The organism is Acidobacteriota bacterium (assembly GCA_016196035.1).
In the GTDB taxonomy this organism is placed as follows: Bacteria; Acidobacteriota; Blastocatellia; order RBC074; family RBC074; genus JACPYM01.
This window is the reverse complement of the sequence record JACPYM010000057.1, coordinates 1-57,671: the sequence shown is the minus strand read 5'-3', so window position 1 is coordinate 57,671 and position 57,671 is coordinate 1. Positions and strand designations below refer to the sequence as shown.

At 58.3% G+C, this 57,671-nt stretch carries 39 protein-coding genes and 1 pseudogene (1 of these 40 running past the window's edge); 19 read left to right on the top strand and 21 right to left on the bottom strand.

The genetic code is table 11. The features are described from left to right. From HY011_17015 to HY011_16990, 6 genes are all read right to left on the bottom strand, one after another. A protein-coding gene (locus HY011_17015; GenBank protein MBI3424637.1) for an acetylxylan esterase crosses the window boundary here: on the bottom strand, positions 1 to 503 show its beginning. Its footprint begins 1,471 nt before the window's first position; 503 of the gene's 1,974 nt are visible here — the first part of the coding sequence; its start codon is at positions 501 to 503; its stop codon lies beyond the left edge, outside the window. Positions 504 to 558: 55 nt separating this feature from the next. Then, positions 559 to 753: a hypothetical protein gene (locus HY011_17010; protein MBI3424636.1), complete on the bottom strand. Its 195-nt coding sequence runs from the start codon at positions 751 to 753 to the stop codon at positions 559 to 561. 1,287 nt (positions 754 to 2,040) lie between these two features. Next, positions 2,041 to 2,811 carry an exodeoxyribonuclease III gene (gene xth, locus HY011_17005; GenBank protein MBI3424635.1) on the bottom strand — a complete coding sequence of 257 codons (771 nt, stop codon included), beginning with the start codon at positions 2,809 to 2,811 and terminating at the stop codon, positions 2,041 to 2,043. Positions 2,812 to 2,818: 7 nt separating this feature from the next. Then, on the bottom strand, positions 2,819 to 3,598 hold the full coding sequence (locus HY011_17000; GenBank protein ID MBI3424634.1) for an MIP family channel protein: 780 nt from the start codon (positions 3,596 to 3,598) through the stop codon (positions 2,819 to 2,821). A 12-nt stretch (positions 3,599 to 3,610) separates the two neighbouring features. Next, a complete protein-coding gene (locus HY011_16995; protein MBI3424633.1) occupies positions 3,611 to 5,089 on the bottom strand; it encodes an MBL fold metallo-hydrolase in 1,479 nt (492 codons plus the stop codon). Positions 5,090 to 5,354: 265 nt separating this feature from the next. Beyond that, complete coding sequence (locus HY011_16990) at positions 5,355 to 9,455, bottom strand: VCBS repeat-containing protein (protein MBI3424632.1); 4,101 nt, start codon at positions 9,453 to 9,455, stop codon at positions 5,355 to 5,357. A 352-nt stretch (positions 9,456 to 9,807) separates the two neighbouring features. Here HY011_16990 and HY011_16985 point away from each other — a divergent pair, with 352 nt between their 5' ends. The 4 genes from HY011_16985 to HY011_16970 all read left to right on the top strand — a co-directional run bounded on the left by HY011_16985 (position 9,808) and on the right by HY011_16970 (position 16,353). Next, positions 9,808 to 11,412: a D-aminoacylase gene (locus HY011_16985; GenBank protein ID MBI3424631.1), complete on the top strand. Its 1,605-nt coding sequence runs from the start codon at positions 9,808 to 9,810 to the stop codon at positions 11,410 to 11,412. A 260-nt stretch (positions 11,413 to 11,672) separates the two neighbouring features. After that, positions 11,673 to 13,385 carry a carboxypeptidase regulatory-like domain-containing protein gene (locus HY011_16980; GenBank protein MBI3424630.1) on the top strand — a complete coding sequence of 571 codons (1,713 nt, stop codon included), beginning with the start codon at positions 11,673 to 11,675 and terminating at the stop codon, positions 13,383 to 13,385. A 2-nt stretch (positions 13,386 to 13,387) separates the two neighbouring features. Next, entirely contained in the window at positions 13,388 to 15,166 is a 1,779-nt protein-coding gene (locus tag HY011_16975) for a carboxypeptidase regulatory-like domain-containing protein (protein MBI3424629.1), read from the top strand. 161 nt (positions 15,167 to 15,327) lie between these two features. Next, entirely contained in the window at positions 15,328 to 16,353 is a 1,026-nt protein-coding gene (locus tag HY011_16970) for a sugar phosphate isomerase/epimerase (protein ID MBI3424628.1), read from the top strand. A gap of 178 nt (positions 16,354 to 16,531) precedes the next feature. Here HY011_16970 and HY011_16965 read toward each other — a convergent pair whose 3' ends face one another. The 5 genes from HY011_16965 to HY011_16945 form a co-directional block, all read right to left on the bottom strand. Beyond that, complete coding sequence (locus HY011_16965) at positions 16,532 to 18,571, bottom strand: cellulase family glycosylhydrolase (protein ID MBI3424627.1); 2,040 nt, start codon at positions 18,569 to 18,571, stop codon at positions 16,532 to 16,534. A 378-nt stretch (positions 18,572 to 18,949) separates the two neighbouring features. Next, positions 18,950 to 19,582 carry a hypothetical protein gene (locus HY011_16960; protein MBI3424626.1) on the bottom strand — a complete coding sequence of 211 codons (633 nt, stop codon included), beginning with the start codon at positions 19,580 to 19,582 and terminating at the stop codon, positions 18,950 to 18,952. A gap of 1 nt (position 19,583) precedes the next feature. After that, complete coding sequence (locus HY011_16955; protein MBI3424625.1) at positions 19,584 to 19,844, bottom strand: hypothetical protein; 261 nt, start codon at positions 19,842 to 19,844, stop codon at positions 19,584 to 19,586. A 124-nt stretch (positions 19,845 to 19,968) separates the two neighbouring features. Next, the gene (locus HY011_16950) at positions 19,969 to 20,745 is read right to left on the bottom strand and encodes an IPT/TIG domain-containing protein (GenBank protein ID MBI3424624.1); all 777 of its coding nucleotides are present in this window, start codon (positions 20,743 to 20,745) and stop codon (positions 19,969 to 19,971) included. A gap of 45 nt (positions 20,746 to 20,790) precedes the next feature. After that, positions 20,791 to 21,711, bottom strand: a complete 921-nt coding sequence (locus HY011_16945; protein MBI3424623.1) for a hypothetical protein — start codon at positions 21,709 to 21,711, stop codon at positions 20,791 to 20,793. 764 nt (positions 21,712 to 22,475) lie between these two features. Between HY011_16945 and HY011_16940 the strand changes: the two are divergent. From HY011_16940 to HY011_16900, 9 genes and pseudogenes are all read left to right on the top strand, one after another. Beyond that, positions 22,476 to 22,853 (top strand): annotated as a pseudogene (locus tag HY011_16940) (type II toxin-antitoxin system VapC family toxin). 18 nt (positions 22,854 to 22,871) lie between these two features. Beyond that, positions 22,872 to 24,566 (top strand): hypothetical protein, encoded by a 1,695-nt coding sequence (locus HY011_16935; protein MBI3424622.1) that lies wholly within the window; start codon positions 22,872 to 22,874, stop codon positions 24,564 to 24,566. 204 nt (positions 24,567 to 24,770) lie between these two features. Then, positions 24,771 to 25,316 (top strand): L,D-transpeptidase family protein, encoded by a 546-nt coding sequence (locus HY011_16930; GenBank protein MBI3424621.1) that lies wholly within the window; start codon positions 24,771 to 24,773, stop codon positions 25,314 to 25,316. A 381-nt stretch (positions 25,317 to 25,697) separates the two neighbouring features. Continuing rightward, a complete protein-coding gene (locus HY011_16925) occupies positions 25,698 to 27,011 on the top strand; it encodes a beta-lactamase family protein (GenBank protein ID MBI3424620.1) in 1,314 nt (437 codons plus the stop codon). 136 nt (positions 27,012 to 27,147) lie between these two features. Beyond that, on the top strand, positions 27,148 to 28,485 hold the full coding sequence (locus tag HY011_16920; protein MBI3424619.1) for a Gfo/Idh/MocA family oxidoreductase: 1,338 nt from the start codon (positions 27,148 to 27,150) through the stop codon (positions 28,483 to 28,485). Between the two features lie 152 nt (positions 28,486 to 28,637). Then, positions 28,638 to 29,588: a threonine/serine dehydratase gene (locus HY011_16915; protein ID MBI3424618.1), complete on the top strand. Its 951-nt coding sequence runs from the start codon at positions 28,638 to 28,640 to the stop codon at positions 29,586 to 29,588. 139 nt (positions 29,589 to 29,727) lie between these two features. Beyond that, positions 29,728 to 31,140, top strand: a complete 1,413-nt coding sequence (locus HY011_16910; GenBank protein MBI3424617.1) for a hypothetical protein — start codon at positions 29,728 to 29,730, stop codon at positions 31,138 to 31,140. Positions 31,141 to 31,276: 136 nt separating this feature from the next. After that, the gene (locus HY011_16905; GenBank protein MBI3424616.1) at positions 31,277 to 34,960 is read left to right on the top strand and encodes a carboxypeptidase regulatory-like domain-containing protein; all 3,684 of its coding nucleotides are present in this window, start codon (positions 31,277 to 31,279) and stop codon (positions 34,958 to 34,960) included. Between the two features lie 155 nt (positions 34,961 to 35,115). After that, complete coding sequence (locus HY011_16900; GenBank protein ID MBI3424615.1) at positions 35,116 to 36,084, top strand: rRNA methyltransferase; 969 nt, start codon at positions 35,116 to 35,118, stop codon at positions 36,082 to 36,084. A gap of 171 nt (positions 36,085 to 36,255) precedes the next feature. Here HY011_16900 and HY011_16895 read toward each other — a convergent pair whose 3' ends face one another. Continuing rightward, positions 36,256 to 37,008, bottom strand: coding sequence for a hypothetical protein (locus tag HY011_16895; protein ID MBI3424614.1), 753 nt, complete (start codon positions 37,006 to 37,008; stop codon positions 36,256 to 36,258). A gap of 251 nt (positions 37,009 to 37,259) precedes the next feature. Here HY011_16895 and HY011_16890 point away from each other — a divergent pair, with 251 nt between their 5' ends. After that, positions 37,260 to 38,543: a PDZ domain-containing protein gene (locus HY011_16890; GenBank protein ID MBI3424613.1), complete on the top strand. Its 1,284-nt coding sequence runs from the start codon at positions 37,260 to 37,262 to the stop codon at positions 38,541 to 38,543. Between the two features lie 88 nt (positions 38,544 to 38,631). Here the strand turns inward: HY011_16890 and HY011_16885 are convergent, their stop codons facing one another. From HY011_16885 to HY011_16865, 5 genes are all read right to left on the bottom strand, one after another. Next, positions 38,632 to 40,179, bottom strand: coding sequence for an acyl-CoA carboxylase subunit beta (locus HY011_16885; GenBank protein MBI3424612.1), 1,548 nt, complete (start codon positions 40,177 to 40,179; stop codon positions 38,632 to 38,634). A 245-nt stretch (positions 40,180 to 40,424) separates the two neighbouring features. Then, a complete protein-coding gene (locus HY011_16880) occupies positions 40,425 to 41,510 on the bottom strand; it encodes an aromatic ring-hydroxylating dioxygenase subunit alpha (GenBank protein ID MBI3424611.1) in 1,086 nt (361 codons plus the stop codon). Positions 41,511 to 41,793: 283 nt separating this feature from the next. Further along, a complete protein-coding gene (locus tag HY011_16875) occupies positions 41,794 to 42,369 on the bottom strand; it encodes a hypothetical protein (protein MBI3424610.1) in 576 nt (191 codons plus the stop codon). 669 nt (positions 42,370 to 43,038) lie between these two features. Then, positions 43,039 to 44,097 (bottom strand): hypothetical protein, encoded by a 1,059-nt coding sequence (locus HY011_16870; GenBank protein MBI3424609.1) that lies wholly within the window; start codon positions 44,095 to 44,097, stop codon positions 43,039 to 43,041. 49 nt (positions 44,098 to 44,146) lie between these two features. Continuing rightward, on the bottom strand, positions 44,147 to 44,638 hold the full coding sequence (locus tag HY011_16865) for a DinB family protein (protein MBI3424608.1): 492 nt from the start codon (positions 44,636 to 44,638) through the stop codon (positions 44,147 to 44,149). A gap of 743 nt (positions 44,639 to 45,381) precedes the next feature. Between HY011_16865 and HY011_16860 the strand changes: the two genes are divergently transcribed. From HY011_16860 to HY011_16845, 4 genes are all read left to right on the top strand, one after another. Next, on the top strand, positions 45,382 to 46,359 hold the full coding sequence (locus tag HY011_16860; GenBank protein MBI3424607.1) for an ROK family protein: 978 nt from the start codon (positions 45,382 to 45,384) through the stop codon (positions 46,357 to 46,359). Positions 46,360 to 46,380: 21 nt separating this feature from the next. Continuing rightward, positions 46,381 to 47,118, top strand: a complete 738-nt coding sequence (gene deoC / locus HY011_16855) for a deoxyribose-phosphate aldolase (protein ID MBI3424606.1) — start codon at positions 46,381 to 46,383, stop codon at positions 47,116 to 47,118. A gap of 4 nt (positions 47,119 to 47,122) precedes the next feature. Continuing rightward, the gene (locus HY011_16850; GenBank protein ID MBI3424605.1) at positions 47,123 to 47,296 is read left to right on the top strand and encodes a hypothetical protein; all 174 of its coding nucleotides are present in this window, start codon (positions 47,123 to 47,125) and stop codon (positions 47,294 to 47,296) included. Positions 47,297 to 47,496: 200 nt separating this feature from the next. Beyond that, entirely contained in the window at positions 47,497 to 47,727 is a 231-nt protein-coding gene (locus HY011_16845) for a DUF4926 domain-containing protein (protein MBI3424604.1), read from the top strand. Between the two features lie 81 nt (positions 47,728 to 47,808). Here the strand turns inward: HY011_16845 and HY011_16840 are convergent, their stop codons facing one another. After that, positions 47,809 to 49,533, bottom strand: a complete 1,725-nt coding sequence (locus HY011_16840; GenBank protein MBI3424603.1) for a hypothetical protein — start codon at positions 49,531 to 49,533, stop codon at positions 47,809 to 47,811. Between the two features lie 619 nt (positions 49,534 to 50,152). Here HY011_16840 and HY011_16835 point away from each other — a divergent pair. Next, a complete protein-coding gene (locus HY011_16835) occupies positions 50,153 to 53,446 on the top strand; it encodes a hypothetical protein (protein MBI3424602.1) in 3,294 nt (1,097 codons plus the stop codon). A 20-nt stretch (positions 53,447 to 53,466) separates the two neighbouring features. On the opposite strand, the gene HY011_16830 is transcribed toward HY011_16835, so the two are convergent. The 3 genes from HY011_16830 to HY011_16820 all read right to left on the bottom strand — a co-directional run. Beyond that, positions 53,467 to 53,931 carry a DinB family protein gene (locus HY011_16830; protein ID MBI3424601.1) on the bottom strand — a complete coding sequence of 155 codons (465 nt, stop codon included), beginning with the start codon at positions 53,929 to 53,931 and terminating at the stop codon, positions 53,467 to 53,469. 162 nt (positions 53,932 to 54,093) lie between these two features. Then, on the bottom strand, positions 54,094 to 57,024 hold the full coding sequence (locus tag HY011_16825; protein MBI3424600.1) for a YfhO family protein: 2,931 nt from the start codon (positions 57,022 to 57,024) through the stop codon (positions 54,094 to 54,096). A 469-nt stretch (positions 57,025 to 57,493) separates the two neighbouring features. Beyond that, positions 57,494 to 57,671 (bottom strand): peptidase M23 (locus HY011_16820; GenBank protein MBI3424599.1); only part of this gene is annotated, 178 nt, incomplete at its 5' end.

Here is a 57,671-nt window from a genome sequence, read left to right as displayed (position 1 = left end):
CGATGCCCGCTGGCAAACCGGTGACTGATGGCCGCGCTATCGTTATAACCGACCATGTCCCAGGTGAAGGCTACATAACCCTGCTGCGCAAAACTGGCCGCGCGCAGCGGCCCTGAATTCAGCGGTGTGTTTTCCAGGCGCCCATAACTCCAGTGGCCGTGCGGGCAAAGCACCGCCGGAACTTTGCCGGTCTGATTTTTGGGGCGATAAAGATTTCCGCTGACATAATGCCCGGGGAAGCTCTCAAAATAGACTTTTTCGATGGTATGCGTTCCGCGATCAACCTTGTCAAAGATCACAACTCGGAGGGGCTGCTTCGCGGGCTGCGGCCACAATCCTGTGCTCACCAAAATCTGGTTGCGCAAACATTCGGCGCGCGCCTGCCACTCTTCACGTGTTTGATAGGTGTGCAATTGATTGGTGTAATCCAGGTCGAGATGCCGGATTTCGGCGGCGCGCCGGTCGCCAGTTGAAACTTGCGCCAGCGCAATTGCAGATGGCACGCAAAGTAATAACAACAACCGCAAAGCTAATGACTTGGTGACAACGGTTGGGCTGTTATGATTTCTTTTCAGCGGGTTCTTCCATTCTTTGCGCATGATCTTCGCCGAGCCTTTCTCTCAAGAATTTGACCGAATTTTGATAAGCGTCATCAATCTGCTGTTTGCGATACTGCTCGAATAACAACCACTCGCCTTGCACCAAGACTTCAAGCTCGCCGGTTTCGGTGTTTTGCCGGGTTGGCAGCGCCATCGTGTATTACTCCTTCTTGCTATCGGGTGACTCTGTGATGCGAATAAGTTCCGCGCGTGGGGCGTCAGGGTGCTCGTCACGCTTCCATCTGGCGCCGCAAATACGGCAAGCATATTGGGATTGCTCATTGGCGGCGCTGGAAGCTACCCGCGTTAGAAAACGTGTGATGTAGGCATTGACTGCCGCGCCACGCAAACTTTGATTTTGGGAACAAGCACACCCCATTGGGAAAGCCGTTACGATTCGTTTTCAGTGTTCGGTGAATTACAAGAAATCTAGCATAGTCATCGAACGGATAGAAAGACACATCAGGTTATTTTGTTGTTGACGTGCTAATGTCGAATGAGTAGAATCCGCCGCGTCGTGAGCAAATGATTGCCAATGAAACGTAACATATAAGGTTGCGTTGCCTAACTTGAAAGAGCGCTTAACGACGTAGCTTTAGGTTGTATCCCTCCAATTCTCCTCCCGCAAATTGGCCTAAAGATCCCCATTAGATATTCCGAATAGGTTGCCCATAATTTAGGATTCGATGACTTTGTTCAGTCGGTGTTGATCGCGTTGGTGATTTGGTGTTGGTGGTCGAACAAAGTGTGTATCTCGTTTAGTAACTAAATCTTTTTAGTTATTCGGTGAGTTGTGTGTAGCCGAGCTTGTTTTCCTGCTACATGTTGCCAATAACTAGAAGTTTTACTTAGCGAGTCATTTCACTCACCCGCCTCTCATTACCCTCCTTCGACCCTTCTGCATAACAATTTGCTCAGTGGAAAAGTGCAATGCCACGCATTGGAGCGCTACTCGCGCTGAAACATCTCAAGCTGATTGCGATTTATTTTGGCCGGCAACCACAGGCCGGGTTTCAGCTTGTTACTTATTTATTTATGGTTATGCCACGCCGCTTCGGGAGAGTAGTTACAATTGAGCTTTCTACTTCCGGATTGCGCTGGCGTGTTACTCGATATTTACCTTCGTTTTGAGTTAGCTAGGCTGTCAGCATTTGTCCAGTAGGCTACCGACGTGTGCTGACAATGGCGGTTGAGGTGAGTGCTTCACGGGGATTCACCTCAGCCGCGGCCCTACAAATAACTACAGGAGTAAGCCGCTGAAGTAGAGGTAAAAGGCAATAGTAACCAAAGCTTGAGAAAAAAGGTGCCCCTTTTTCCAGCCCACGACTGTTGCCTTTTACCTCTGCCTCAGGGCAGGCAAGTTACCTCGCCTCCTTTTTGCCTACTCCTGCTCTGCCGGTCGGGGCGCGCAAGCAAGCTGGCCGGCTTTTTTTATTTTGAGTTACACGTTGAACTCCGCCAGCACCGGCGCATGATCCGAAGGGCGCTCTAACTTGCGCGGTGCCAGATCAATGACGCATTCGACACTCTTCGCCGCCAACGGCGCCGTCGCCCACAGGTGATCAATCCGCAACCCAAAGTTGCGCCGAAAGCCGCCACCACGGTAATCCCACCACGAATATAAACCTCGCTCCTGATGATGTTGGCGAAAGACATCCACCAGACCCCATTGCGCGATTTCAGCCAGCGCCGCGCGTTCTTCCGGGCTGCACAGAATCTTGCCGTACCAAAGAATGGGATCATGCACATCGCGATCTTCAGGGGCGACGTTGAAATCGCCACAGAGCACCAGCGGTTCCTGCACGGCGCAATGTGTTTCAAAAAAAGTTTTGAGTTGTTTGAGCCAGCCTAGTTTGTAAAAAAATTTCTCCGAGCCGACTTCTGAGCCGTTCGGGATATAAACGTTGACAACTTTGACGCCGCCGATATTGGCCGCCAATAACCGCCGCTGGGCGTCAGGCGCATCATCGGGAAATCCTTTCTGAGTATTACTGGCCGGTGTGCGCGACAGGATGGCGACGCCGTTGTAGGCAGGCTGCCCGAATATCTCGGCGTAATAGCCCAGTTCTTTGAAGCGCTCAAGCGGAAATTTATCATCCGTACATTTGATTTCTTGCAGACAGAGTACATCCGGCAGGTTGGCTTTTATCCAGTCCAACGCTTGTGGTAAGCGAACAGCGATCGAATTAACATTCCAAGTTGCGATTTTCATGTTGCGTTTACTCGGCCAATACCGGGTGCAGCTTGCTAATCAAGGCGTCATAAATAGCCACACCAAGCACGCCTCCAATCAAGGGGCCAACGATTGGCACCCAGAACCAATGATTGCCTGCTGAAAAGACGCCTGGCCCCCAACCGGCAATAGCGGTGAACAGGCGCGGGCCTAAATCGCGCGCCGGGTTAATGGCATAACCTGCATTCAAGCCAAAACTCATGCCAATCACCACGACTAACAAGCCGACAAACAGCGGCGCCATGTTACCCGTTGGCGCATTATTGCGCGCATCGCCAATGCCGCGAATCACCAACAATAACAGGGCCGTCCCGACGATTTGATCCACCAGGCCGCCAAAGGTCGAAAGATAAGGTTGCGGGTAAGTTGAAAAGATGCCGGCCGTGCCTTTGTCGCCGGCAATTTGCCGCAGGCCGCCGTCAAAGGCATTGAAAGCTTCCCGGTACACCATCAGCGTGATGGCCGCGCCGCCAAAGGCCCCAGCCACTTGCGCGAGGCAATAAGGGATGACTTTGCGCCATTCGAAATCACGGTGCACGGCCAGCGCAAAAGTGACTGCCGGGTTGAGATGCGCGCCACTGACGCCGCCTGCGACGAAGATGCCCATCGTCACGGCAAAGCCCCAGGCCAGATTGATGGATAGATATTCGCCGTTTTTATTGCCGCTCAAGACGACTTGGGCGACCACGGCTGAGCCAAAAGTAATCAAGACGAGCGTGCCGAGAAACTCGGCCAGGAGTTCACGTTTCAACTGGTTTTGCTGCATAGGTGCTGGTGCTTAGTTGATGGGGCGGACTGCTGCCGCCTGTTGTAATTGTTGCAGTGTCGTTGGCCCGCCACGCGAACCCACGATCTGCTTAACATCGAGTTTGTGTTTTTGGATGGTATCCAGTATGGCCTGCGCATAGGCAGGTTCATTAGTGGGGAAAATATCGCCGATGAACAAAATGCCTTCGCCCGCAATAAAAAGTCCTAGCATACCCGCCGCGTGCGCATTCGGGATGTCTACGGCCTGAATGGTGCGGCCGCCTTGCGAAAGACTGCGCTCGCCTTCGATCCACAGGAATTGCGGCTTGCTTTTGCTTTTGCTCAGCGCATCATCGTGGGTGTTGGCCGTCAGAAACTTTTCAAAGAAATCCTTTGCCGTTGAGGAAGCCGCGATGCGCACGCCTTCCGCCACGTAAGCACGCAGCCCCGCCACTGTGTCGTAATGCCAGTGCGTGACGCCCACGGCGACAAGCTGTTTGTTCGGGAACAGCTCTTTTGTCAACGCGATGATCTGTTTGGAACGAGCCTCACCCGTGGGGGCTTCGACAATGAAAGTGTATTCGCCCATTGCCACCGCCAACGAACCAATCGTGCCGCGAATGTAATAAACGCCCTCGCCCAGTTTGTCGTATTTGAGCGGCGCGGGCGGCGCTTTCAGGGCTTCGCGGTCGCGCGCCACGCGTTCAACGCCGGCTTTCATCATTTCGGCGTGCGCGCTGAACCAAGCGCCTTCGGGTTTGTTGACCTCGACCCATTGATCTTCAATCGTCCAATGGCTGGCGCCGTTTTGTGTATTCAACCCTTCGGTGCGCAACGGCAGTTTGACGCCGTTGATCGCTTGCCAGTTCGAGTAACGGTATTCCAGCGCCACTTTGCCACGGACAGGCGCGCTTTGATCGGTTTCAATTTTGGCCAGCAAGCCGGAACTTTGTTCAATAAATAAACGCCAGGTGCGATTCGCGTCAGGCAGCCCAAGGACGTAATGCAACCGGTCTTGGAACTTCTGATCGGGCAGCCGTTGCAACTGGCCTTTGCGTTCCAGCGCCGTGAAGAGCGGCCCCGGAAAGGTCATGTGACGATTGCGATCCTGGTATAGATCAACCACTGTCGCACCCAGAGGGTTGCGGCGCTCACCAACCAGATTCGCGCCCCAGGTCGGCGTCACGAGGTTGGCGTATTGGGTATTGTCGAGTTTGCGCAGCCAATAGCGCCGTCCCGTCGTGAAGTCCACCCAAGTCTCGGTGATAAACGTCTCGCGCGGCACACGCGCAAAATCTTCATTGAACGCGGGCAAGTAGCTCTGCCCGATTTCCTGCCGCGTGTTGACGGCTTCGGTGTAAAGAGTCTTGACACTTTGCAGTTTTTCCAGGCCGCCAATTGCCGCGATGGCTTGCTGCAAAACTTCTTCGGCGGTCTTGTTGTTTTGCGCCAGCGCGAAGCCGGACAGCAGCGAGACGAAAAGCGCAAGCCGGATGACACCCAACCGCATAAAGCCTCCAGAAAAGCTTGGTTTATGAATGGAACTGCGTTGTCGAATGGAGTGCGCGCATCATACGGGCGGGTGGTGATTTTGGCAAACTGCTGGCCAAGGCCTATTCATTCTCTGCCACAGAGGCACAGAGACACAGAGAAGTGGCGAAGCCCCGGCAGGGGAAACCACATGGTTCAGCTAAAAACCTCCATGGTTCGTTCCGCATTGCTCTGCGTCTCTGTGCCTCTGTGGCAATTTCTGCTGAGCACGAATAGCCCCTGACTTAACAACTCGGCGGGAACACCGGCACCGTCAACACCGCCGTCGTCGTCAACGTCAGTTTGTGCAGGTTGTGGCCTTGATTGAAGGCATTGGCCTGTATGCCCGCATTGGTGTTGGCATTGATGGCCGCGCCTGAAATCGCGCCGTCCGTAAACAGCGCAAACTTCAGCCAGCCGCTGCGGCCCGCCGGGATCACCTGCTCGAAACGCGGGGCCGTGCGCGGGAAGTTGCTGCTGATGATGCTGCGGAGCTGGCACGTGCCGGGCGAGAAGTTGAAGCTGAACGGTGTCTCGCCGTCGTCATAAAGCACGCCGAACAAATTTGCCAACGTGCTCGCGCTCGTCGCCAAACTGCCGCCGATGCGATTGACGATTAACAACGTGTTGTTGCCATCGGCGCGGCTGGCGATGTTCGACAGCGCCAGGGTGCGCGGCAAGGCGTTGTACATCCGGTCATCGAAATTCAGCACCGCCGTGCTGGCCAGCGGGTCGCACGGCACAAAGCCGCCCGGCAGCGCCGCAACGCTTTCCGCAGGCAGGTTCGCCGCGTGTCCGCTGCTAAGTTTCACGAAGGCGTCCCCCAGCAGAAAGTTGAAATTGAGCGGGCAACCGCTGCGATCCGTCGCCACCGCGATCAAATAGCCAGTCGTGCCCGGATCAATGTCCGACGCGAGAAATGCCGAGGTCTGATTCGGAGTCAGGCAAACGAACGAATCCGCAACCGAACAGGACGTGCCGTCCACAAAGAACAGATGCACAAAGGCCGTGCGCAACGCGTCAAGGTTGGTCAGCGCGATGCGTGTGTTTTGCTGATTGCCGGCGGCGGCGTCTGAGGTGTAAAGGTTGAAGATCAACACCGACCCGGCCTTTTGACTGCTGATAGCGGCAGCGGACGGATAGTTCGCGCCGGGGCCCGCCGGCGGGCAACGCACCGTGGTGCAGGCCTGCACGCTCACCGGAGCCGCGCCGGCAATGCTGGCAGTGGTGTTGACGCACAATTGCGTGTTCGGGGCGGCGCTGTCAGCCGCCTGAGTTTGATAGCTAACAAGCGCCGTCTGGCCCGCCGCCAGCGTGCCGCTGTATAACACCGTGGCCGGATTGTTGATTGTGCATGTGCCGAAATTGGCCGTGCAGGTGCCAGCGAGCGCCAGCAACCCAGCGGGCAAGCTGGCCGTCGCCGTCACCGGTTGCGCGGTGTTGGCGCTATTGGTCACGCTGAACGTCACACCCACCAAGCCGCCCGGCCCCAGACAAACCGCCGGGTCGGCCAGCGCAAGATTCATCGTGTAGACCGTCAGCGTGGCGGTCGCCGTCAACGAGCCGCTGTCGGTGACTTTGAGCGTAAAGCTGCCGCCGCTCGCCATGCGCGAGGCCACGATGTCGGCGAAAACTTTGCCCAGCGCATCGGGATTCGTCCCCGCCGCACCCGCGTTGCTGTCGGTCAACGTGACGGTGACGCCGCCCGACGTGGCCGTTGTGCCAAACGTCACCCCGTCGCTGCTGAGCTGGATTTGCAGCGTATTGGCAGCGTCTTCGGCGTCGGCGGTGCTGGCGATTTGGGAGTTGCTGGCCGGGCTGCCCGGCTGGCGCGTGGCGGCGACAGGCGTGAGGGTGGGAGCTGTGTTTGGTGGCGGAGTGCAATTATTGAGCAGCACCGAGACACTGCCGAAGCGGAAACTCGCCACGGCCAAGTCAGGCTTGCCATCGCCATTGAGATCGCCGATGGCGACGGCAACAGGGATATACCCGACGTCGAAGTTGGTGGTCGCGGCGAAGCTGCCCGTGCCATCTCCCAGCAGCACCGATACATTGTCGGAACTAGAATTCGCCACGGCCAGATCCGGCTTGCCATCACCATTGAGATCGCCGATGGCGACGGAGAAAGGGCTACTCCCAACGCCGAAGCTCGTGGCCGCGCCGAAGCTGCCCGTGCCTGTGCCCAGCAGCACCGAGACATTGCTGGAGAAGAGATACTTCACCACAGCCAAGTCGGGCTTGCCATCGCCATTGAGATCGCCAATGGCGATGGAGATAGGGCTACTCCCGACGCTAAAGTTCATGGCCGCGCCGAAGCTGCCCGTGCCCGTGCCCAGCAGCACCGAAACATTGTTGTCGCCTGTATTCGCCACAGCCAAGTCGGGCTTGCCATCGCCATTGAGATCGCCAATGGCGATGGAGCGCGGAGTAGTCCCGACGCCGAAGTTGGTGGCCGCACCGAAGCTGCCTGCGCCCGTGCCCAGCAGCACCGAGAGATTATTGGAGTCTCGATTTGCCACGGTTAGGTCGGGCTTGCCATCGCCATTGAGATCGCCAATGGCTACTGACCAAGGTTGACCCCCGACAATGAAGTTGGTGGCCGCGCCGAAGCTGCCCGTGCCTGTGCCCAGTAGCACCGAGACATTAGCGGACATTTCGTTCGCCACAGCGAGGTCGAGCTTACCATCGCCATTGAGATCGCTGATGGCAACGGAGTGGGGTTGAGTCCCGACGCCGAAGTTGATGGCCGCGCCGAAGCTGCCTGCGCCCGTGCCCAGCAGCACGGAGACATTGTTAGAGTCTCGATTCGCCACGGCTAGGTCGGGCTTGCCATCGCCATTGAGATCGCTGATGGCGACAGAGAAAGAACTACTTCCGGCGTCGAAGTTGGTGGCTGCGCCGAAGCTCGTCCCACCGCACGGGCTGGCATTGCAGGTATTCAGCAGCACTGAGACATTGTTAGAGCCGTTATTCGCTGTAGCTAGGTCAGGTTTACCATCGCTGTTGAGATCGCCAATGGCGATGGAGCGAGTGTAACTCCCGACAGCGAAGTTGGAGGGAGCACCGAAGCTGCCAGTCCCCGTGCCCAGCAGCACTGAGCCATTGTTGTAGCCGTTAGCCACCGCCAAGTCAGACTTGCCATCGCCATTGAGATCGCCGATCGCCACGGATTCAGGGTTAATTCCAACGCCGAAGTTGGAGGCCGCGCCGAAGCTGCCCGTGCCCGTGCCCAGCAACACCGAGACATTGTTGGAGTTGGAATTCACCACGGTCAAGTCAGGCTTGCCATCGCCATTAAGATCGCCGATGGCGACGGAAAAAGGGAAACTCCCGACGCCGAAGTTGATGGCTGCGCCGAAGCTGCCCGTACCAGTGCCCAGAAGCATCGAGACATCGTTGGAACGGAAATTCGCCGTAACCAAGTCAAGCTTGCCATCACCATTGAGGTCGCCGATGGCGACGGAGACAGGGCCATACCAGACATCGAAGTTGTTGGCGGAGCCGAAGCTGCCCGTGCCAGTGCCTAACAGCACCGAGACAGTGTTGGAGTTGGCATTCGCCACGGCCAAGTCACGCTTGCCATCGCCATTGAGGTCGCCGATGGCGACAGAGGCAGGCGTAGTCCCGACGCCGAAGTTGTTGGCCGCGCCGAAGCTGCCCGTACCCGTGCCCAGCAACACCGAGACATTGTTGTCGTAGCGATTCGCTACGACTAGGTCGGGCTTTCCATCACCATTGAGATCGCCGATGGCGACAGAGGCAGGGCCTGTCCCGACGCTGAAATTGGTGGTTGCGCCAAAGCTGCCCGTGCCCGTGCCCAGCAGCACCGAGACATTGTTGGAGATATCATTTGCTGTGGCTAGGTCAGGCTTGCCATCACCATTGAGGTCGCCGATGGCGACTGAGATAGGGCCAACACCGACGCCGAAATTGGTGGCCGCGCCGAAGCTGGAGGTCGCGCAGCCGGTCATGGCGGGTAAGAGCGGCGCGAAGGCTGCGGGCGGGAGCGAATCAGACAGTCCCGGCTGCTTCAGGTCGTCGAGCGCCTCCCAGCTTCGTAAGGTGGAGGGCAACGCAGTGGGCAACGCGGAGGGCAACGCGGTAAAACGCTGCGCCGCAAGCCGCGCGCGGTTGCCGTCCGTCGCCAACCCGCTTTGGCTCAGGGTTTCAGGGTTGGCCTGAAACACCGCCGCCCAAACTGCCGCAGGCGCGTTTTTGAGCCGGAGCAGCCAACTCCCGTTGGTCTCGCTTGCGCGCACGCGATAGCCCATGAAACTCAGACCACAAACGACAGCCAGCGCGAGCGCGAGCCGCAAAGAGCGCAGAGGGTGTGATAAAGATGGCATTGGTTTCTCGTCTATGCGGGTGTGTGTAGACAGCCTGCTGGCTTGGTACGAACATCCGTGAAAGTTGAAGTCGCTTTGTCTAAAGTTGAAGTCGCTTTGTCTGATGACAGTGGGGCTGGTTTTCAACCTGTGACTTGAGAAGGTAAAAACCAGCCGCGCCGCCCCACGAAAGGCAATGCTCGTGAAAGTGCACAACGGCGCGCTGGAATGTACCGGCTCACGCTGGATTTGTCACGCGCCGCAGGCGGCAAAAGCGCGGCAAAAAATTTGGCGTTTGCAGTCGGTCGAGTATGATTGGCGCGGGGCATCGTTGTGTTGGTCTTCATCGCGTTCAACTTTGAGGGGAGAAATCATGCGCATCGCTTCCGCTGTGTTTTTGCTGGTCGTCACGCTGACAAGTTTGCCGGTAACGCGCGCGACCTCCGCCGCGCCCGAATTTGATTTGCTCATTACCAATGGCCGTATCGTGGACGGTACGGGGAATCCGTGGATGTTGGCCGATCTGGCGATTAAAGATGGTCGCGTCGCCGCGCTGGGCAAAATTGATCCCGCCCGTGCCGCGCGCACACTTGATGCCAAAGGGCTGATCGTCGCGCCCGGCTTTATTGACGTGCACACGCACATCGAAGGCGCTATCAACCGCTTGCCACAGGCTGAAAACTTTTTGCGCATGGGCGTGACTTCGGTCGTCACCGGCAATTGCGGTAGCTCTGAATTGAACCTGAGCGATTGGTTTGAGCAACTGGAAAAGCTTGGCATTTCGCTCAATGTCGCCACACTCTACGGCCACAATACTGTGCGTCACGCTGGCATGGACGGTGATTTCAATCGCCCGCCGACGCCTGATGAATTGAACAAGATGCGCAATCTGGTCGAGCAAGCCATGCGCGCTGGCGCGGTGGGTTTCTCAACCGGCTTGGAATACGTCCCAGGCACTTATGCAAAGACGGATGAGATCGCCGAATTGGCGAAAGTCGCAGCGAGTTACGGCGGCGTTTATGCCTCGCACATGCGCGATGAAGGTGTGCGGGTCGAAGCCGCCATCAATGAGACGCTCGAAATCGGCAGGCTGACGGGCTGCCCGGTCGAAATCTCGCATTTCAAAATCTCCAGCAAGAATCGCTGGGGCGCGAGCGCCATTACCACCAAGCTGGTCGCCGACGCCCGCGCGCGCGGCCAGCAAGTGACGGTAGATCAGTACATGTATCCGGCCAGCAGCACCGGCATCGGTATTGTCTTTCCATCCTGGGTGTTTGAAGGCGGACGCGACGAGACGCGCATACGCCTGGAAGACAGCGCCACGCGCACCCAGGTCAAAAAAGAAATCCTCGCCAAAGCCGCCGAGCAGGGCTTCGCCGATTTGTCTTTCGTCTATATCGCCAACCATCAGGCCGATCAAACTATCAACGGCAAGAACCTCGCCGAGATCGCCAAGCTCAAACGCAACTCTGCTGCCGCTGACGCCCAAGCCGAACAGGCGATTGACCTGCAATTGGCGGGCGGCGCGCAGGTCGTGCTGCAAAAAATGTCCGAGCAGGACATCGAGAAAATCTTCAAACAGCCCTTCACGATGATCGCCTCTGACGCGGGCGTGCAGGACATCAACAGCAATTCCATCCCGCATCCGCGCGGCTTTGGCAACAATGCGCGCGTGCTGGCTGTTTACGTGCGCGATAAGCAGTATGTCAGTTTGGAAGAAGCGATTCGGAAGATGGCTTCGTTGCCCGCGCAGACCTTTCATCTGTGGGATCGCGGCGTGTTGCGACCGGGGCTGGCGGCGGATGTCGTGATCTTTGACGAAAAGAGCGTCAAGGACAACGCGACCTTTCAACAACCCAAACAGTTTGCGACCGGGTTCGAGTATGTGATCGTCAACGGGCAGGTGGTCATCGAGCAAGGTCGTCACACAGGCGCCAAAGCTGGAAAGATTTTGCGTGGGGCGGGTGCCAAGGAGTAAGCTGCGCGCTGTTGTGATGTTGCAGTGCGGAGCTAAGTTCAAAGGCAAAAATAAGCAAGTCTAGACAGGATTGACAAGATTGCTAACAGGCTTAACAGGCAAGCATTGAAACATCTGGCCGGCACTGTGCGGTTTGAATCCTGTCAATCTGCTGGTAAATCTTGTCCGTCCTATCTAAATGCCTGCTTGTTTTTGCGCGCCTACTTACAACATCTGATTTGCCACTCCGTTCCCAGAGCCGCTCAAGAAAGGGGAAACCGATGAAGCCAGCCAAAACATATTGCTGCACAGTTCTATTCACCCTGGCACTGCTTTCACCAGCAATCTTTGCGCAAAATACTGTAGCTCCGGCAGCCGTTGGGACGGCCTCGGTGGCTGGGCGTGTCACTGTGGATGGCGGCGCGCTCGCGGGTCTGCAAGTCTTGTTGCAACGCGAAGCCGAAGGCATGGAAATCCTCAACCAAGCGCCGCCGCTCAAAGCCGCGACCGATGCCGATGGCAATTTTCGTTTTAGCAAAGTGCCCGCAGGCAAATATCGTTTGCAGGTTTATGCGCCCGTTTACATCAAGGATCAGAAAGATGAACCCTTCCGCGCCGGGCAGTCGGTCAATGTCGGGGCTGATGAGAATATCGAGAACCTCAATTTCAGTTTGCGGCGCGGCGGCGTCATCACCGGCAAAGTCACCGATGACGAAAATCGCCCTATGATCGAAGAGGCCGTCAAACTCATCCGCCTGGATGCGCAAGGCAAGAAAGTCAACGAACCTGTGCGCTTGGCGCTCCTCTCACTGAACCGCACGGATGATCGCGGCGTCTACCGCCTGTTCGGGGTTGAGCCGGGGCGTTACTTGGTGGCCGTGGGCGCCGAGCCGAATGAGACCGCGCTGTTCAGCATGAGCAAGGAATTTCAACTGACTTATCATCCGCGCACAGCCATTGAAGCCGAGGCCCGCATCATTGAGATTGCTCCCGGTGCCGAAGTCGAAGGCGTCAACATCGTGATGGTGCGCGCCGATGCCAAGAAAGGTTATGTCGCCAGTGGCCGCGTAATTGAAGCCGATACCGGCAAGCCCGTCCCCGGCGTGATGATCGCCTACAGTTCAAAAGCCAAAAGTGAAGGTGGCATGCCCTTTGGCATGACGCCCGCCACCACCAATTCGCAAGGCGAATTCCGGCTGGAAGGGTTGGCAGCGGGCAGTTATTCGATCAGCGTCATGAACATTACGGCGCTGATGGGTTCCGGCTCGGAGTTTTATGGCGAACCGCTCAATGTCGAAATCACCGGCAGCGATGTCAGCGGCTTGGAATTGAAGATGTCCAAAGGCGCGGTGATCGTTGGCCGCGTCGTGCTGGACGGCGCGCAAGACCCGAAGTCGCTCGCCAAATTGGCCGGGACGATTGTGCAGGCGCTGCCTGACATGGATATGAAGGACCCTTCGGCAATGATGACAGCCATGTCGAGTATGGCGATGGGGACAGTGGGGCCGGATGGTTCATTCAAACTCAGCGGCGCGCGTCCGGGCAAATTCAGCATCACCCTCAACAATCCGAAAGAGCGCACGTTGAAATTGTTGCGCGTCGAGCAGAACGGCGCTGTCATTGCGAAGCTGGAAGTCACCGGCACAACGGCCGTCAATAACGTCCGGCTCGTCGTCGCCTTTGGCACTGCCACCCTGATGGGGCGTGTCGAAGTGCGCGGCGGCGCGCTACCACCGGGCACTAGAATTAGGGTCATCGCCAAGCAAAAAGACACCAGCGCTGGCAACCCAACGGCATACGCCGATGCCGATGCGCGGGGTCAATTCACGGTTGATGGAATTGTTCCCGGTGTTTATGAAGTGAGCGTTGGCAGCATCCGAACGCCGGATAACGCTGTCGTGAAATCTCAAAACAGCACGCAAACCGTCGTGCTGGCCGACAATGCCCGGCAAGAGGTATTGCTCGTGGTTGAATTAACCACCAAGGAGAAATAGTCATGTGTCTCAGCCGCTCTTCATTTCTGAATGCAACGATCTGCCGTTCATTGCTAACGCTACTCACCCTTTGCACAACAGCATCTGCGCAACGCAGCACCGGCACGATCAGCGGCCGCGTGGTTGGCGAAGACGGCCAGCCCATCCCGCGCGCCGTCATCTCGATACTCGCGCTGAGCGGAAAACTTGAAAAAATGATGAGTGGCCGCATGGCGCTCAAAACCGATGCCGAAGGCAAATTCGAAGCGACCGGTCTCGATCCCTCGCCGTATACGGTCATCGCCAGAGCGCCGGGCTATTTGCCCGCGCAACCCCTCGACCCCGCCAATCCGGAATATCACTACCTGGGCGAAAGCGTCACGCTGGTCATGCGCAAAGGCGGCGTCATCACCGGCAAAGTCACGACGGCCAATGGCGAACCTGTGGTTGGGGTTGAGGTGAGTACGGTCTCGCTCGATCCAGCCGCGTCGGTTACAGCGGCCTTCTCAATGGATCTCGGCAGCGGGCAGATCATCATGCGGCAGACAGACGATCGCGGCGTCTATCGTTTGTACGGCGTGCAGCCCGGCAAGTACCTGATCGTCGCCGGCGCAACGGGCTTCTCGTTGGGGACAACGACGCCGTTTCGCGGCAATGTGCCGACTTATTACCCGGGCGCAACGCGCGACACCGCGACGCCCATCACCGTGCAGAGCGGCGAAGAACTCAGCGGCATGGATATTCGCTACCGTGGCGAAAGCGGCTTCGCCATCAGCGGCAAGGTGACGGGGCTGACAACGGGCAATACAATGGTGGCGGTGCAAAGCTCGACGGTGGTCTTGCTGAAACGTCCCGGTGCGACTGAGGCTGTCGCCATGACCGTCATGATTCCCAGCGCGGGACAAAACAGCTACGGGTTTTATGGCGTGCCCAACGGCGAATACGAACTCATTGCCTCGCAAGTCTCGCTGAGCGATGACAACCAATCCGCCGCCGCCCCGCGTCGCATCACCATCAACGGCGCTGACCTGAGCGGCGTGGATTTGGCGCTGACGCCGCTCGCTGTTATCAAAGGCAAAGTTATTTTGGAAAAGCCCGCTGAGGCGGCAGCACAAGCGGCAGCCGCCAAATGCGCCAATCCGCGCGAATCCCAACTGGATGAAGTTGTCATCCTCGCCCGCAAAGACGACCCGAACCCCAAGCCTGAAATTGACCTCGCCGCCCTGGGCGTAAGCGCGCCCGCCGTCGCCGAACAACAAGGCGCGTTCAGCTTGCGCGGGCTGACCACCGGGCGTTACCGCATTGCCGCGCGCTTTCCCGATGCGAGTTGGTATCTCAGAGCGTTGTCGCTGACGCCCGCGAATCCGGCGCTGCCCGAACCGGCGCGCAATGGCTTGCCCGTCAAAGCGGGCGACAGGGTCAGCGGATTGGTCGTCGCCGTCGCGCCTGGCGCAGCCAGTTTGAAGGGCGTAGTGAAACCAGCGACAGGCGCAAAGCTGCCAGCGAGTTTACGGGTCTTTTTGGTTCCGGCGGAACCCGAGGCCAAAGATGATGTATTGCGCTATGCGGAAGCTGAGGCTGGCACGAACGGGGAATTCAGCATTGCCTCGTTGGCGCCGGGCAAGTATTGGTTGCTGGCGCGCGTCGTGCCCGCAACTGAGACTGCCGAGAAACGCCTGCGTCCGGTGGCTTGGGATTCAGTTGAGCGACTGAGACTGCGGAAAGAAGCGGAAACGTCGAATGTGCTGGTTGAATTGAAAACCTGCCAGGCTGTGATGGATTTCGTGTTGCAATGGAAGTGACTAGCCATCCAATGCTAACGGGCGGGGTGCCAGCACAAGACAGCTATTTTCATTTTTCAACCGCGCTGCTAAACTCCGCGCCATCCTACGAATCAACCCACGACAACGAACCACTGTGCGGCAGCGGTTTTCCGATTAACCCTGACCAAAAACCGGGACGAATGATGAGAAGCAATCTTGCCAAGCTTGAGGCTTACCCGCTCAAAAGCCTGTTTCGCCTCGGAAGGGAAGTGACGCAAACGAGTGTGTGGCTGGGTGTGGTGTTGGTGTTGGGACTCTGTGCAGTGACTTTGCCTTTCCGCAGTGCGTTGATGAAAACGCCTGATGCGCCGTCCGCCTTCAACCCGTCAGTGGCGTTGCAAGCGCCAGTGGCCAAACCGGTGAAAGACCCGGCGGGCGTCGGGCGTTCCTTCAAGGGGCCTGTGGGCGTTCAGCTTTACAGCCTGCGCGGCGAATTCAAAAATGCGGGCGTCCCCGCGACGCTGGCGCGCATACGCGCAATGGGCATCCGCGAAATCGAGACGGCGGGTTATTACGGGATGACGGCGGCGGCCTTTCGCAGTGAATTGGACAAGGCGGGTTTGAAAGCCGTCAGCATGCACGCCGATTTCGATGACTTGCGTGTCAAAGTGAATGAGATCGTCAGCGCTGCGCGCGTGCTGGGCGTGAGTTATGTCGTGTGCCCCTGGATTCCGCACGAGCATCCGTTCACCTTGGAACAGGCGAAGCAGGCGGTGCTGGTCTTCAACCAAGCGGGCGCGGTGCTCAAAGCCGCCGGGTTGAAATTTTGCTATCACCCGCACGGCTACGAATTTCAGCCGCAAGGCGACGGGACGCTGTTCGATTGGATGGCGCAACAGACCAAGCCGGAGTTGGTGAGTTTTGAACTGGATGTCTTTTGGGCCACGCACGGCGGGCAGGATGCAGCCAAACTGTTGCTGAAATATCCGCGCCGTTTCGTGATGCTCCACTTGAAAGATTTGCGCAAAGACGTGCCGGGCGATTTGACGGGCGACACGACAGACGACACCAGCGTCATATTGGGCACCGGCAAAGTGGATTGGCCCGCCGTCTTACGCGCGGCCAAGCAGATCGGCATCAAGCACTATTTCATTGAGGCCGAAGAGCCAGAGGCACCAACGAATATCCCGCTGAGTTTGCGTTATCTGGAGCTGTTGCGCTTCTGAACTGCCTTGGCATAGATGAGCCTGGGTACGCACCGCTTCCAGCGTGCAGACTTGGCATAAGACCGATGGATGCTGAAAGAGAACCCTCCGGCATAATTTGGTCTTACGCCAAGCCTGCACGCTGGAAGCGGTGCGTACCCAGGTCAGGCACACCTTCTGAATCAAGCACGAGCTTCATTTATCTGCGAGTGCAGGCCAGGCCATTCAAGGTGAAGTTGGCAGGCAGCGGATTGCTGCCGTTGTAATTGGCCTGGAAGCCAAACCCAGCCATGCCGCCATTCGCAATGTTCTTATTCCAGCCCGCATCATTGACGCGCACTGCCGTCGCCGTCTGATTCAACACTCCATTCCAAAGATTGGTGATCTGCTGATTGCCCGCGAACGACCACGCGAGTTGCCAGCCATTGATCGTCGCGCCCGTCCGGTTTTCTACCAGCACATCTACGACGAACCCGGTTTGCCACTGATCCCGCACCGTGTACGTCACATAACACGCGGCGCTGCCAGGTGTGGGCGTCGGTACGGGGGGTGGCGTTGGTGTCGGAACCGGCGTCGGTGTGGGCGTCGGCACAGGGGTTGGCGTAGGCGTTGGCATGGGAGTCGGTGTCGGCGTTGGTAACGGCGTGGGAGTTGGCGTCGGTGTTGGCGCAGGGCCGCCGTTACAGGCGATGCTATTCAACGCAAACGCCGTGGGGATGGCATTGCTGCCGCTGAAACTGGCCTGGAGGCCGAAGGCCACCGTGCCGTTATGGGCGACCGCGCCGTTCCAACCGGCATTGCTGACGCGGGCAGCTTGACCGGTTTGGCTGCCGACGCCGTTCCAGACATTCACGAATTGTTGGTTGCCTGCGAACGTCCACGTTAATTGCCAGCCATTCAGTGTCACGCCCGTGCGATTGGTGATCGTGACATCGGCGTTGAAGCCGTTGCCCCACTGACTTGTCACGACGTAACTGACCGAGCAGGCCGCGCCGCTTGGCGTGGGCGACGGTGTAGGCGTGGCAACCGGCGTCGGTGTTGGTGTTGCCAGCGGCGTTGGCGTGGGTGTCGGCGTGGGATTGCCGCCGGTCAACGAATACTGAATCGGCACCAGCTTGTTATGTTTGGCAAAATTGATCGTCTGCCAGTCATCATTGAGGATACCGCCGGTGTCACCCGAATTTGGATTCCAACACCAGAACGTCCAGTTAATGCCGTTCACGCCCGTGCCCAGATAGCTCACCAGGTTATCCAGCCACAGTTGATCTGACGCCGTTTGCAGCTTCGTGCCGAATTCGCCAAGCAGCACTGGTGCAATGTTGTTTTTGTGCAAGTAACCCCAATGCGCATCCCAGATTCCAGGCAGGTTGTTCGGATAATCCGGCGCGCTGAAATACGTTTGCGGATAGACCGAGGCCGGGTAATCGTGCGGCGCATAGACCAGCCGATTGGCGACATTCAAGCGCACCGGCGCACTGCCCGCCCCCATCAGATTGCCGCCCCACCAGAAGAAATCGCCGTTGTAGCTTTCGACGCCTTCGACCAGGATCAGCCAGTTGGGATTGACCGCCAGAATCGCATTGCCCGCGCGTTCGGCGGCGAGTCGCCAATCACGATTCACATCGCCACAACCCCAGCAGGCATTGCCGTGCGGTTCGTTGTGCAAATCGGCACCGACGACGGTCGGATTGTTGTTGTACCGCGCAGCTAACGCCGTCCAATCGTTGAGCCAGCGCGTTTCGCTATAGGCTGCCGTGTACCAGAGTTCAGACTGCCCACCCGCGTCAGGACGATGCCGGTCAAGGATGATGCGCAGGCCGATTTGGCCGCAATACGCGACGAGCTTGTCCATAATTTGCGCGCCATTCAAGCCGATCAAGTCAGTGTTCTGACTGAAATCAATCCCATTGGGCGTGCTGCCCGCGTCGAAGAGTTGATTGCAATACGGCAGGCGCAGCGTGTTGTAACCGAGCGCCTTGATCTGATCGAGCATCGGTTTATAACCGCGCGTCCACAGCCCGTGCGGTGCGAAGCTGGACGTCTCCATCCCAAACCAATTGATGCCCGCGATGCGCACGGGTTGATTGTTGCTGTCGAGTATCTGATTGCCGCTGGTGTGCCAGTACCCCTCGCCCGCCGCCTGCGAAACCGGCAGCCCTTGCCAAGTGACCAGCGCCAGCACGGCGCACACAACGACCAGCGTGTGGCGAAAACGCCAAAGCAGAGCACGAAAATCCATAACCAAGACCATTCCTTTCCTATTTCGTTAGGTGTGTTTTTGTTGATTGATGAGGTGGGCAAACGAGACCGATGGCTATTTGAAAGAGCTTTGTTCGGTCGAACTGAGGGGCATCGAACGTGGGAGAGTGGGAAAACGAGCGGCATCTTACCCGATGTTGCGCGGATGGCAAACCGTGAAGACCAAGGTCTATCATTCTTGAAAAGTGTCCGACAAGCTGCCAGCTTGTCGAAGTCTCGGCTTGCGAACCAGTGGGCTGACCGCCACGCCCGCGACAAGCTGCCAGCTTGTCGCGCAGCCAGGTAGCCTGCCTGCCGCTCTCAACAACGCTTACAGTCATTGCTTGAGAAGGAATGTGGCGGCGGGTGAGGCGCTCCTTTACTTGATGCTTACCCACACCGTATTCGCCGCCTTCCCATCTACAGTCAACACAACATCCACCTCACCACGCCCAAGCAGGCTGCGCGGAATCAGCGCGTTGACTTGATCCAAGCCGGTCAGGCTCCCTTGCGCTTGGGCGAATGAGACGGATGCATCCGCACCGCCGATTTTCGCCGTCACGGCAGCCAACGAACTGCGGAACTTGAGGCCCGTGCCGTACAAGATCAAAAAGACCTGCTCGCCCGCCGGGCCGAGGTCAATCGGCGTAGCGACCATCCGATTGATCGTCGTATCGAAGCGCGCGATTGGTTCATAGGTTTGTGCGCCATTGCTCTTCACGCGCAAGGCAACCGCAGCAGCCAGCCCTTGCCCGCTCGCATTGGCAGAAAACAAACCCGGCGCAACCGTGGCAATTTGTATTGTGCCGACCGAGAGAGCGCCGCTGCTGCTCGTGACCGTGACTGTCGCCACACCCGCCGCTGTTCCTGGCGGGATTTGATAGTTGATCTGCGTCGGCGATACAAAGAAGAGCGCGGCCAGCCATTCCACCCCGGCGCTATCTCTGATCTTTACCGTTGTGCCATTTAATGCAGTCGGCAGCGTCGAAGCTATCACTGTTCTCGTTGCCAACTCATTCGCCAAACGCCGTAACGAGGGCTTCCGGCGCAAGCTGCGCGCCGCTGTAGCTGGCCGCCGAAACGTTCACTACCGGATTGGCAGGTGTGAGCGTCGCCGCATTGCTGGCAGCCATCCCACAACTATTCGTGAAGACCGCGCGATACCGTTTGCCGTTATCGCTCAATGTCAGCGGCAACACAGTCAGCGTTGTGTTCGTTGCGCCGTTGATGCTGTTGAACGTCGCACCACCGTCCGTGCTTACCTGCCATTGCACCGTAGGCGCAGGCGTACCGCTAGTACTCCATCAAGCCGAAAATGAGGGATGTAGGGCGGGATTTAATCCCGCCCTACATCCCGGATGCGCTCTCAGCATCCATCACTTACAGCTTGATGGAGTACTAGCCACAGCAGTGAACGTCGCGTTGCTGCCTACAGACGCGCCGTTCACGCTGCCGCCATTCGCCGGATTCGACCTTGCCGATGTTGCCCGCCGGAGTCGTCACCAGCAGCTTCGTACTGTTGATAAACGTCACGCCTGTCGCGGCTACATTGCCGAAACTCACCGTCGCACCAGTGCGGAAGCCGCTGCCCACGATCATCACCTGGTCGCCGCCCCGGCTGTCGCCTTGCGCCGGACTGGCCGCCAGCACCGTCACGCCTGTCACGTCATCCGCCTGCGCCAACGGGTCGCGCCCATTCGTCACTTCCGACCGATCGCTTTCGCCGCCGCCGTCCGTATCCGCTGCGCGTGGATTGGTGTTGCTGATGTACTCGTCCAAATTCGATGGCCCATCCCCATCGGGTTCGAGATAGGCAGCGGCGTCGCTGTTCGGATTCAGACCATTCGCTGTCTCCCACGCATCCGGCATTCCGTCACCATCCGTGTCCGTCAGCTTGCGCACACTGCCGCCGTAGACCGCATCTGAAAACTCACCGTTCCTGAACCGCGCATAGACGTAATACAACCCATCCGGCAACGCGCCCACATCCCAGTTGTAGATCATCTCGCCATTCGTCGCGTTCAACCCCGTCACAATCGCCGTCCCCGCAAACCCACTGCCCGTCATGTCGTAGTACAAATCCACCGTCGCGCCGCCGTTGCCGTCTTTGAACAGCCAGCGCAAGTCGTAACTGCCACCGCGCGTCACCTGTTCCAACACGGGCGCTTGCCACACCAGCGACGGCGTTTCGGCGCGCTCGAACGACAGCCAACTCGAATACTACGGCCCGCCGGTGAGCGCCGTTTGCGCCGGTCTACCACTCAGCCGCTCGCCCTCCGCCGTCGCCACCGTGATGCGCAGATTCTTCAGCAGGTACGGCCCCTCCTTGCCGTTGCGGTAAAGCTCCTGCCCCGCAAAGACGAGCGTTACGTTCTGATTGCCCGCCACCGTTGCATTCACGCTCGCACTGGCGCTGCCGACGCTGCTGCCATCCCGCGCCGCCAAATCGCCAAAGACCGTGTAGCTGCCCACGCGCGGCACATTGACGGCAAAGCTCCAATTGATCGAATCGTAGCGGCCATCGTTATCGGCATCGGGCGCAGCTTCGGTGAAGCCGCCGCTGATCGTCGCTTCTGGCGCGCTGACGGTGAACGTGCCCGCTTGCTGGTGTTGGAATGCGCCGAGCGGCGCATTGCCCGCCGCCGTCACCGTCAGATCAAAGCTGCCGACTGTGTTCAGGGACTGACTGCCAGCGTACACGCCATCATTGGCCGCACCGTCTTCGTGTGCGCCATCGTCGAAGAGGGTGAAGTTGGTAGCGGTGCCGCCGGTGGTTGGGGTGAAGCTGGCGGCGACGGTGAGACTGGTCAACGCCGTGCTGTCTCGTTTGGCTGTCGCTTTGAGTTTCAGCGTCTCACTCACAAGGTAGTTTGTTTCTGCGACCTCAACTTGCAAACCGATCCCAGCATGAAGACTGATGTTGGCAGTCCAGTTTGCTCCCGTGAGCAGAACATTGTTGTTATCCACTACGAGATTCAGCGTCCAATTGCCGGGATTGCCGGGCGCTGGACTGTGAATCGCGAAAACTTGTGTTATGCCCGAAACGTTCTGAAAAATGTCGTAGCGTTTATCCAACCCATTGACCGAAGTTGGCGAATACCTCACGCCGCCGGGCGCGTTGAGTGTCAAGTCTGGTTTCATCGCATCAGTGGTGAGGCTGACTGTTAGGTCGGCGCCCGTTTCAACAACAAAGCTGACCGAAGCAGTCGGCGCAGTTGGCGTCAGCTTGCCTACAGCCCGTTTTACACCTTGCGCTGGCAGCAATGGCGGAAGGATTGGATTGCGTGGTGTGACTGTCTGTTCTGGTGAACTCACTCTTGCTGCTAGAAGGTTGGCAGAAGTATTGGCTGTGCTCGGCATCAACCCGCCCAAGACTGGTCTGATCTTCTCAAGGTATAAGCCCTCCCAGAGGTTTTGCACTTCAAGAATTGCATTATGAAAGGCGTTCGGCCACGCCTTGAAGAAGCCAGTTGTGCTTATCTCTTCCAATGAAGAGGATGTACCGTTTGACGTATGACATATTCGGGTCATTTACTATGACGTAAATGACCCCTTTTGGGGTAAGAAGCTAATTGCAAAAGTGGCTGAAAATATTCTTTCTGCCATCAAGAACCCAGAAGAGGCTGTTTTCAAAAGTTCAACGGAAAAAATATAATTCTAAATGGGAGGTGTTATGACAACCGAAGAAATCTTGCGAGAAATTGCAGCCTTGCCGCCAGAAGGGCGAAGCCTCTTAGAAAATTTCATAGGGTTTATGCGGCAACGCTACGCTCGTCAAGGCGCGCCTTCACCTAATACGCCACATGCCAATGAAAATTTCATTGGCATGTGGCGAGACCGCGATGAAATAACTGATAGCACAACGTGCGTCCGCAGCCTCCGCGCGTCTGAATGGGGTCAGTAACGTGGCGTTCACCATCGTTGACACTGACATTTTGATTGATGTTGGGCGTGGCGATCAGACTGCCATCGCCTGCTTGCAACGCCTCGAACAGCAAACGTCCGTGGCGGTCAGTGCCGTGACGCAGATGGAATTAGTCGTAGGCAAGACGGAATTGCACGATCTGGAAAGCTTCCTCCGCCGCTTTCAAGTGCTGAAAATCACGGATCAAATTTCTGACCACGCTGTTGACTTGTTGCGGTAATATCGGCTGAGCCACGGCTTGCTGATTGCGGATGCGCTGATTGCTGCGACTGCATTGGAATACGCTGCACCCTTTATCACGAAAAACCAGCGCGACTTTCGATTTATTGCCGGGCTGAACTTACAAACCTATCCCTAACTAATCAGGAGCATTCGAATGAAGCGAAGAATTCTGGCTGTTGTTGGCCTCGCCTTTTGTCTCTCGCTGTTGGCAATCCATCCAAGCCGCTCTGCAACGACAGATGCACGCTTCGAGATTTCCTATCCCGCCGCGCTCGATAACGGCCCCATCACCGGGCGCGTTTTCGTGATGATCTCGAAAAACAATCGCGTCGAGCCGCGCTTGCAGGCGGGTTCGTATCAAGCTTCGGTGCCGTTTTATGGGCAGGATGTGGATGCATTGAAACCGAGCGCGCATGCGGTGATTGATAGTTCGACGTTGGGCTATCAGGTCGAGAGCCTGAGCCAGCTTCCGGCGGGTGAGTATTACGTGCAAGCGCTGCTGAACGTATACACGCAAGTTCATCGCAAGGACGGGCATGTGATCTGGGTGCATCTGGATCAGTGGGAAGGCCAGCAATGGAATCGCTCGCCGGGCAATCTGGTCAGCGAGGTGCAGCGCGTGCGCCTAGACCCGGCTGCCGGGTTCAACATCAAGCTTTCGCTGACCAAAAAGCTGCCGCCGGTCGTGGCGCCGCCCGATACCGAATGGGTCAAGCGGGTGAAGATTCAGAGCAAGCTGTTGACGGAGTTCTGGGGCCATCCGATGTATCTGGGCGCGACGGTGCTGTTGCCGAAGGGCTACGCGCAGAACGCGAATCAGAAGTATCCGGCGATTTACATTCAGGGGCATTTCGGACTCGGCGCGCCGTTCCAGTTTACGACGCAGGCACCGGCCACGCCTGAGAGCGCGGAACAGCGCAAGGCGCGGCTGAGCCGGGGTGCGCGCGAAACCAGTTACGAGTTCTCGCAAGCGTGGCTGTCTGACAACTTCCCGCGTATGGCCGCCGTGACCTTTCAGCATCCGACGCCGTATTACGATGATTCTTACGCGGTGAACTCGGTCAACAATGGGCCGTATGGCGATGCGCTGCTCACCGAATTGATCCCGTATCTCGAAAAGAATTTCAGGCTGCGCGCCGAGCCGCAAGCGCGTGTGCTGACGGGCGGTTCGACGGGCGGTTGGGAATCGCTGGCGCTGCAAATCCTGCATCCGAAGTTTTTCAACGGCACGTGGTCGCTGTATCCCGATCCGGTGGATTTCAGGCGCTATCAGATGTCGAACGTTTACGAAGACGACAATGCCTTTGAAGTGCCGAGCGGCGATTGGGCCAAGCTGATTCGCCCGCTGTCGCGCAACGCCGATGGGCAGGTGACGTTGACGATGCGCGAGATGAGCCGGTTGGAAGCCGTGCTCGGCAGCAATATCCGTTCGGGCCAGCAAATTGCCGCGTGGGATGCGGCGTATGGGCCGGTCGGCAAGGATGGCTATCCGCGTACAATCTGGGATCGAATGACGGGCAAGATTGATCGCGAGGTGGCGTTGTATATGCGCGATAACGGTTATGACCTGCGCTACAACCTGGAAAAGAACTGGTCGAAGATCGGCCCTGACCTGGTCGACAAGATTCACGTGTATTGCGGCGATATGGATAACTACTACTTGAACCTGGCGGTCTATCAGCTCGAAGACTTTTTGAAAGCCGCTGAGAATCCCAAAGCCGAAGCCGTGTTTGAGTACGGGCGACCGATGAAGCCGCACGGCTGGCAACCGTTCACGAATGCCGAGTTGGTGCGGATGATGGATGCGCGCATCAATCAGACGGCGAACGCCAAGGCGGCGGGAAAGTAAAACCTGGCGCGGGTATATTTTGGGTAGTGGGTCAATGAGAAGAGAGCCAAGCCGCAGATCAACGCAGACTAACGCCGATCAATGGAATGGCTAACAGGTTTGAGCCGCGTTTTTCAGCGGCCATCTGCGGCAAGACCTCCCCTCTTTGAGCCACTACCATATTTTGATCTACTCCGCTGGCCTGGCTGTCTCAATGGTAACGCGATGACCAACGAACGCTTTGCTTTGCTCACCACCAGCGTACTGTTTAGCCTGCTACCCATCACGGCTGCTGTTTTGGTTGCTTATGCAAACTGGCGCGGCGGTGAGGTCTTGCCCGCTGATGCCCAGGCCGATGCCGCGCTGGTGCTCAAAGCCGAACACAAGCTGCAATTGTTGCAGAATGGGCGGGTGCTCAAAACCTATCGCATCGCGCTGGGACAAAATCCGATTGGGCACAAGCTGCAAGAAGGCGATGAGCGCACGCCCGAAGGCCGCTACACGTTGGACTTTCGCAATCCGCGTAGCCTTGCACATCGCGCCCTGCACATCTCTTATCCAAACGCAGCCGACAAGGCCCAGGCCCTGGCGCGCGGCGTTTCGCCCGGTGGGGCGGTGATGATTCACGGCTTGCCGAACAAGGTTTGGTGGATAGGCCGCCTGCATCGCTGGATGGATTGGACGGACGGTTGCATCGGCGTGACGAATGCCGAGATGGATGAGATTTGGCAGGCGGTGCCGGTGGGGACGCCGATTGAGATTCGACCTTGAAACTTGTTACCAGCCGCAGGTGGTGTCCTAAAGTTGAGTTGCTTACCGATAGCAAGCTCTCGCCCACGAAGTCACACTAAGGAGACACGAAGGTTATTACAGGTTAGTGTGGCAACGAGCGCCGCGACTGCCGCTGACATCGTTTTCCGCTCTTCGTGTTTTCTTGGTGTGGCTTCGTGGGCAAGACCCTCCGTTCACTGGCAACACAGTTTTAGGGCGTTACTCCAGCCGCAATTGAACTTGTACGATTGAACGCCTATCATCCCGCCGCTGTTGCGCACGTCCGCGCTGTACCACACTGGCTATAACATCGAATTTGAATCGTCGCGGCTCTGACTCCCAACTGAGTTGAATGGCTGCGGCGCTTGCGTTGGAGGAACTATGAAGCGTCTCTTGTTTGCACTCTTGCTTGGCGTGCTGTTGTCTGCCAATCCAATTCACCAGTCAGTCGTTGGCAAAGGCAAAAGCGATCCGCCCACGGCTGCGCCCGAAGCGGTGGGCTTGTCTACGCCGCGTCTGGCCTACATCCGCACAGCGATGAATCAACATATCGCCGACAAAAAGATGGCGGGGGCAATGGGCCTGATCGCGCGACACGGCAAGATCGCCTATCAGGAAACATACGGGATGGCTGATGCCGAGGGCGGCAAGCCGATGCAGTTCGACACGATTCATCGCATCTATTCGATGAGCAAGCCGATCACCAGCGTCGCGGTGATGATGCTTTACGAAGAAGGGAAGTTTCAGCTCAACGATCCGGTCGCCAAATACCTGCCCGAATTCGCCAAGCTGCAAGTCGCGGTCGAAGAGAAAGACCCGCAGACCGGCAAGCCGATGATGAAGACCGTGCCCGCCAAACGCCCGATTACCGTGCGCGATTTGTTGCGGCATACGGCGGGGCTGACTTACGGCGTGTTTGGCGACACGCTGGTGGATCAGGAATATCGCAAGGCCGGGATACTGTCGAACGTGAACCTGGCCGACTTCGTCACGAAGCTCGCAGCCATCCCGCTGCAATACGAACCGGGCACGCGCTGGCATTACAGCGTCTCGGTGGACGTGCTGGGCCGCCTGGTCGAAGTCCTGTCGGGCAAATCCTTCGATCAGTTTTTGCAGGAGCGCATCTTTGTGCCGTTGGAGATGAATGACACGGGTTTTACCGTGCCCGCCAACAAGGTGAATCGTCTTGCCAAGCTTTACACCCCGACCAAAGAAGGCCCGATCAAGGCCTCGCCGATTTGCAACACGCGCGAGGAATGCTTGCAGAAGTTCCCGGACGCCGTGCCTTCGTTCACGCAACAGATGGGCATGCTGTCGGGCGGCGGCGGGCTGGTTTCGACGGCTTATGACTATTTGCGCTTTTGCCAGATGCTCTTGAATCAGGGGCAATACGAAGGCAAACGCTTGCTCAGCCGCAAGACCGTGCAACTGATGAGCAGCGACAACCTGGGCACGATTCCGGGCATGGGGCCGGGTACTGGTTTTGGTCTTGGTTTTGCAGTCAGCAAAGCGCCGGGCGAAGCGGGGATGCTGGGGACGCCGGGCGAATACAATTGGGGCGGCGCGGCCGGTACGAAATTCTGGATTGATCCGCAGGAAGAATTGATCGGCATCTTTATGATTCAGATTATGCCGAACACGGTGGATTACGGTTCGGAGTTTCGCGTGCTGGCGTATCAGGCGATTGCCGATTAAGGTGAGGTACCGCGCGCGTCAGCAAGCGGTGCTTTCATCGTTGCGTCATTGCGCTTGATTTGACGCACCGCTTGCTCACGCGCGCGGTACTGTCCCGGCGCTGCGCGCCTCATCGTACAAGCAGAGAGGCCTTTTTATGACCGACAAGACCCGCCGCAAATTTCTGCAAGCTTCGGTCAAGGCAGGCGTGACTGGCGCATTGGCCGTGACCTCGGCGGAAGCCGCTTCTTACAACAAGATTCAAGGCGCGAATGACCGCATCCGCCTCGGCCTGATCGGCTGCGGCGGTCAGGGCGGCAGCGATTTGATGAAGGCCTTGCAAGTGCCCAAGACCGAATGCGTCGCCTTGTGCGATGTTGACGATGCGCAAACGGCCAAACAGTTAAAGACCGTCACCGAACGCGCCGGGCAAACGCCAGCCTTGCTCACGCGCGACTTTCGCCGCTTGATCGAAGATAAAAACATAGACGCCGTCATCGTCGGCACGCCCGATCATTGGCACGCGCTGCCCACGATCATGGCCTGTCAGGCGGGCAAGGATGTTTATGTCGAGAAGCCGCTCGCCACCACGATTGCCGAAGGCCGCGCGATGGTCGAGGCCGCGCGCCGCTACAAGCGCGTCGTACAGGTCGGCACGATGCTGCGCAGTTCGGCCTTTCATCAGGAAGCGATGGCCTATGTGCAAAGCGGCAAACTCGGCAAGATTCGCATGGTGCGCGGCTGGGCCTATTTGAATTGGGTGAAGAGCCTGCCGGCCGTGGCGGATGAAGCTGCGCCCGCGTCGGTGGATTACGACATGTGGTTGGGGCCCGCGCCGAAACGCGCGTTCAATCGCAATCGCTTTCATTTCAACTTCCGCTGGTTTTGGGATTACGCGGGCGGGCTGACGACCGATTGGGGCGCGCATCAGATGGATATTGCCGCGTGGGGCATGCAAAGCGGTGCGCCGCAAAACGCAATGGCGGCGGGCGGCAAGTTTGGGTACCCAGAGGACGCGCAAGAGATTCCCGATACCTTGCAAGCATTGTGGACCTATCCCGGCTACACGATGGTGTGGGAACACGCCGTCTTTGTCGGACGCGGCCCCGAAGCGCGCGAACACGGCGTGGCCTTTCACGGCAACAATGGCGTACTGGTGATTGATCGCGGCGGTTGGGAAGTCTTCCCCGAATCGGAGCGCGGCAAAGACCGCAAGGATTTCTATCGTATGACCGGCGAGCCGCGCGCAACGCCGCGCAACGAAGACCCCGGCTTGGAACACGCGCGCAACTTTCTGGATTGCATGCGCACGCGCCAGCGCCCGGCGGCGGACATTGAGATTGGTTTCAATTCGATCCTGCCCTCGCATCTGGCGAATATCGCTTATCGCACGGGTCGCACGGTCGCTTGGGATGGCAAGCAGATCGTGAATGATGCCGAAGCACAACGCTTGGTCGCGCGCGCATACCGCGCACCCTGGCAATTGCCGGTCTAAACCTGTGTACGCACCGCTTCCAGCGTGCAGGCTTGGCGCGAGACCAACTGCTGCTGAAAGGAAATCCCTCCGGCTTCATTCCGTCTGTCGCCAAGCCTGCACGCTGGAAGCGGTGCGTACCCAGGTTTAGACAACGCCAAAAAAAACAACCGATGATTACTGCCCAAGCTACCCTTACCGCCGCCGCCCGCATTCAACCTGTCATCCGCACGACGCCGACTGATTATTCGCGGGCGTTGAGCGAACTGACCGGTTGCCACGTCTGGCTCAAGCTCGAACACCTGCAACACACCGGTTCCTTCAAGCTGCGCGGCGCAGCGAACAAACTACTTTCACTGTCGGCGGAAGAACGCGCGCGCGGCGTTATCACGGCGTCCAATGGCAATCACGGCATCGCGGTTTGTTACGCGGCACGGCAATTGGGTGTGCCGGTGCGGGTGTTCATGCGCAACGGCGTGCCGGAACTGCGTGTGGCGCTGATTCGCGCACTGGGCGGGGAGCCGGTCTTCTTTGGCGATGATTCATTGAAAGCAGAAATGCAGGCGCGCACCGTCGCGGGGCAGCGCGGCCAAGTTTTTATCTCGCCTTACAACGACGCCGAGGTCATCGCGGGGCAGGGAACAATTGGCGTTGAACTCGCCGAACAGCTTGAAACGCTGGACGCTGTTTTCGTGGCCGTGGGCGGCGGCGGCTTGATCGCGGGGATTGCGACGTATCTGAAAGAGGTCAGACCAAAGGTCAAGATCGTCGGCTGCTGGCCGGAAAATTCGCCGGTGTTGTACGAATGTTTGAAAGCCGGGCGCATCTTTGATGTACCGGAGTTGCCGACGCTTTCAGACAGCACGGCGGGTGGCGTCGAACCTGATGCGCTGACCTTCGAGCCTTGCCAGCGTTTGCTGGATGAACATGTTTTGGTGAGCGAAGACGAAATTAAACATGCGATGCGGCTGGTGCTGGAGAAGGAACGCTGGGTCATCGAGGGCGCGGCGGGCGTGGCCGTTGCGGCGCTGTTAAAGTCGGCGGAGCGGTTTCGCGGTCAGCACGTGGTGGCGGTGTTGTGCGGGCGCAATATCGCGGCGGAACGTTTGCGGGAGTTGTGGTGAACCTGGGTACGCACCGCTTCCAGCGTGCAGTTCTGGCAACGGACGGAATGAGGCCGTAGGGATTTCCTTTCAGCAGCAGTTGGTCTTGCGCCAAGGCCGCACGCTGGAAGCGGTGCGTACCCAGGTTGGGCCGTCAATTATGTTGTTACGTCGAATAGTTCTACCTGCCTCCTTCTTTTGCCTGCTAGCTCTGCTTGGCGGCGCCAGGCTGGCGCTCGCGCAAACGACGACCTTGCGCTTTGCTGATTTGCCCGAAACTTTTCACGACTGGTTAAAAGAGCAGGGCCTGCTGCCAAACGCTTTTGACCAGTGGATTGCCAAGCAGAACCGTGAGACGGCCGAACGGGAATTGCGCGGCGAGTATGAACATCTGATCTATTTCGCGTTGCAATCCACGCGCTTTACTAAGTTGCCGAAAATCGAACCGGCGCTGAGCGCGCGCGAATTTGCGCGAAGTCTGAGCGAAGCCGAACGCAGTGCCTGGCTGGCGGAAAGTAGCGCGCCACTGCCGCCTTGTGCGCGCATCCCGAAAGCGGCGCAGCAACGCTTGCAAGAATTCCTCAAAACCCTGCGCGGCTTTACCGACGATGAGCGCTTGCTTTACTTGCGGCAACTTACCAGTGCCGACAAACGGCCTCTGAACGAACTGACGGCGCGCCTGTGCCAAGCCTATGCTGAGACGATGCGCTTCCTCTATCAAAAGGAATTTCGCGTCGAAACGGAGGAACTCGCGAAGCTTTATCAAACGCGCGGCCACAGCACCGACACGCAGATCGAAGCCAATTTCGCCGTGCAACAGTCGCTGGCGATTCTGAAAAGCCAGCAACCCAAGTTGAAACTGAATCGCGTGCTGATCGTCGGGCCGGGGTTGGATTTTGCGCCGCGCACGGATTTGCTCGATCTGTTTGGGCCGCAAAGTTACCAGCCCTTCGCCGTCGCCGATGCGTTGTTGAGTTTGGGGCTGGCGGATGAAAAGCAGTTGCGCGTTCATTGTGTGGACATCAATGAGCGCGTCATCGCCCACCTTCAACGTGTGAGCAAAGCATCAGCGCGTCAGCTTTCTTTGCTCTCAGGCCTGGCTGATAAACCCGCGCTGCCATTGACGGATGATTACAAACACTATTTCCAAACCCTGGGCGATGCCATCGGTACGAGCGCCCCGCTGGCTGTGCCGCCGGAATTCGCTGGGCATCTGCACAAGCGGCTCACCCTGCGCCCGGAGTTGCTGGCGAAATTCAGCGCGGCGCGGCTGAACGTGATTACGGAGCGTTATGAACCAACGCGCCAATTTGATCTGATCGTGGTGACCAACGTCTTCCCTTATTTCAATGACATCGAATTGCTGAGTGGTTTGACCAATCTCGCCAAAATGCTGGCGCACGGCGGCTGCCTTGTGCATAATGAACCGCGCGTTACCGCTCCCGCTGTCACACAAGCACTCGGTCTTCCGGTTCTACACAGCCGCACTTTCCTGATCGCGGCGCCGGGTGCAGGGGAACGGTCAGCGCCTCTGTACGATTTCGCTGGGATTCATCAAAAGACAAATCAATAACGGATTGAAACAACGGAGAAGTGAGCCGAAAACTTTCTGGTAGCAGAAGGTTCAGAGTGCGGTCTGACCCGGCTGTGAGCGTTCTCGTTTTACCGATACATCAACTGTCCCAACTTAGCCCAATTTAGGAGGAGCAATGAAGAAGTCCCTGGCAGTTTCTTTCTGCTGGTTGCTGCTGTTGACGGTTTGCGGTTTGGCGCAAGAGTTCCGTGCGACCGTCAATGGCCGTGTGACCGATCCGAATGGCGCGGCTGTGCCCGGTGCGACGATCCTTTTGCGCAACACCGGCACCAATGAGGCGGCCACCGTCACCACCAATTCCGAAGGCGCTTACAACGTGCCTTTCTTGAAACCCGGCACCTACGCAATGACGGCGGAAGCCAAGGGATTCAAGAAATACCAGCGCGACAATCAACTCTTGCAGGTCAGCCAGACCGCCACGATTGACATCACGCTCGAAGTCGGCGCGGCCAGCGAAACCGTGACGATTACGGCAGAGGCTGCCTTACTCGAAGAAACCAAAGCCGACCGCGGCAACGTCATCGAGAACCGCCGCATTACCGAATTGCCGCTCAACGCGCGCAATCCATTTATGCTGGCGACGCTCACGCCTGGGGTTACTTTTAACGGCCCGGCGATTTATCAGCGCCCCTTTGACAACGGCGCGATTGCCGATTGGTCGGTCAACGGCGGCCAGAACCGCAACAACGAATTCCTGCTGGATGGTGCGCCTAACAATTCGATTCAGGGCGGCAACAATCTGGCTTATGTGCCGCCGGTGGACGCGGTCGGCGAATTCAAGATCGTCACCAATTCGTTCGACGCGCAATACGGCCGCACGTCAGGCGGCATCGTCAACGTGCAGATCAAATCGGGCGGCAATCAGTTTCATGGCTCGCTCTATGAGTTCTATCGCCGCAACTGGCTCGACGCAAACAATATGCTGGCGAATACACGGGGCATTCCGAAAGGCAAGACACTTGATCCCAATTCCGGCAAGTTCGTCGCGGCGGAGCACCTGTTGGATCAATACGGCGGCGTGATTAACGGCCCGGTGCGCTTGCCCAAGTCCATCTTCCGCAAAGCCGGTTATGATGGCCGCGACAAGACGTTTTTCCTGTTCAACTACGAAGGTTACCGCGAACAGACGCCCAACCAGGCCGTGCGCACGGTGCCGCCCGAAGCATTTCTCAAAGGCGATTTCAGCAATTACAAAAATGCCAACGGCCAATTGATTACCATCTATGATCCGTTGACCGGACGCGCGGAAGGCAGCAACTGGGTGCGCGACCCGTTCCCCAACAACATCATCCCGGCCAATCGCATCAACCCAATTGCCGCGAAGGTCGCCGCCTTCTTCCCCAAACCGAACGCGGTGACGCCGGGCAGCGATCCGTTCCGCAACAACTTCGCTGACATCCCGAACATCGCCAACGACAAATTCAAAAACTGGATTTTCAAAATTGACCAGAACATCGGCGAGAAAGACAAAGTGTTTTTCCGCTACGGCTACAACAACCGCGCCGAGATTCGCTGGACGAACGGCATTACGACCGGCCCGGCGCAAGACGGCCAGTTGCCACTCAACCGCATCAACTACACGGGCGTGGCCGACTGGGTGCACACGTTTAGCCCGAACCTGATTTTGAATCTGCGTTCATCGGCGAACCGTTACATCGAAGCGGCGCGTTTCGAGGGTGGACTCGGTTATGACGTGACGCAACTTGGTTTCCCGTCTGCGCTCAGTGCGCAATTGCCGGTCAAGATGTTCCCGCGCTTCAATTTCTCGGACTTCATCAGCTATGGGCGTGGCTCATTCAGCCGCGAGCCGACCAACGTCTTCAGTTTCCAGCCGAACGCCTCGTTGAGCAAAGCGGCGCATACGATCCGCTTCGGTTTGGATTTGCGCTACTCGCAATACGCGCGCCTGGTCAGCGGCAATGGCGGCATGCAGATCAGCTTTGACCGCACCTTCACCCAGAAGGATTTCTCGCGCGCCGATGTCTTGAGCGGCAGTTCGATTGCTTCGTTGTTGCTGGGTGCGCCGGCGTCGGGCAACGTGGATGCGAACGCCTTCCCGATTTACATGTTCAAGTACTACGCGCTTTGGGTGCAGGACGATTGGAAGCTGACGCGCAAGCTGACGATCAACCTGGGCTTGCGTTGGGATTTGAACGGCCCGCCGGTCGAGCGCTATAACCGCGCGAATTACGGGTTTGATCCGCTGGCGGTCAATCCGGTCAGTGCGCGCATTGACAAGACCAAATTGCTGAACGGCGCGACGCAGGTGTTTGGCGGACTCGGCTTCGCGGGTGTCAATGGCAACTCGACCAGCCCGTACAAGTATGACAAGAACAACATCCAACCGCGCATCGGCGTGGCCTATTCGCTGAATGCCAAGACCGTCTTGCGTGGCGGCTTTGGCCGTTACTACTTGAATCCGACAGGCGCGCCGGGCTTCCCGCTCAATGGCTTTAGCCTGACTACATCACTGGTCGGTTCGCTCGACGGTAATCGCACGCCAACATATGCGCTCAACAACCCGTTCCCGACGGTTAATCGTCCGGCGGGCGCGGGGCGCGGGTTGGAAACGCTGCTCGGCAACGGCCTCCAATACTCGAACCCAAACTTCACTGTGCCTTACGTGCATAACTTCTCGTTCGCCATCCAGCGGCAAATGCCCTGGCACAGCGTGCTGGAAGTCAGCTATGTCGGCAGTCGCACCTATCAAGGGCAATCGCGTTACAACGGCATCAACGAAGTGACGCAAGCCTTCCGCGACAAGTGCGACCCCAATAAGGGCGGCGATCCCGCGTTTTGCAACGCGTTGTTGCCGAATCCGTTCCAAGGTGTCGCCGGATTTGAAGGCACCAGCCTGTTCACGTCAACAACACTGACGCGTTATCAACTGACCCGCCCTTTCCCGCAATTCAACAGCACGATTACCGAGTTGGAACGCAACGAAGGCAAGGTTTGGTATAACTCGCTGCAAATGCTTTTCAACAAACGACTGTCGCAAGGCTTAACCTTGAGTTCGACCTATACGCTGTCGAAGCAATTGGAACAAGCGCTCGAATTCCCCGGTTCGCAAGACAGCACGGCGGCTTACATTGACGACGTGGCGAAGATCAAGAACCGCAGCTTGAGCTTCTCGGATCGCCCCCACCGCTTCACGATTTCGGGCGTGTGGGAAGTGCCGGTCGGCAAGGGCAAGAAGTTCTTGAGCGGCTCGGGCCGTATACTTGATGGCGTGCTCGGCGGCTGGGAAGCGGCTGGCGCATACATCTTCAACTCCGGCCGGCCCTGGCAATTGCCCGGCAACGTGGATTTCATCGGCAATCAAAATGACGCCCGCTTGAGCGACCGCTTGCGCGTACTCAACGGCACGCAGTTCATTCAAGGCGTCAAACCCTGCGTGGGCCAGGCGGTCAAGAATTCGGACGGCAGCTACAAACGCGATGCGAGCGGTCAATTGACTTACTCATTGGTGGCCTATTCGGTGGCGTATGGCTGCACCGCGCCGAACTTTGTCATCCGCGAACCGTTCACCACACGCACGACGGCGATCCGCGATCCGCGCATTCGCCGCCCCGCGTTCGAGCAGTTCGATCTGAATTTGGCCAAGACCTTCCGCATCACCGAAAAGATGCGCTTCCAATTCCGTGCCGAGGCGTTCAACATTTTCAATACACCGATGTATGACGAACGCACGTACACCACCGATCCGAACAGCACCGAGTTCGGTTCGATCAACAAGGCCACCAACGGGCAATCGAACTTCCCGCGTTTCTGGCAACTCGGATTCAAGTTCCTGTTCTAGTTTGGCTTGCGCGACAATCTGACTGCCGCAAGGCGGTTAAGCTGCACAAAGGGAGAAAGGCGAAGTTATGGCTTCGCCTTTCTCCCTTTCGCTTTTTTGCGTTACCGTGGCGGGCGCTGCTGAACCTGCGAAATGCCACGGCTGCGAGTTGGATTATGCAACTACCGTCAAGCTTGCGTGCGGCGATTGAAATCGCTGCCGCACGCTGTTCAACCAAAGACTTAAACGATGCCGCGCGGGCGCTCTCGGCGCGTTACCGCGCGCCGCAAACTCTGCCGGAGCGGTTTATTAATACTGACGCGGAGCGGCTGGCTTATGCCGCCACGCGCATGCCCGCGACCTATGCCGCCGCGTGCAAAGTCTTCGGCGAGTTGCAGCGGTTGATCCCCGCCGCGTCTTTCGGCAGCCTTCTGGATTTAGGCGGCGGGACAGGCGCCGCAAGCTGGGCGGCGACCGAAACGTTCAGCGCGTTACAACAGTGTACGCTGCTCGAACAGGACAGCGGGATGATTCAACTGGGCAAGGAATTGGCGCACGCCTCTGAACAAGCAGCCTTACGCGCGGCAGCCTGGCAACGGGCGAATTTGCAACACCTCCGCGACTGGCCGCCGCATGACCTGGCTGTGTTTTCCTACGCCCTGAGTGAACTCGAACCTGAATTGGCGGCGCGACTGGTGCGCGCGGTTTGGCAAACGACGCAACAGGCTTTGGTCATTATCGAACCGGGTACCATGCGCGGTTTTGCCACTGTAAGTAGGTTGCGCGACCAGTTGATCGAGCTCGGCGGCCATCTCGTCGCGCCTTGCCCCCACGCGCGCGCCTGCCCCCTGCCCGAAACAGATTGGTGCCATTTTGCCGCGCGGGTCGAGCGCTCGGCCTTGCAACGCCGGCTGAAGGCGGGTTCGCTCGGATACGAAGATGAAAAATTCAGTTATGTAATCTTCGCCAAACAGGCGGTGCGCCCAGCCGCCGCGCGGGTGTTACGGCATCCGCAACGCCCGCCGGGCTTCACACGATTGCAGCTTTGTGCGCCGGAGGGACTGCAAGAAGTCGCTCTCACCAAGCGCGCTGAAATCACCTGGAAGCGTGCCCGGAAAATCGCCTGGGGCGACGCCTGGGAATGAGTCAGACTTTTCCGAAATAAATAGAAACCTTAGCGGAAAGCCCGGCGTCTAAAACTGTACTCACTGAGAAAAGCACCAGCCGGTGTTTCTTCAAAGGGGTATCCTCCTGTTGGCCGCTTCGGATGCGCACACCGAAGCGGCCCATTTTATTGAGCGTTGAGGCTTGCTGAGTTATTGAACGATGACCAGTCCCGCCATCTCGTGCCCGCCCTTTTCCCCGTGCAAGGAGCAGTAATAGGGAAAGCGCCCCGGCTTTTCATACCGATGCTCAAACCGTCCGCCCGCGTCCAGGATGTCAGATTCAAACGAACCGTCGTCCGCCACGATAGAATGATTGCCTTGTTCGTCAATCCATTCTACCGTCGTCCCGGCAGCGATCGTGACCTCTTTTGGTTCGAACTTGAAATTGCTGAGTCGTATGGTCGTGCGTTGGTCGTTGCCGGTCTGCGTTGTGGCCGCCACCGGTTTGGGAGCGGCGGCTTTGAGATACCATTGGTAATAGGTGCCCAGGCCAAACGCAATCACCAACCACCACAATCCCAGTGTCGCGCGCATCCAACGTTTGTAATTTTGAAACCGCCACGCGGCGGGCAGCAACTTTGTGCCTGCGACCAGGATCACATACAGGCCCATGAGTTCTGCCAGCAATCCCAATCCGGCGTGCAATGTCGTGATGAGGACATCGGGTTTGCCAAATCCCGCTCCTAACCGCGGCAGCGTCGAACGTTGAAAGGCCGGATACATCACTAGCGCAATCAGCGGCAGGTTGAGTAGCATAACTGCCGCCTGGCAAATCCCATGCGCGCGAAAGCGCTGCCGGCGCGCCAGCCACATTCCCAGCAGCAGCACCCCGCCCATTAAGAGTTGTAACACCAGATTTAGATCGGCACGCCAGGGCGCACCCGTACCTGGAAATTCGTTCATGTGGTTTCCTCCTGTAATCTAAAGCGTTGTCAGTGCACCTTGGCTTACGAGTGATTCCAATCGCCTGGATTTATGCGGCGGTGGCTGGAAATGCTTGAGATTTTAAGTGGTTAATTGTCTTTTGTGCAGGAAGCACTGCTTGCGCCGTTCTTTTCACGTGATGTATGATCCGGCCACGTTTGCAAGCGTGCATTCGTGACGAATCGCAATGACCAACAGCCTGAACGGCTGTCCTCTTTAAGGAGAAGTAGATGTCCATTCGCAGCAAGTTGACGCTGATTTCGCTTTCCGCCTTTATCGCTCTGTATTCGATTGTGGGCGGCATGCTTTCCAGCTCGAACAATCCGCTAGTGCGTGCGATTGCCGAAACCGGCCCTTATCCGCAACTGCGCATCTTTGAAGAGGTCATTAGCAAGATCAATAGCGATTACGTAGAGAAACCTGATCTCGACAAAGTGCGCGTCGGCGCGCTGCGCGGCTTGACCGACGGCCTTGATCCATACAGCGCTTATCTGTTGCCCGCCCAAGTCAAAGACTATCAAGCGGGCAAACACAACACCGATGTCACAGGCATAGTCATTGGTCAGTATTCGGGTTTTGCGTATGTGATTACTGTCGTGCCGAATTCGCCGGCTGAAAAAGCGGGCATCCGCGTCGGCGACGTGATCGAATACATTGACGGCCACGCGACCCGCGACCTGGATTTGTACGACGTGAAAACCTTGCTTGCAGGGCAGGCGGGCACCAGCGTCGAACTGTCGCTCATCAATCGCAAGACGGACAAGCTCAAACTCACGCGCGCCGCCGTGCCCAACGCGCCGATTGAAGACCGCACGCTTGAAGCGCAAGTCGGCTATGTCAAAGTGCCCATCCTGCACAAAGGGCAAGCCGAAGCCGTGGCCGCCGCCGTCAAGGATGTCATCAAGAAAGGCGCGAAAAGCATTTTGCTCGACCTGCGCGGTTCCGCCGGGGGCGACTTGAGCGAAGGCGTGGCTGTCGCTGATTACTTCATCAAATCCGGCACGCTTGCCAAAACCATTGGACGTAAAGAAGCGGTGTTGGCGACCTACGAAGCCAAAGCCGACAACGATCTGACCGATCTGCCCGTCGCGGCCATCGTGGATCGCACGACAGCGGGCGCGGCTGAAGTCGTGGCAGCGGCCTTGATGGAAAGTCAGCGCGGCGATGTCGTCGGCGAGCGCACGCTTTTTGGAATGGGATCTGAGCAGAAGCTGTTCCCGTTGGATGATGGTTCGGCGTTCTTGCTGACGGTAGCGCGGCATGCTTCGCCCAACGGCAAGATTTTCATGACCGAAGGCGTGACGCCGAATGTCGAGGTGAAGCGCGCCGATCTGGCCGATGTCAATCCCGACGACACTGAGAACGATACGAAAAAACAAGCGCCCGCTCCGCCTGCTCCGGGTGGCACAGCACAGCCGCCGAATATCGTGGCGCCCAAATCCGGCGATGACATCATGCTCAAAAAAGCGATTGAAGTATTGACGACTGGGAAGGCGAAGAAACGCGCCGCTTAAAGCCGCACCAAGTACCCGACAAAAGGGGTGGAGCAGGTTGATTACCTGCTCCACCCCTTTTGTCATCGTCAGAGCCGCTGGCTCCAAATCACAACGGGATGTTGCCGTGTTTGCGCGGCGGATTGGTGTCGCGTTTGTTGGCAAGCAGCTTCAAGGCGCGAATCAGTTTTTGCCGCGTCTGTTTTGGTTCGATCACTTCGTCAATAAAGCCGCGCTCCGCCGCCACATAAGGCGAGGCGAATTTGTCCTGATACTCTTCGATCTTTTCCTGGCGCGCCGCCGCCGGGTCTTCCGCCCCAGCTAACTCGCGGCGATAGAGAATGCCAACCGCGCCTTCCGCGCCCATCACGGCGATCTCGGCTGATGGATAAGCAAAGTTGATGTCGGTGCGAATGTGTTTTGACCCCATCACGCAATAGGCGCCGCCGTAGGCCTTGCGCGTCACGACGGTGATCTTCGGCACCGTCGCTTCGGCGTAGGCGTAGAGCAGTTTCGCGCCGTGCCGGATGATGCCGCCGTGTTCCTGATTGACGCCCGGCAGGAAGCCTGGCACGTCCTCAAAGGTGATGATCGGAATGTTGAAGCAATCGCAGAAGCGCACGAAGCGCGCGCCTTTGACGCTCGCGTCAATGTCGAGCACGCCCGCCAGGAAGCTCGGTTGATTCGCCACGAGGCCCACCGGCTGGCCGTTCAGCCGCGCAAAGCCGATCACAATGTTGCGCGCGAAATGTTCTTGAATCTCGAAGAAGTAACCATTGTCTACGACCTTGTTGATGACCTGGCGAATGTCATAAGGCTTGTTCGATTCAAGCGGCACGACCGTGTTCAACGCTTCATCCGCTCGGTCAATTGGATCGCCACAGGCGATGCGCGGCGGGTCATCCATGTTGTTTGACGGGATGAAGGAGAACAGTTCGCGAATGACGCGCAAACAGTCTTCTTCATTCTCAGTCGCGAAATGGGCTACGCCACTGGTTGCGTTGTGCGTCATCGCACCGCCGAGTTCTTCTTTCGTCACGTCTTCGTGCGTGACGGTTTTGATGACATCGGGGCCGGTGATGAACATATAACTGGTGTCTTTGACCATCACGGTGAAATCGGTGATCGCGGGCGAATAGACCGCGCCGCCCGCGCACGGCCCCATAATCGCCGAAATTTGTGGAATCACGCCCGACGCCAGCGTGTTGCGCAAGAAGATGTCGGCATACCCGCCGAGCGAGGCCACGCCTTCCTGAATGCGCGCGCCGCCCGAATCGTTCAAGCCAATCACGGGCGCGCCGACTTTCATCGCCAGGTCCATAATCTTGCAGACCTTCTGCGCATTCGTTTCCGACAGCGAGCCGCCAAAGACGGTAAAATCCTGGGCGAAGACAAAGACCTCGCGCCCGTCAATCAAGCCGTGGCCGGTGATGAAACCGTCGCCGGGAAAGAGTTGTTCCTGCATGCCGAAATCAAGGCAACGATGCGCCACGAACTTGTCGAACTCTTCAAAGCTGCCGTCATCCAGCAGGAATTCGACGCGCTCACGCGCCGTCATTTTTCCTTCGGCGTGCTGGCGTTTGATGCGTTCCGGGCCGCCGCCAACCTCAGCGGCCTTGTTCTTGTCTTGTAAGAGTTGGAGTTTGTTTTCGATCATTCGGTAACCTGGTTGTCTTTGCTGTAAAAAGGCGCAAAAGAGGGTTTGGGTAGTTTTGAAAGAAGCAGTGGTTACAACCTCTCTACCCGACCCCTGATTCCTGGCTTCTGATTCCTGATAAGTGAAACTCAGCCGTTATTTTCCGACGATCAGGAATCAGAAGTCAGGAATCAGGAATCAGGAATCAGGCAACTCGGCTTCTGTCATGCCTGGACTCCCTTTGCGTCTTCTGCGCCTTTTTGTGGCTATCCCTTCATAAATTCGTACCACAGCGAATGAAAATGATGGAGTCCGTTCTCGCGTTTGACCGAATAACGCCCGCGCTCATACGACATCGAACGCAGGCCCTTCTGCACCAACTCACAAGCGCGGATGTCTTCGGCTTGCACTTCGTCGCTCAATTCAACCGTGCGGTGAATTCGTTCGGCCATCCCCGGCGCGTCCGGTTCGTGAAAGAACCACTCGAAAATCGTTAAGGTTCGTTCGTGCCCCAGCGGCAAGATCAGATTCACTGACAGGTTGTCGGGATAAATATTGAGCATCAGATTGGGAAAGACCCAGAAGTACAGCGCTTCGGCCTGCGCTGCTGTTGGCTGATAACGCCGTTGCGGATCATTGCCGGTTTTGAGCGGCGCGTCTTGCCGCGAATAAAAGCGGTTGGTGAGCGTGCGATAGCGTTGAAAATCCAATTCGCGCATCAGCGACGGATGGACGATAGGCACGTGGTAGCCCTCGACATAGTTATCAACATAAACCTTCCAATTGCATTCGATCACGTAATCGCGCCGCTCGACGAGTTGCATCTTGCCGGCGTGCAGATGGCGCGTTTGGGACGGAATGTCTGTCAGCCAATCGCTCAGGCTGTAAGGCGCGGCGGCGTCCAGCTTAACGAAGATGAATTGCTCCCAGGTTTCGAGTTGCAAGGACGCCAGCCCGAAAGCGTGGCGGTCAAAATTCTCTACACCTTGAAAATCCGGCGTGCCAACCAGTTTGCCGGTTAGCTCATACGTCCAGCCGTGATACGGACAGCGGAACTGTTCGCAGTGTCCCGCGCCCGCCGCCAGGAGGCTCGCGCGATGGCGGCACACGTTATGAAAGCCGCGCAGCGTGCCCTGGCGATCCCGCACGATCAGCACTGGCTCGCCCGCCGCTTCGGTCGTGAAGTAGCTGCCGGGCTGCGCGACCTGCTCCAAGCGTCCGGCCAGTTGCCAGGTGCGACGGAAGATTTGTTTGGTTTCTTGTTCGAGATAGGCCGGGTCGGTGTAACAACGCGCAGGCAATGTTTCAGCCTGCTCGACTCGTTCTGCCAGCGTGAAGTCGAGTAAGTGCATGGGATGTTTTAGTTTCGTTTGCAATCGTTGCTGCGCACGCAAATCCTGAGTTACGGATGTGTTGGTGAAAGCAGCGCCATTCTAGCCAGCCACTGGCAAAGTGAGCAAATGATGTTTGTGGGATGCCAGGTCAGTACCGCAATTGGCAGGAAGCAAGTCCGCCAAGGTAATGGTGCTGTTCTCTAAATACGCAGAGGCCAGCAACAGGTCTCGATCTGTGGCTGGCCTCTGCGTATTTAGACTTATCGAATGCCAGTAAGGTGTCGCTGCCAAGCCATAACGCTTACTGTGAATGATGCTTTTTCTTCTTGCCCTTTTTGTCTTTCTTGCCGCTCTTACTTTTCGTTTCTTGCTCGGTGCTGGTGTCCTTTTGGGAATGATCCCCGTTGATCGTACCGTGGGCCGCAATTTCTTTCTTCACGTTCTCAAAAACGCCTGCGCTTGGGTAATGGCCGCTGTCAGCATCTATGTACGTAATTCGCCCCTCTTGAATCGTGATATTGCCTGCGCCCGCGACTGGGCCACCGGCAAAGATGCTGGAGTGGCGAATCTCTGGGTGCGTGAACTCATCAAACAGATAGAAGTTCCCGGCGGCATCCATCACGTAGTTGTTTTGATTTTTGTGTTTGCTGCGGGTGGTGATCAACGTATTCCCGCTGTGGTCGTAAACGAGACCCTCCCGCATCACCACGCGCCGTTCTTCGCGTTGCCGGGCGTCCAGGTAGATCACGCCTTGCGATTTGTCCTGATGAAGTTTGCTTCTGTGCATTTCAACCGTAGGGTATTTGTCGCCTTGTTGTGTGGCCTGTGCCTGATTGGTTCGGCTTTGCGCCAAGGGTGTCTTGGCCGGAACCGGCAAGGATAAGGTCAAGCTGGCGAAGAGAATGAGAATGGACATGCAATGTTTCTGTTGTTTCATGTGTTACCTCGACTGGGTGAATTAGATCAGTTTTCAATTGCGTAGCTAGCAAAAGTGCGCTGTGCCGGAACGTCAGAGTTGACCGGGCGCGGCGCTTAGATTTCACCTTCAACTCAATCCGTGGCAATCAAGCGCTTCGCCGTTTGAAGGTTAGTCCGGCTGCCGTAACTAGCGCGACCACAAATGCCGGGACTGCCGTTATCACCGGCCATGCCAAGAGCGCGAAGGCGAGCAGTCGCTTGTTACTTGAGCCCACTCGGTAGCCATGAACGTTCGCGTTGACTGCCAAAGCAAAAGCGCCCAATGCCACGGCTATGGCGACGTGCGCCGCTGTTGTTAGGGGCGAGTTACGCAAGCGAAAGTACTCGTAACCTATATGAAGTGCGAACGCGATGGCGGAGGCCAGGAAGCCCAAGCGATTCCAGGTAACACGCATCGAATGGGACGCAGACCAACTCGCGAATGTCGCAAAGGCGACGCCGAAGACAAAGTACACGGCACCTAAGAGTGCCGCCATTCGCAACCATCTTTGCCGACCAGATTCAGCCATATGTAGCCTTACTGACACGTTCACTGGGCCGCGCCTGAAGCAATTGTGGCGTCCAGCGATTACTGCGGATCACCCACATCGTAAGCATCACTGACGCGCAGTCTCACGCGAAAGCTGCCGATGTTGTTTTGCCAATGCGCGTTGTCGTTCACGGCAAGGTAAAGGCGGCCCTCACCCAAGCCCGTCTTGTCCAAGTGACGCCCCACGCTGAAGCGCGGCCCCGTGGCACCGACCTTGCCCACCAGCGCTCCAAAGGGAAAGCCATCCACCAGGTTCGTCTTGTAGTTCGGCCCCGGCACTTTCAGTCCATCCGGATCGGAGGCCCAGCCATCAATGGCGAAAGAAAGCCGCACATACCCGGCGGCGGTCGCTTCGACGCGCGATTGAGGGCCAAGCACTACGCCAGTATCAAGAAACTCGATCTGGGTGCAATGGCGCAGCGCCTGCACCTCAAAGGTTTTCTCGATCACGCCCTGCCGCACCGCTAGCGCACGAATCAAGGCGAGGGGAAGCTTCATCACAGTCCTGCCGGGCGGTTGGAACGTGAGCGATTCCATGCCCACCCGTTCGCGCAGGGCGTCCCCATTTTTCAGCCGGATGAGGTCGAGGGAGCGGTCAGCCGCGTCAGCATAGCCGGGCATCAAGCGACCGAAGAGGCGGTAAAGCGCATCAGGCTCGCGCAGGTCACGATCCTTGTAGGCGTTGAGCACAGGCGTGAGCGCGGGCAACCCGATGTCGGTCAACTCCGCCACCGCAGTATCACGCGCTACGCGGTCAGCGCCCTGCACGGCGGCGAGAGCGGCAGTGATTCGCTCAGTTTCGCGCGGGCTTGCCTCCGCCGCCAGGTTGATGGAAAGCAATGTCTCCACATCCAGAGAGCGGGGCGAGTTTCCGTTCAGCGTGAAGTTGCCTGCGGAGAGGCTCCCTTCCAACACCTGGCCGGCGCGTGTGAGCAGGCGAACCGTGCGGCTGCCCTTCGCCTGTTGGACATGGACGGCTCTTGTGGCGACCAAAGCGCAGACGAGCGCTATAAGCAAAAAGGTGCGGGTTGGGTTAGGAGTGACGAGATACCGCAGCATGGGAGTCTTCCTGATTTCTACTGGATTGGTCTTGCTCATGAGTAGTTCTCTTTGGATTGTGGGATGGCCGTTAGGCCGCTCCACTGACCTAGTCGCTCATCTGCATTCCGTCGGACGCTAGCGCCTTCTTCAAGAGCGCGATCTGGCCCGCATGATAGAGATTGTGCTGTGTTACGCCAATGAACTGCGTATAGGCAGTGTAAGGAGCCTCGGCGACCAGGGGCTGATCCAGCCGCTCTGCCGGAAAGCTGCTGACTGCCAGTTTGAGCTCTTCGTTGAGTCGTTTCAGCACGCGGATGGCTTCACGCCAGTTTTCGGCGCTGGGCGTTGGCACAGCGGGCCAATCCTCAGCCTCTGTCATTTGCCTGCCGTCTCCGCCGAGCCGCCGCAATACCAAGCCATACGTGCCGCCTAGATGCAGCACCAACTCCCAGATACTGTGCGCGCCGGCGAGCGGATGCGCGGCGGCTTGCTCCGCCGAGACGCCTGTCAGGGTTTCGAGCACGGACAGGCCATGCCAGGTCTCACCTTCAAGCGCCCGTCTCAACTGCTCTTCCAGCCTGCTTAGCTCAGCTTGCACATTTCACTCCTCTTCTGCCGGCCTACCTCATACGTTAGGCGCAGCTCGTTGCGCAGCCATGCATCAAGGCCTCTCCTCAGCCAGGTACTCGAGCATTTGCGAGTAGAGCGGGGTCAGGCTTTCGATCTCGCAGGAGTTCCCCCTCAGCACATAGGTTGTATCAAAGTCCTCGTAACTACAGGCCCGCCACAGTCGGCCGCTTGCGTCTATGACTAGCGAATGTCCTACGCCGCCACGGAAGATCTGCGAGCCATCCGTCCCCGTGTAGACCCCACAGGTCCAGGGCCGTTGGGGATAATGCGCGGCCACAAACGCTTCAATCTCGCGCGCGAATCGCTCGAAGATCCCTGCCCGTTTTGCTGTTGGGGCCTTGAGCGTATCTGTAATTGCTCGGCGTAGCATCTCGTCAGCGGGCGAATAGAGTACGCCGGACTGAAGCGGCTCAAGCTGAACCCCTGGAGATAGGGCAGTCCGTTGATTTTCTTCTTGCTGTTTTGCCATCAACGTACAAGTTATCTGCGCCTATTCACTTACGAGTGTTGAGCAGCGCCACATCCTCAAATGCTGATTGCTGTGGGGCTGAAATTCGATGAACGGCGCGCAGTGTAGGCCAGCACCTGTGCGCAGGCAAGAGTGGCAAGGCTAGCCGTAGGTTTTTCCCGCTCAGCTTCGCAGATTTCCGGCCTCGTGCTAACATCCGCCCGCTGGTCTAACAATCTCGCAGAAACAACTTCTCAAAACACATGACACCGAAAACTTTGTTTATTGGCATTGATCTCGGCGGCACCAATATCAAAGCCGCTCTCGTCAACACCGACAGCGGCGACATCAGCGGGCTGACCGCGACGCCCACGCACGCGCAGGAAGGCCACGACGCCGTGATCGTGCGCATGGCCGAACTCGCGCACACGGTCATCAGCGCTACGGGCCAACAGAAAGACGACATTGGCGGCATCGGCCTGGGCATTCCGGGTCTGCTCGATCTGGAACACGGGCTGACGCTCTTTCTGCCCAATCTGCCGGGGCAATGGCGTAGCGTGCCGGTGCGCGCTGAACTCGCGCAGGCCAGCGGTTTGCCAGTCGCCATCATTAACGATGCACGTGCGGCGACGCTGGGCGAATGGAAGTTCGGCGCGGGCCGTGGCGTCGAGAGTTGCGCACTGTATACGCTGGGCACAGGCATCGGCGGCGGCTTGGTTATTAACGGCGAATTGTATCTGGGCATCGGCGGCGCGGCGGGCGAATTGGGCCACGTCAGCGTGGATTTCAACGGCCCGCGTTGCAATTGCGGCTCGCGTGGTTGCATCGAAGCCTTCGCCTCTGGCCCGGCCATGTCGGCGGCGGGGATGCGCGCCGTGGTGCAAGGGGCGACGACGAAGATCACGGAACTATGCGCTGGCGATCTGAATCTGATCACGCCCGAATTGATTTATCAGGCCGCGCTGGCGGGTGACGAGGTGGCGCGCGAAATTTATGAGTTTGCGGGCAAGGCCATCGGCTATGGCATCGCCAATGTCGTGATGGCGCTCACGCCGCGCCGCGTCCTGATTGGCGGGGGCGTGGCGGCGGCGGGTGATTTGATCCTTGAACCCATTCGCCGCACCGTGCGCGACCGCGTGCGCGTGGCCGACAAAGACGCCATCGAGATTTTACCGGCGACCTTGGGCAACAACGCCGGGTTGATGGGCGCGGCGGTGTGGGCGCGCCAGAATGTAGGTTGAACAATTGCAGAGAACCAAACTATGCGCCTAAACAGTCAGACCATCACCCTCGCACAATTCGCCAAAACCATTGACCACTCGCTGCTGCAACCGCAATTGACCGGAGCCGAAGTGCTGGCTGGCTGTGCATTGGCCGCGCAATACGACGTGGCTTCGGTGTGCGTGAAGCCGTATCACGTCACGCTGGCGGCGGAGGCGCTGGCCGCTTCTGATGTGCTGGTCAGCACGGTTGTCGGCTTCCCGCACGGTAGCTCGACACGCGAAACCAAATTGGCCGAAGCACGGCAGGCGTTGCAGGAAGGCGCGCTCGAACTCGATATGGTCATCAACTATGGCGCGCTACGTTCGGGCCAACTTGATTACGTACAAGCCGAAGTGCAGAGCGTCTGCGATTTGGCGCACGCACAGCGCGCCAAGGTCAAAGTGATTTTTGAGAACGCCTATTTGACCGACGACCAAAAAATCGCGGCCTGTCAGTTATGCGATGAAGCCGGCGCGGATTGGGTGAAGACTTCGACCGGCTTTGCCTCGACCGGCGCGACGGTGGCCGACATTCAATTGATGCGCGCCCACGTCAGCGCGCGCGTGCAAGTCAAAGCCGCACACGGCGTGCGCACACTGGCTGCCGCGCTGGAAATGATTGATGCCGGGGTGACGCGCATCGGTGCCACAGCCACGGCGGCGCTGTGCGACGATTTCAAACGCTGGCGCGCGGGCGAATTGCAACTCGAACGCGCCGCTCCGGCAGGCGGTTATTGATGCAATGAAATTGCCTGACGCTGAAAACGCCGTGGTTGAGCTGGCCAAACTGCGGGACTACAGCCTCAACCTGTCGCATGAACGCGGCGGCCACAAGGCGCGGGTCTTTCAAGCGGCACTTGGGCAAGCGGCACTTGGGCAAGCGGCACTTGGGTTGACAGCGACCCATGCCGAATGACTGAGAGCGCAACTGTTGCAGGCCGTTCGCAGTGATGAAGCAGACGAGATTGAGCCGTCCGTCTTTGGTCGAAGATTCGTCTTGGATTATCAACTGGCGCATGGTGGCAAGACGGCGTTGATCAGAACGGCCTGAATCATCGAGTATGGTAAAACGTTTCCACGGTTGACCAGTTGTTATGTGATTTGAAAGGAAATTTGATGGAACAGATTCAAGTCAATGATTTGGTGGCCTTGCTCGTTGATTTACCGAGTCAGCACATCAGGCGCGGTGAGGTGGGTACTGTATTGGAGGTGTTTGCGGCCACTGCGTATCACCCTGCCGGCTACCTCGTCGAGTTTTTAGATGAGGCAACGGGTGAGTGGAAAGAGGTGGATGTGACCGAAGATTCCCAACTCATCAAATTGCATCTGAAACAAAAAGCGGCCTGAGTGCAGTCACGACAACCAAGTTGAAATTTCCCAGCGAGAAAATTGGTCAGGGGGGCATTTCGCAACTTACGCAACAGTGGCTCATTTGAAACTCACCCTGACGGTATTCGCCATTTGCCCATCCACCTGCAACACGACATCCACTTCACCACGCCCGGCCAGTGCGCGCGGCAAACGCAGATTCATTTGATCCAGACCTGGCGAACCTTGTGCGCCCGCGAAAAGCGCTTCGACGCGTTGGCCGCCCAGGGTGACGCTGATCTGGCCGAGATCGCTGCGATTGCGCCAGCCGGTGCCAAAGAGCAGCAGGAAGACCTGGTCATCCGCATTGCCCAGCTCAATTGGCGCGGCGACGAAGCGTTTGGTGCTGTCATCGTAACGCGCGGCGGGTTCGTAAACTTGCTGGCCGTCCGGCTTGATGCGCAAGGCTAGCGCCGCCGCTACGCCCTGACCATTGGCGTTGGCGGCAAAGAGGCCCGGCGCGACGCGGTTGACATTGATGACGCCCAGGCTGACTTCGCCCGCATCGTTCTGGGCGATGAGCGTGGCCGCGCCCGTGGCAGTCTCGGCGGGTAAGAGGAAATTGATTTGCCCCGGCGAGACAAAAAACAATGGCGCGAACCGTTCGACGCAAGCGCTATCGCGCACCTTGAGCGCCGTGCCGTTCAACGCGACAGGCGGGCTGGCGCTGCTATTCGCCGCCGTCGCAGCCGACAGCAATTTGCCGAAGGCGGAGCCGATGGAGGCGGGCGCGAGCGGCGCTTTGAAACTGGCGGCAGAAAGCGCGGTCAGGTCATGAATGGTTTGATCGTAGGGAAAGAGAAATGATGACGAGGCGCGCGTGATCGTCACGCAATCACCCGCCAGCGCCTCTTTGACCGGCTGGCCGTTGGGCCATACGCCCATGAAACGTTGTTGCGCGCTGCCGTTGCCAAGCGCGACGTCTTTGCCCGCTGCTGCGCCATTGAACGCATAATCGGCGAGCGCATCAAACAGCCGCCAGATGCCGTAATAATCCAGCGCGTTCGGCGTCTGGCCCGACGGTGTGCCGTGCGCGGCGTCGAGCGTCACGCCTTGCTGTTGATCGCTGCGCAAGAGCACAAAATCCTTTTCGCTGGCGGGCAGGTCGGTGCGTTCAAAGACTTCTTTGGCAATGCGATGATCATTGACAGTATCGGCGTCATAGACCTGCACCAGCAATTTGGCGTGCGATGGGAAGTCGAGCAACTGTTTGGTCGTGATCTCATACACGTACCAGGGTGCCATTGCGAACAGGAACACCCCGCGGCTGCCCCAGCCTTTGCCCACGGCTCCGCGTTGCAACATCGCAAACGAAGCGCCGCCGCCGAACGAATGCCCGATAAACGCCACCCGCGTCAGATCAAAAAACATCCCGTAACGCCGCACGGCCTCTTCATATCCGGCAAAGATCGTGTCGTAGCGTTTCTCATACACGCTGCCATCGCCCGCAATGATTTGAAAGGGCGAGAAGACGACGGCGTAACCACGGCTGACGATGTGATTGATCAGCGGGCGATAGCTGGCCGGGTCGGTCACGCTGAAACCGGGTGCAAAGAAAATCACCGGCGCCAACGAGCTTCTTTCCGCTGGAAGAAAGACGTGCACGTTCTCGGCAGGGAAGAGAGGGCTGGCAAAGCGTTCATCCAGCACCGTGAATGTGCCTTCAGCGCCGTAGCCTGTGGCGATGGGGGGAATGGTGTTCTGCGCGAACGTGATGGGTAGGAACGTAAGAATGAACGCGGCGAACTGAATGAGCGGCGCGGTGAGTGATGCGTTGGTCTTCATGCCGATTTTGTACTACGCGGTGCGCGCCCCTGACAACGCCAAGTGTGCAGATTTTCGAATGGCTTAAATCGGTTTTCACATCAGTGTATGGGAAAAGCCGCGCAACGGGACGGTACCGCGCGCGTGAGCAAGCGGCACGTCAAGCTTGCGCCCTTGGCCGAATCGCACAGGCTCCGCTTGCTCACGCGCGCGGTACCGTCCCGGCACAACGCGCTCCCGTAAACGCAATTGCAAACCGATCCAATTGGCAAAACAGGATTGTGTCGTTAAGCTGGTGCTGTTCCAATCTGTGGTGTTGCGGCGCTCCCGCCAGACGATGACCTGCGAGGTGGCGTCGTCTCTGGCAAAACTTCCCCTTGTGATAAACCAATCTGTAGCAGGCGGCCGGGCAAAAAACTGCTTGAAGCAGAAGCACGCGACTGCCGGTAGCGTAGCGCAACCTGCCGAGGTTGCGCGCTTTGTGAGCTACGACGATGGCGTTGGTATACTCCCCAGGTCGAAGTAGCGTCAGCCGCGCAACCTCGGCAGATTGCGCTACGTTGATGACGGTTGATGACAATGAGCTATAGCTATTAAACCAAGGTTTCTGAAACGTGTCGCGACATCAACAAACAAACTTATGAAATTCATCTCGCATTTTTGGCCGCTTGTATTGCTAGGGCTGTGTTACGGCCTTGCTTGGAACGCCCCCGCGCTCAGCAATCGTAGGCAATCGGCAACGCCGCTCTGGCAACCGCTGACACGCGCGGAGCGGCTGGCGCGTGGTGTGGCGGGCGACGCGCCCGTTTGGCAGTTGAATGCGGCAGCGTTGCAGCAACTGCTGGCCAGCACGCCGTTGGAATTCAAGGGCGCGCCAAACGGCAGTCAGACGATTCTGCCCTTGCCCTTGCCGGACGGCGGCCTGGCGCATTTCAAAATCGAAGAGTCGCCCTTGCTGGAACCCGCCCTGGCCGCGCAATTTCCGGCAATCAAAAGTTATCGCGGGCAGGCGCTGGATGTGCCGGGATTGACGATGCGCGCGGCCTGGTCGCCTGCGGGCTTGCACGCGACGTTGCTGGTGGGCGGCGCAGTGACAACCTTGTTCCCGGCTCCGCAAGACCCCACGCTTTATTTCAGCCAAACCGGCGCGGCGGAAGTGGGAAGCGCTGCCTGCCTGGCGCAAGAGGCAGGCTTGTCCGTCGTTGCCGCTGAGACGCCGGATAGTGCTATCGGCGAACAGTTGCGCACCTATCGCATCGCCATTGCCGCGACCTGGGAATACGCCAACGCCTTTGGCAACGGCACGAACGCGGGCACACTGGCTTCGATCAACATCTGGCTCAACGGACTCGATGCGATTTATGAACGCGATTTGTCGGTGCGGCTGACGTTGGCGAGCGGCACGAATGTGCTGTTCACAACCGAGCGCGGTTTCAATGCGGGGAACGATCCGTTCGAGAATGCCAATGTGCTGGCGATGATGGAGCAATTGCGGCCCGTCTTGCGCGATCAAGTGGGCGTGAACAATTACGACCTGGGGCACGTGCTGGGGGCCAGCACCGGGTTCAACAATCAAGGCTCGGCGGGCTTTGGCGTGGTTTGCGACAACAAGCAGTTTAATCCGCTGACGGGCACGTCTGACCTGCAAGGGCCGAATAAAGGCCGTGGGGCGACCACGCTGGGCGTCAGTTACCCGGTGGGTGATAGCCGGCCCTTGGGCATCTGGGCGCACGAAGTCGGCCATCAATTTGGCGCGCATCATTCCTACAACACTGCCAACGGTTTTTGCGGCAGCCAGCGCAACAGTTCGACGGCTTACGAACCGGGTGGCGGCACGACGCTCATGGCCTACATCGGCGTTTGCGATACCGACAACGTCACGCTCACCCGCGATATGCGCTTTCACAACGGCAGCGTGCGCGAAATTCTGGCGTATCTCAATACCGCTGCTTGCGGCACGATAATCGCCACCGCCAATCGCGCGCCGACGGTCAATGGCGGCCCGGATTTCACCATCCCTAAACAGACGCCGTTCACCTTGACAGCCACGGGCACCGACGCCGACGCGGGCGATGTCGCCAACCTAACTTACTCCTGGGATCAGGTGGATGCGGGCGAAACCGCCTTCGTCAATCCGCCTTATGGCGATCAGGCAAGCGATCCGCCCACGACCACGCGCCCGCTCTTTCGCAGCTTCGCCGCCACAGCCAATCCAGCGCGTACCTTTCCGAGCCTGACCTATATTTTGAACAACGCCAACACGCCGCCCGCGACGCTCAATGGCTTGCAGACGGCGGAGGCGTTGCCACGTGTGCCGCGCATGCTCAACTTCCGCGTAACCGTTTACGACCAACGCGGCGGCGTCAATGAAGACGCGGTCAAATTGACGGTGGATAACTCCGGCCCCTTCGCCGTGACCCTGCCCAATACAGCCGTCAATTGGACGGGCGGCAATGTGCAAACCGTGACCTGGAATGTCAACGGCACGCAAACGCTGGCGAGCAATGTGCGGCTGCTGCTTTCGACCGATGGCGGCCAGAGCTTCCCGACCGTGCTGCTGGCGAATACGGTGAACAACGGCAGCGCCGCGATCATCGTGCCCAATAATGTGCAGACGACGCAGGCGCGCTTGAAGGTCGAAGCGCTGGGCAATATCTTCTTCGATATTTCCGACGCTAACTTCACGATCACGCCGGGCGTGAGTTGTCCTAGCGTCAACAGCTTCACTCCGGCAGGCGTCGTCGGCGCACCGGTCACGCTGAACGGCGCGAATTTCACGGGCGTGACGGCGCTACGTTTTAGCAATGATGTCGCGGCGCAATTCAGCGTGGTGAGCGCCACGCAAATTGATACCCGCGTGCCAGCGGGCGCGGTCAGTGGGCCGCTCACGCTGAGCAAAGCCGGTTGCAACAACGTGCAAACCACCAGCTTCATCGTGCAGCCTTGCACCTTTACACGCAGCCCCAGCGCGCAAGGCTTTACCGCTGCGGGCGGTACGGGCAGCGTGTTTGTCGAAGCCGCCACGCCTTGTAATTGGACGGCAACGAGTAACGCCGCGTGGCTGACCTTGACGGCGGGCGCAACCGGTGTGGGCACCGGCACGGTGAATTACACCGTCGCCGCCAATGCCGGAGCCACGCGCACGGGTACGCTGACCGTCGCGGGGCAAACTTTCACGGTGACCCAACTCGCAACGCAAGCCACGCTGGTGAATGTTTCCGCCGCCAGTTTTCTCGGCGGGGAACTCGCGCCGGAAAGCATCGCCAGCGCGTTTGGCACGGCGCTCTCCACCGCGACGCAATCCGCCCCGAGTTTGCCGTTGCCGACCACACTGGCGGGCACGCAGGTCAAAGTGCGCGACAGCGCAGGCGTCGAACGGTTGGCGCCGCTGTTTTTTGTTTCGGCCAGCCAGCTCAATTATCAAATCCCGGCAGGCAGTGCGCCCGGCGTAGCCCTGGTCACGGTCAGCAATGCCAGCGGCGCACTCAGTCGCGGCGACGTCATTCTCGCCACGGTTGCGCCGGACTTTTTTTCAGCCAATGCCAATGGCCGCGACGTGCCGGCGGGCGTAGCGGTGCGCGCGCGCGGCACGCTGCAACAATTCGAACCGCTGGTGCGCCTAGACCCGGCGACCAATCGCTACGTGACGCTGCCGCTTGATCTGGGGCCAACGACCGATGTGGTGGTGGCGGTGTTATTCGGCACGGGTTGGCGGTTGCGCCAGCGGCAGGATGACGTAGAGGTGACGCTGAGTGGCGGTACGCTGCCACCGGTCAATGCGACGGTGTCTTTCGCGAGCGCCGCGCCGGGCTTGGTCGGATTGGATCAACTCAACATCACGCTGCCGCGCGCGCTGGCCGGGCGCGGCGTGGTGGATGTCGTGTTGAACGTGGAAGGGAAGACGGCCAATCCGATCAGGCTCAACATCAAATGAGGCAGCGCTGCCGAACCAAATCAGGTGAGCGCCTTTTTGAGCAGCGCAATTTGCCCCGCGTGATAAAGCGTGTGCTGCAACGCGCCGTGCAATTCAAAGTAAAGCGGATGTGTTTTGCCCGGTGCTAGTTCCTGCAATTGGGCTTCGTCGAGTTGCTGAATGGTCGCGCGCAACTGCCGATTGGTCTCGTCCAGTTGCTGCAAGGCCGCTTGCCAGGCGCTGTCGCCGGTGTCAGTCACGGGCGGGAAATTTATTTCATCGGGCACGTCGCTGATGGTTTCGCCTAGCGCGCGACGGTTGACGATGGCTTCCCAGGCGCGGATGTGATTGACCAGTTCCCAGATGCTGTGCGCGTCGGGCAGCAAATGTTGCGCCGCTTGTGTAGCCGTCACGCCGTCCAGCAATTCGCGCAACGAAGGGCCGTGCCAGGCGCCACCCTGATGCGCCGCTTTGAGTTGAATGTTGATGCGATGTGTTTCAGTCATACTTGTTGCCTTTCAGAAAAGTGCTAGTCGGTAGCAGCGTGCAACACTTCCGCCGCCCAGCAATTGGGAAACCTGTGCCGCATTCTTCATTCTCTATTCTCCATTCGTAAGCAGTGAAACTCACGTTCTGCCTAAGAAAGTAGAATGGAGAATGTGATCTGGTCAATTCGTTTTGCGGCGCGCCCGCCAAACCAGCCCCAGCAAAAGTCCAAGCGTCAGCACGGAAATGCCCAGGCCGCTGAGCGCCGCCGGTGCGGTGTAACGCATCTCCACTCGATGCTGGCCTGCCGGTAAGACGATTCCGCGCAGCAAATAATCGGTCGCGTAAATTGCCGTCGGCTGTCCGTCCAGCCGCGCCGTCCAGCCGGGATAATGCGCTTCACTGACGACCAGCACGGCGGGTCTGTCCGCGTTGGTTTCAATGACCACATGATTGGGTTGATAGCTGACGTAACGCGCGCTGGCCGTGTCGGCCAATTGGTTATTTGCGGCGGGCAGCAACTCTTTCGGCAAACCCGCTGCGGCAGTTTCAATGAGCGCGGTCTGGCGCGGATTGAAAGGCTGCGCGCTTTCACCGCGAATGCGTTTGAGCGCCTCTTCAGCGCTGACGGCTGCGGCTTGCGGCGTCAACCAGAGGCGCGGCAGCGCGCGGCTGTTTTCGTAAATCTGCGTTTGGTCTTGATCGTAGACCTTGCGCCAATGCCCCGGCAGGCGTGCAAACACCGAAACCAGTTGGCGAGGTTGTGTGCTGTAAAGACCCGTGCGCCAGACGATCAGCGGCGCGCGTTGGGTTTTGCTTTGCAAGACCATGCGCTCAATCACGCCCGGCTGCGCCAAGCGGAAATTCGTCCAGTAATGATAAGCCAGGAACGAACTCGCCGCGTCGCCGACTGATTGATCGAAGACTTTGGGCAGGTTGTGCCGGATGTGCGCTTTGACATCGGGCCGCTCGTGCGCCCATTCGGCGGTGTCCACGCCGGCTTTCAATTCGTAATCGAATTGGCGCCCGTCGGTCGTGTGCACGGTCAATTGCGCGACGGGTTCGCCCTGCGGGATGTCGCCGGCATCGGCCAGCGTCGTGACTATAGAAACGCCTTCGGCGGCGAAGTCGGAGCCGCTGAGCGTGAGCGCGCGGCCTGGCTGCAATTGAATCTGGCTGTCGTTGACCGGAAAGAGCACGCCTTCTTTTTCAAAAAACTCGGTGTTGAACGAACTGAAATCCGCGACCAAGCGCACGTTGAGCAAATCCAGCACCTGCCAGGCGGGCTGCAAAATCTGGGGATCGAGCGGCGCGTTGATCGTCGGCGTATTGAACAACATCCCGCTGCCAAAGGCGTCGGCGTAGCGTTTCGGCAACAGCGGTTCGTAGCCCGCCGCATTGTGCAGCCCGCGCACCATCGAAATGTTGTGCGGTTCGGCGACCGGCAGCTTCAGATTGAAATAGGTCGAGGTCGAAGTGAAGACGCGATTTTGCGTCGGCTCGTATTGCTGCATGAACTTGGTCGAAGGCGCGGGCGTGGCGAAATACGCCGCATCCGGCAGGAAGGGGAAACACCAATGCGCGACCAACACTTGCTGCTCCCAAAAACAAGCGCTGAAAATCACCGTCAGCAGAACGACGCGCGCGTGCCGCCAACGCATCTTTGTCCAGGCCCACCAGACCAGCGCGCACCAACCCGCCAGTAAACTCAATTTGAACGCCAGCCACGTCTGTTCACGAAAGTAGAACGGATGATTGCCCGGCGTCATCACGGGCACGGCTTGGCGCATTGACCAGAGGGCGAAGGCCGTGACTGCGGCCAGCGCGAGATAGCCGAGCCAATCCGCCGATACGGAACCGCGCGCGTCAGCAAGCGGTTGGCCGGACGCTGCACCCTTGGATATTCCTGCCAAGTGCCGCTTGCTCACGCGCGCGGTACTGTACCAGCTTCGCACCGCGTCCCAGCCGAACGCCGCCAACATAGACAGCCCCAACGTGAATTCAAACGCGTGCCGCCACGGAATGCGGAATAGATTGACCAGCGGCAAACGATAAATCCAGCGATAGACCGGCGTGCCGTCGCCTTGCATCAACAGAAAGCCCGCGACCGACAATCCCAGCCAAAACCAGCCCGGCCACGGCAAGCGCCAACGTTGCGGCAACACGCGCAAACCCGCAAACAACGCTGCGACGATGCAAACGCCTGCGAGGCCCGGTACGTATGCCGTCGTTTCGAAATTGAAGTAATAGAGCGGCGTGAGAAACGAATGCCAGATGCTGCTGGCGGTGAATGACCCTGTGCTGAAGGTTTCGTAATTCAATGCGCTGCGAATGCTGCGGCGTTGCGCGCGCATCGTCTCCAAAATCTGAAAGGCCGCCAGCCCCGCCGCGAACAAAATGCCGAAACCCGCGACGAACAAAGGCCGCCAGCGTTCCAGCGAAAAGAAGCGTGCTGCTGTGCGTTCCTTGGTCAAGCTCAGGCAAAAGCCATACGCGCCCGCGATGATGCCGGAGTAAAGAAAGCCCTGGCCCAAACCGGTCAGAATGGCCAACGCATAAACCAGCGCCGCCAGCGCCAGCGCGTGCGCGAACTGCCAGACGCGCGAACGTTCGATGGCCAGCAAAAACAGCGGCAGCCACATCACCGCATTGGTGAACATGCCGTTGTGCGACAAGCCGCCCGCCATCATCCCGCCGTAACCAAAACTCAAGCCGCCCAGCAATCCCGCCATCCGGCTGCACCCGACGGCGCGCAAATAGGCATAGGCAAAGAGCGGCGAAAACAGAAACGGCAGCAGTACATAAATCTCTTCGGCCAGATAGCCGGGCAGAAACAAATAGCTCCACGTGCCCGGATAGCCGAGGCCCAGTTGCGCCATCGAGAGCAAGGGATAGCCCGACAAAATCAACGGCGTCCACAACGGCAACTGTCCGTGCCGGATCATGTCCCAGGCCACCGTGCGCAGCGGGTACGAATAGATCAACGAATCGCCGCCGACCAGGTAACGCCCGGTAAATAAGATTGGCGCAAAGAAAGCGGCGAAAAAGAGCGCGATGAAAAGAAATGGTTTGCAATCGAGCCGGCGCAGGCCGCCGGCAAAACGCCTGAGCATTCAAGGTCTCCTTCAGGAAAAGGCAAAATCGGGAGGTTTGCTAAGCATGCGGTTAGACCCTCCCTCGAAGTGCAAGGCAGTCTAAATCAGAGCAACCAAGTTTGGAACACAGCTAGGAAATGCAGCACTGGTGTCCGGGCGTTTAGAGTTCGAGCTTTAGCTTGTCCGGGTGCGCCGCGGGCGCGTGGATTCCAGCGCACTCGGACAAGCTAGAGCGGTTTGCAATGGCGTTTACGGGAGTCAGTTGACGCTGGGACAGTACCGCGCGCGTGAGCAAGCGGTGCGTCAAGCTTGCCCCCTTGGCTGCACTACCACCGTGCCGCTTGCTCACGCGCGCGGTACTGTCCCGCTGATCGAATCACCCCGCAAAAAAAGCAGGAAGACGGAGGTGGTGTTCCGTCTTCCTGCTTTGGCAGTTTGGTTCAGTTTTAGCCGGTTTGTCCGGCCAGTTCAGGCAATTCCGTTTGGATCAATGATTGCCAGGCCCCGCCGTGTCGCCCGTTTGCCCTTGCGTCTGGGCCAGCACACTGCCATCCAGGCTGCACTGCACATACCAGGTCTGATCGCTTGCGCGCCAGACCGTGAGGTCGGCTTTGCCGTCGCCGTCGTAATCGCCCGGCGCGGCTTGATCGTAGTAGGGCGCGGCG

Bases quoted from the DNA above. Each gene is read 5' to 3' on its own strand.
- HY011_17010 (MBI3424636.1), bottom strand. From the start codon at position 753: ATGGCGCTGCCAACCCGGCAAAACACCGAAACCGGCGAGCTTGAAGTC.
- xth (MBI3424635.1), bottom strand. From the start codon at position 2,811: ATGAAAATCGCAACTTGGAATGTTAATTCGATCGCTGTTCGCTTACCA.
- HY011_17000 (MBI3424634.1), bottom strand. From the start codon at position 3,598: ATGCAGCAAAACCAGTTGAAACGTGAACTCCTGGCCGAGTTTCTCGGC.
- HY011_16995 (MBI3424633.1), bottom strand. From the start codon at position 5,089: ATGCGGTTGGGTGTCATCCGGCTTGCGCTTTTCGTCTCGCTGCTGTCC.
- HY011_16990 (MBI3424632.1), bottom strand. From the start codon at position 9,455: ATGCCATCTTTATCACACCCTCTGCGCTCTTTGCGGCTCGCGCTCGCG.
- HY011_16985 (MBI3424631.1), top strand. From the start codon at position 9,808: ATGCGCATCGCTTCCGCTGTGTTTTTGCTGGTCGTCACGCTGACAAGT.
- HY011_16980 (MBI3424630.1), top strand. From the start codon at position 11,673: ATGAAGCCAGCCAAAACATATTGCTGCACAGTTCTATTCACCCTGGCA.
- HY011_16975 (MBI3424629.1), top strand. From the start codon at position 13,388: ATGTGTCTCAGCCGCTCTTCATTTCTGAATGCAACGATCTGCCGTTCA.
- HY011_16970 (MBI3424628.1), top strand. From the start codon at position 15,328: ATGATGAGAAGCAATCTTGCCAAGCTTGAGGCTTACCCGCTCAAAAGC.
- HY011_16965 (MBI3424627.1), bottom strand. From the start codon at position 18,571: ATGGATTTTCGTGCTCTGCTTTGGCGTTTTCGCCACACGCTGGTCGTT.
- HY011_16945 (MBI3424623.1), bottom strand. From the start codon at position 21,711: ATGAAACCAGACTTGACACTCAACGCGCCCGGCGGCGTGAGGTATTCG.
- HY011_16935 (MBI3424622.1), top strand. From the start codon at position 22,872: ATGAAGCGAAGAATTCTGGCTGTTGTTGGCCTCGCCTTTTGTCTCTCG.
- HY011_16930 (MBI3424621.1), top strand. From the start codon at position 24,771: ATGACCAACGAACGCTTTGCTTTGCTCACCACCAGCGTACTGTTTAGC.
- HY011_16925 (MBI3424620.1), top strand. From the start codon at position 25,698: ATGAAGCGTCTCTTGTTTGCACTCTTGCTTGGCGTGCTGTTGTCTGCC.
- HY011_16920 (MBI3424619.1), top strand. From the start codon at position 27,148: ATGACCGACAAGACCCGCCGCAAATTTCTGCAAGCTTCGGTCAAGGCA.
- HY011_16915 (MBI3424618.1), top strand. From the start codon at position 28,638: ATGATTACTGCCCAAGCTACCCTTACCGCCGCCGCCCGCATTCAACCT.
- HY011_16910 (MBI3424617.1), top strand. From the start codon at position 29,728: ATGTTGTTACGTCGAATAGTTCTACCTGCCTCCTTCTTTTGCCTGCTA.
- HY011_16905 (MBI3424616.1), top strand. From the start codon at position 31,277: ATGAAGAAGTCCCTGGCAGTTTCTTTCTGCTGGTTGCTGCTGTTGACG.
- HY011_16900 (MBI3424615.1), top strand. From the start codon at position 35,116: ATGCAACTACCGTCAAGCTTGCGTGCGGCGATTGAAATCGCTGCCGCA.
- HY011_16895 (MBI3424614.1), bottom strand. From the start codon at position 37,008: ATGAACGAATTTCCAGGTACGGGTGCGCCCTGGCGTGCCGATCTAAAT.
- HY011_16890 (MBI3424613.1), top strand. From the start codon at position 37,260: ATGTCCATTCGCAGCAAGTTGACGCTGATTTCGCTTTCCGCCTTTATC.
- HY011_16885 (MBI3424612.1), bottom strand. From the start codon at position 40,179: ATGATCGAAAACAAACTCCAACTCTTACAAGACAAGAACAAGGCCGCT.
- HY011_16880 (MBI3424611.1), bottom strand. From the start codon at position 41,510: ATGCACTTACTCGACTTCACGCTGGCAGAACGAGTCGAGCAGGCTGAA.
- HY011_16870 (MBI3424609.1), bottom strand. From the start codon at position 44,097: ATGAGCAAGACCAATCCAGTAGAAATCAGGAAGACTCCCATGCTGCGG.
- HY011_16860 (MBI3424607.1), top strand. From the start codon at position 45,382: ATGACACCGAAAACTTTGTTTATTGGCATTGATCTCGGCGGCACCAAT.
- deoC (MBI3424606.1), top strand. From the start codon at position 46,381: ATGCGCCTAAACAGTCAGACCATCACCCTCGCACAATTCGCCAAAACC.
- HY011_16850 (MBI3424605.1), top strand. From the start codon at position 47,123: ATGAAATTGCCTGACGCTGAAAACGCCGTGGTTGAGCTGGCCAAACTG.
- HY011_16845 (MBI3424604.1), top strand. From the start codon at position 47,497: ATGGAACAGATTCAAGTCAATGATTTGGTGGCCTTGCTCGTTGATTTA.
- HY011_16840 (MBI3424603.1), bottom strand. From the start codon at position 49,533: ATGAAGACCAACGCATCACTCACCGCGCCGCTCATTCAGTTCGCCGCG.
- HY011_16835 (MBI3424602.1), top strand. From the start codon at position 50,153: ATGAAATTCATCTCGCATTTTTGGCCGCTTGTATTGCTAGGGCTGTGT.
- HY011_16830 (MBI3424601.1), bottom strand. From the start codon at position 53,931: ATGACTGAAACACATCGCATCAACATTCAACTCAAAGCGGCGCATCAG.
- HY011_16825 (MBI3424600.1), bottom strand. From the start codon at position 57,024: ATGCTCAGGCGTTTTGCCGGCGGCCTGCGCCGGCTCGATTGCAAACCA.